Below are 57,671 nucleotides of genomic sequence, written 5' to 3'. Positions count from 1 at the left end.
CCCACTCGGTGTTGCCGTTGTCGATGTTGTACATCGCTTCAACGCCAGCACGGGCGAACAGGTTGTCGGTGATGTACCACTTGGCGCCAGCGCCCAGGTTGGCGAAGGTGGAGTGATCGCGACCGTTACGGGTAGCTTGGCCCAGGCTCTCGTGAGCGAAACCAGCCGATACGTAAGGACGGATTGCGTCACCAACGGTACCCAGGTGGTAGGTGGCGTCCAGCTTGGCCTTGGAACCTTTGATGTCCTTGTTGAACACGTCGCCACGAGCGTTGTGAGTCTCGTTGTAGCCCAGGTCCAAGGACACGTCGTCGGTCAGGAAGTAACCGAGGCGAACACCAGGATTGGTGCCGTCGTTCTTGAAGTTACGCTCGCTGTCGTAGTACTGCTTGGTGACGTTGCCTTCAATTTCGACTGCGCCTTGGCCTTGTGCCAGAGCGCCGAAGGAAGTTGCGGCAACAAAAGAACCAATGGCCAAGCCCAAGGTGTTTTTCAATTTCATCCGTTAAATCCCCATCTGGTGATTGTTAAGTAGTCCCACCAAACCCGGGGGACAACTCGTCGACAAGTTTAGCAGACCTTGTCGATACGTTAGAGATATTTGCGACTCACTAAGTTTCGGTGAGGCCCGCAAATTTCTCGCGTAGCTTGTCGAGCGCACGCTTGTAGCGCATTTTCGTGGCGCTCAGGCCCATGTGCATGATGTCGGCGATCTCCTGGAACTCCAGCTCTGCGACAAATCGTAGCACCAGGATTTCGCGGTCGATCGGGTTCACATGAACCAGCCATTTATCCAGCCCGCCTTTCTCTTCCGGTTTGGGGGCCTTCTCTTCAGAGGCCTCCTCGAGTGGATCGAGACTTAGCGCATCCATCAAACGACGTTTGCGCCGCTCCTTGCGGTACTGGGTGATGCATTCGTTGTAGGTGATGCTGTAGAGCCAGGTCTTGAATTTCGACTTGCCTTCGAAATTCTTCAGGCCGTACAGCACCTTCAACATCACCTCCTGACAGACATCGTCAGCATCCCGATCGTTCCCCAGATAACGTGCACACACGTTAAAAAGGGTCCGCTGGTAGCGCCGCATGAGCTCTTCATAGGCGCGAGTAACATGAAAAAGCTCCTCATGCGAACGCGCCACCAACTCCTCATCAGTGAGCTCGCGGGGGTCGTAACGCATGGGCAGCGAGTGAACTTTATTCAAAACAAATCTGGCCGACAGTCAGGTCATTGTCGCCGCTCGCCCTGCCTGGGCGATTTTGCGGCGGCATACATTAGCAGGATTTGCCCGGTTAGCGGCTACTGACCCGCTGCTCCAGGAGGATCCGGTTCGACAGCGATACCAGTTCACCCTCGTCGGTGAGCACGGTCGTCTTGACCGTGCCGATCTCTTCGATCTGCCCCTCGACCTCGCCAATCTGGACCTGCTGGCCGACCTGATAGAGCTCACGTACGTAAATTCCAGCCAGGATCTGCCCGGCGATTTCACGGCTGCCCAGGCCCATGGCCAGCGCAACTGCCAGACCAACGGTAATCAACCCGATGACAATCACGTGGTTGAGCAGGTCGGTCTTGACCTCCAACTGGCTGATGGCCACCGAAATGCTGATGATGATGACCAGGCCCTGGGCGATACGCCCGACCCCTGCGGCGTATTCCAGGCCGATGCCCTCGGCGGCACCGCGCACCAGGCCGTTGACGATCTGGGCCAGCAGCACACCGGCCAGCAGCACCAGCGCACCGCCAAACACCTTGGGCAGGTACAGCGCCAGCATGTCCAGGGTCGCCGAAACACGTTCAAGCCCCAGGGATTCGGCGGCCGAAACCAGGAAGATCAGCAGCACGAACCAGTAGACGATCTTGCCGATCAGCGTCGAGATCGGCACCTGGATGCCCACCCGGCTGAGCATCTTGGTCAGGCCGGTGCCGCCCATCAGGCGATCCAGGCCAAGCTTGGCCAGCAGCTTGGACAACAGGGTATCGAGCAGCTTGGCAACCACAAAGCCCAGCAGCACCACCACCAGCGCCCCAAACAGGTTGGGGATGAAGTTGGCGACTTTGGTCCACAAGGCGGTCATCGCCGCCACCAGGCTCTGGGTCCAGAGATCAAGTTCCATAATCAATCAGCCTTATCAGCTTTACGGGCAGAAGCGTTACGACGCACCGGCGCGACATGCGCCGAGCCATTGTTCACGGCGATCATCAGCGCCTGGCTCCAACGGCCGAGCAGGCTGAACAGATCGCCCGCGCCTACCTGACGGTTGGCGGTCTTGAGGACCCGGCCCAGGCAGGCGTCGTCGTCGCGGTCTTTGCCGGACGGCGAGGCCTTGAGCAGGTCCCGCAGGGATTCTTCAAACGGATCGTGCATGGGCACCTCGCGCAATGTCTGTCAAAGACGAGACGCTCATAGGGCGGGTCACATGAACAATCTGCGCAAATGTTGTAGGAAATTTCAAGAAAGTGCCCCTATACCCAGCGAAGACGGCGAAACAGCCACCATTGGCCCAGGGCCAGCACGAGCACCAGCAAGCTGGCATAAAGGAAGCCATAGGGGTTTTCCGAACCCGGAATGCCCCCCACGTTGATGCCCAGCAAGCCGGTCAGAAAGCTCATGGGCAGGAAGATACAGGTGATGATTCCGAAGCGGTACATGGTCTTGTTCATGCGTTCGCTCAGGCGCCGGTCCTCGCTTTCAAGCACCAGCGCCACGCGCTCGCGGGTCAGTTCCAGCTCTTCGAGGTAGCGGATCAGGCTGTTGTTGAGCTCGTTCCAGTAGTCGGCATCGTCCGGCGCGAACCATGGCCATTTGTTGCGCGCCAGCTGCGCATAGATTTCCCGCTGCGGCGCCAGGAACCGACGCAGGCCGGCGGCGCGCCGCCGCATCTGCTGCAGGCTGCCGTGCTCAGGCGTATACCGTTCGTCGGATTCGAGTTTTTCTTCCTCTTCATCCACCACTTCGGACAGGTCCGACACCAGCGCCTGGACCTTTTCGGTCAGCAACTGGGCCAGGCTCAGCAACAGCTCGGAGGCCGTGGTCGGGCCACGCCCCTCGTCCAGTTGCTGAAGCAGCTCGTCGGTGGCGCGCAGCGGCCGCAGGCGCAGCGAAATCACCCGCTGCGCCTGGGCGAAGATGCGCACCGACACCATGTCTTCGGGTTCGGCGCCCGGGTTGAGGTTGACCCCGCGCAGAAACAGCAACATCTGCGCATCCGGTAAAGGCACCAGGCGCGGCCGGGTGTTTTCCTCCAGCAGCAGGTCACAGGCGAAGGGGCTCAGGCCGCTGTCATGGCGCAGCCAGGTCTGGGTTTGCGGGTGGCTGCGATCCCAGTGCAGCCACAGGCTCTGCTCCGGCTGCAACTGCAGATCGTCCAGTTCGGTTCGAGCGATCGAACGCGCACCGCCCTTGCCATCGAGTACCAGGGCATGCACCAGCCCCCACTGCGCGTTTTCTTCCTCGAACATCCCTACCCCACGCACCGTCAGCGAAAATTACTCGGGCATCTTCAACGGGCTGGGCGACACGATGACACCGTTGTTGTCAGCGTACACGTACTCCCCCGGCCGGAAGGTCACACCAGCGAACGTGACCACCACATTCAGGTCACCAATGCCGCGCTTGTCGGTCTTCATCGGGTGGCTGGCCAGCGCCTGCACACCCAGATTGGTTTGCGCCAGCGCATCCACGTCACGCACGCAACCGTAGATCACCAGCCCTTCCCAGCCATTCTTGGCGGCCTTCTCGGCAATCATGTCACCCAGCAGCGCCCGGCGCAGCGAACCGCCGCCGTCGACCACCAGCACCTTGCCCTTGCCATCCAGGTCGGCTTGCGCCTTTACCAGCGAGTTGTCCTCGAAGCACTTGACGGTGACGATCTGACCGCCGAACGAATCGCGGCCGCCGAAGTTGCTGAACATCGGCTCCAGCACCTGCACCAGGTCCGGGTAGGCGTCACACAAGTCGGGGGTAAGGTAATGCATGGGAAACTCCTGTCGATGGCCAATTGAATGGAAAGCGGATTTCACACGTTCACTGAAAAGACGAAGCCGGCGCACCGGCGTTTAACCAAGGCTACACGCCGACGGGCTGCGGGTCACCTGTCTCGGCCGGGGCCAGCATGGCCTGCGGGTCGCTCAGCCAGCGTTCCACCAGCGGCCACACCTGGGCCTGGGCCGGTTTGCTGACCAGCATATCGACATGACCGAAATTGTCGAAGCCTTCCTCGCGCCCCAGCCGCACGAAACGCTTGTGCTCGCTGCCTATTTGCTCGAACAACTTGCGACAGGCCCACACCGGGTCCTGGTGATCTCCGGCCCCAGCCACCGCCAGCACTGGCACGCGCACCTCGGCAAGCCCGGCCCACCAGTCGCTCTGCTTGTCGCCAAAGCGTCCGAACAGGCCGAACCAGCGCATGCTTTCCAGCGCCAGGCCGATGGGCTCATCTTCGGGCCCGCGCTTGAGCCGCGAACCTGACAGGTGTGCAAAGCGCTTGAGCAGCAGGCGCCCGCCCCACTCCACCGGTGGGATTTTCAATGGCCAGTAGGTACGGCTGACCTGAGTGCCGAAAAAGGCCGCACTGGCGACCTGCTCCTGGGCCAGGTAAGCCCCGCCCAATGCTGCCGCCAGCGTGGTACCGCCCAGCGAGTGGCCAAGCCAGTGCGGGGTGCGCCCGCTCACCTCGCACACGAACGCGGCAATTGCCGGCAGATCGTAACGGGCATAGTCCGCCACACGGTTGTGGCGGTAGTCGCGGTTGCGGGGTGACAGCCCATGGCCGCGCATTTCCGGTATCCACACGTCGAAACCGGCGCGTGCCAGGGTCGCGCCCAGGCCGATACCGCGCGGCGAGAACCAGAAGCGCCGGTTGGAAAAGCTGCCATGCAACAGGATGACCGGGGCACCGCGCACCTCGCTCTGGTCGGCCATGCCAAGGCGTGTCAGCGCCAGCTCGACCGTACGGTCGGGGCTGTTGCCGGCCTTGAGCCGATACACATCTTCGCTGAGGTCGCCGCGCCGCTCGGCACTGAGCAGGGCAACGGGAAAAAGAGTACTGCTGCTTTGCATAGGTTACTTGCACAAAAAAGGGCGAGCCCATCACTGGATCACGCCCTGAAAATCCGTTGAAGCGGCCGCCCGACGCCTCCTGGCTGGCGGCCGCTCCTCTTCAGCGCATCAGGCCTGGGCCTGGCCCTCGGCCAGGAAGAACCAGGTTTCGAGCACCGAGTCAGGGTTCAGCGAGACGCTTTCGATGCCCTGCTCCATCAGCCACTTGGCCAGGTCAGGGTGGTCGGAAGGGCCCTGGCCGCAGATACCGATGTACTTGCCGGCCTTGTTGCAGGCCTGGATGGCGTTGGCCAGCAGCTTCTTGACCGCAGGGTTACGCTCGTCGAACAGGTGCGCAATGATGCCGGAGTCGCGGTCCAGGCCCAGGGTCAGTTGGGTCAGGTCGTTGGACCCGATGGAGAACCCGTCGAAGTACTCGAGGAACTCATCGGCCAGGATCGCGTTGGAGGGCAGCTCGCACATCATGATCACACGCAGGCCGTTGACGCCACGGCCCAGGCCGTTCTCGGCCAGCAGGTCGACCACCTGGCTGGCTTCGCCCAGGGTCCGTACGAACGGCACCATGATCTCGACGTTGGTCAGGCCCATTTCGTCGCGCACGCGCTTGAGTGCACGGCACTCGAGCTCGAAGCAGTCACGGAACGATTCGCTGATGTAGCGCGAGGCGCCACGGAAGCCCAGCATCGGGTTTTCTTCTTCCGGCTCGTACAGCTTGCCGCCGATCAGGTTGGCGTACTCGTTGGACTTGAAGTCCGACAGGCGCACGATGACCTTCTTCGGCCAGAACGCTGCGGCCAGGGTGCTGATGCCCTCGACCAGCTTCTCGACGTAGAAACCGACCGGATCGCCGTAGCCGGCAATGCGCTTGTCGACGCTTTCCTTGAGCTCGGCCGGCAGGCCGGCATAGTTGAGCAGTGCCTTGGGGTGCACGCCGATCATGCGGTTGATGATGAACTCCAGGCGCGCCAGGCCGACACCGGCGTTGGGCAACTGGGCAAAATCGAACGCGCGATCCGGGTTGCCGACGTTCATCATGATCTTGAACGGCAGGTCGGGCATGGCATCCACCGAGTTCTGGCGAATGTCGAAGCCCAGCTCGCCTTCGAAGATGAAGCCGGTATCGCCTTCGGCGCACGACACGGTCACGCCCTGGCCATCCTTGAGCAGCTGGGTGGCGTTGCCGCACCCGACCACCGCCGGAATGCCCAGTTCACGGGCAATGATCGCGGCGTGGCAGGTACGCCCGCCACGGTTGGTGACAATGGCGCTGGCGCGCTTCATCACCGGTTCCCAGTCCGGGTCGGTCATGTCGGACACCAGCACGTCGCCGGGCTGGACCTTGTCCATCTCCGAAACGTCCTTGATGATCCGCACCTTGCCGGCGCCGATGCGCTGGCCGATGGCACGGCCTTCCACCAGCACGGTGCCGGTTTCCTTGAGCAGGTAGCGCTCCATGACGTTGGCCTGGGCGCGGCTCTTCACGGTTTCAGGGCGCGCCTGCACGATGTACAGCTTGCCGTCGTCACCGTCCTTGGCCCACTCGATGTCCATCGGGCACTTGTAGTGCTGCTCGATGATCATGGCCTGCTTGGCCAGCTCGCTGACCTCTTCGTCGCTCAGGCAGAAACGGGTGCGGTCGGCCTTGTCGACATCGACGGTCTTGACCGAACGACCGGCCTTGGCCTCGTCGCCGTAGATCATCTTGATGGCCTTGCTGCCCAGGTTGCGGCGCAGGATGGCCGGGCGCCCGGCTTGCAGGGTGCCCTTGTGCACGTAGAATTCGTCGGGGTTGACTGCGCCCTGCACGACGGTTTCGCCCAGGCCGTAGGCGCCGGTGATGAACACCACGTCACGGAAACCCGACTCGGTGTCCAGGGTGAACATCACGCCGGCGGTGCCGGTTTCTGAACGCACCATGCGCTGCACGCCGGCCGACAGGGCCACCAGCTTGTGGTCGAAGCCCTGGTGCACGCGGTAGGAAATGGCGCGGTCGTTGAACAGCGAGGCGAACACTTCCTTGGCCGCGCGGATCACGTTGTCCACGCCGCGGATGTTCAGGAAGGTTTCCTGCTGCCCGGCAAACGAGGCGTCCGGCAGGTCTTCGGCAGTGGCCGAGGAACGCACGGCAACAGCCATGTTCGGGTTGCCCTGGGACATTTCGGCGAAGGCGGTACGGATTTCGGTGTTCAGCCGCTCGGGGAATTCGGCTTCCATGATCCACTGGCGGATCTGTGCGCCGGTGCGGGCCAGGGCATTGACGTCATCCACATCCAGCGCGTCGAGGGCGGCATGGATCTGGGCGTTCAGGCCGCTCTGCTCGAGAAAGTCACGATACGCCTGAGCCGTAGTGGCAAAGCCGCCGGGGACCGATACACCGGCGCCCGCGAGATTACTGATCATCTCTCCGAGGGATGCGTTCTTGCCCCCCACATGCTCTACATCATGGACGCCGAGCTTATCGAGGGAAACTACGTACTCTACCAAGGTGATCTCTCCACTAACTGTGTTGGAAAAGCTCATGACGCCGGTCAGTTCGCTGTGACCGTACCGGGCGTTTGTGGCCTGGACCTGGAAAATAAGTGAGAATGCCGACCAGGGATGTTCGGCAAACCGAACGTATCATATCCAAGAATCGTCACCAGCTTAAGGCCCAAGGCGCAAATGAAACGATCTGCTTTCTTTATTTCCGACGGCACCGGCATCACTGCCGAAACGCTGGGACAAAGCTTGTTGGCACAATTCGAGAGCATCGGGTTCAACAAGTTCACGCGACCGTACATCGACACCGTGGACAAAGCGCGCACCATGGTACAGCAAATCAATACCGCCGCAGAACGCGACGGCGTGCGCCCGATCATCTTCGATACCATCGTCAACCAGGATATCCGCGAGATCCTGGCCACCTCCAACGGCTTCATGATCGACATCTTCTCGACCTTCCTGGCGCCGCTGGAACAGGAGCTGACCGCCCATTCGTCGTATTCGGTGGGCAAATCGCACTCGATCGGCGGCAACTCCAACTACATGGAGCGCATCGAGGCGGTGAACTTCGCCCTGGACAACGACGACGGTGCGCGCACCCACTACTACGACAAGGCCGACCTGATCCTGGTGGGCGTATCGCGCTGCGGCAAGACCCCCACCTGCCTGTACATGGCCATGCAGTTCGGCATTCGCGCAGCCAACTACCCGCTGACCGAAGACGACATGGAGCGCCTGCATCTGCCACCGGCCTTGAAGAACCACCAGCACAAGCTGTTCGGCCTGACCATCGACCCCGACCGCCTCACTGCCATTCGCCACGAGCGCAAGCCCAACAGCCGCTACGCCAGCTTTGCCCAGTGCGAGTTCGAGGTGCGCGAAGTGGAGAACCTGTTCCGGCGCGAGAACATTCCCAACATCAACTCCACGCATTTTTCGGTGGAAGAGATATCCGCCAAGATCCTGGTGGAGAAAGGCGTGGAGCGGCGCTTCAAGTAAGCCGCCCGGCCGGCCTTGCCGGCGCAACGGCCCACCCCGCCAAAAGAAAGCCCCGGCACAGGCCGGGGCTTCTTTTTACCTGCTACACACTCACGACGGCACCGCCGCCGACTGCCCGCTCAGCGCCAGGTCAACCAGCTCGCGGTTGGCCACCGCATACATGGCGTAATCGGTGCCGGTGGCCGCACGCAGCTCATCGAGCATCGCGCGCCAGCGCTCCACCATCACCGCATGCTGCGCCAGCCACAAGGCTACCCGCGCATCCATGTCGGCAGGCGCATCGACCATCTGCAACACGGAGATGGTGATGGCGCGCTGCTGCAGGTCGATGTCATCGCGAAACGCTTCACGTGCCAGTGCCTGCCAGTTGTTCTCCACCGGCAGGTTGCTGATTTCCTGCAGGTACCAGGTCAGGTCCAGCGCGCTGCCCACGGCGAAGAACGCCTTGGCCACCTCGGCCGGGTCCTGGCCGGTCACATCGGAAGCCTCGATGATCGGCAACAGGGTGTACAGGTGCGTAGTGCCAGCCACCATGCGCGCCAGCAGCTCCGGCACGCCGGCTTCGACGAAGCCCTGGTAGCGGGTCATCCAGCGCTCGCGGGTCGGCCCCTCCAGCAGTTCGTCCAGCTTGAGCCCCAGCGCCGCGATCTTGGGCCCGAAGTGGGCCACGTCACGCCCGGCATCCTGCTCGTTGCGACGGCTGCGCAGGAACCAGCGCGTGGCCCGGCGGCCCAGGCGCATCAGCTCGTCCATCAGCGTCAGCTGCACTTCGGCGGGCACCAGGTAGTCCAGCGCCTCGATCTGGCGGAACCAGTGCGGCAGGTGGAAGATGTCGCGCACGATCACGTAGGCACCGGCCACGTTCGCCGGGCTCATGCCCGTGGACTCCTTGAGCCGCTGCACGAAGGTGATGCCCATGTTGTTGACCAGGTCGTTGGCGATCTGGGTGCTGACGATCTCGCGCTTGAGGCGATGGCGACGCATGGCCTCGGCGAACTTGTTCACCAGCGACGGCGGGAAGGCCGTCTCCATGTCGCGGGTCAGGTAGTCGTCATCCGGCACCAGCGACTGCAGCAGGGCTTCCTTGAGGTCGATCTTGCTGTACGAGATCAGCACCGACAGCTCGGCCCGGGTCAGGCCCTGGTTGGCCGCAATGCGCTCGGCCAGTTGCTCTTCGGTAGGCAGGAACTCGATGGCCCGGTCCAGCTTGCCGCGACTTTCCAGGTCGGCCATCAGGCGCTTGTACTCGGAAATCCGCTCACGCGCCCGGCGCGCCGCCAGCGACAGTGCCTGGGTCTGCTTGTAGTTGTTGCCCAGCACCAGCGCAGACACTTCGTCGGTCATGCTGCCCAGCAACTGGTTGCGCTGCTTCTCGGTCATGTCACCGGCCTGCACCACCTCGTTGAGCAGGATCTTGATGTTGACCTCGTGGTCGGAGCAGTCCACGCCACCGGCGTTGTCGATGAAGTCGGTGTTGGTCGCGCCGCCGTTGAGGCCGAACTCGACCCGACCCAGCTGGGTCATGCCCAGGTTGCCGCCCTCGCCCACCACCTTGCAGCGCAGCTCGTTGCCGTCCACGCGCAACGCGTCGTTGGCCTTGTCGCCCACATCGGCGTGGCTCTCTTCGCTGGACTTGACGTAGGTGCCGATGCCGCCGTTCCACAGCAGGTCGACCGGCGCCTTGAGCAGCGCATTGAGCAGCTCGGTCGGGGTCAGCTTGTCGGCCTCGATGGCAAAGCGTTCCTTCATCTGCGGGCTGATGGCGATGCTCTTGGCACTGCGCGAGAAGATCCCGCCACCTTCGGACATGATGCTGGTGTCGTAGTCGCTCCAGGCCGACCGCGGCAGGTCGAACAGGCGCTTGCGCTCGGCAAAGCTGCTGGCAGGCTCCGGGTTCGGGTCGATGAAGATATGCAGGTGGTTGAAGGCAGCCACCAGTTGCAGCTTGTCGGACATCAGCAGGCCGTTGCCGAACACGTCGCCGGCCATGTCGCCCACACCGACCACGGTGATCGGGTCCTGCTGCACGTTGATGCCACGCTCGCGGAAATGACGCTGCACGCCAACCCACGCACCACGGGCGGTAATCCCCATCTTCTTGTGGTCGTAGCCGGCCGAACCGCCCGAGGCAAAGGCGTCGCCCAGCCAGAAGCCGTAGTCGATGGCGATGCCGTTGGCGATGTCCGAGAAGGTCGCGGTGCCCTTGTCGGCCGCCACCACCAGGTACGGGTCGTCATCGTCGTGACGCACCACGTTGACCGGCGGCACCAGCACGCCGTCCTTGAGGTTGTCGGTAATGTCCAGCAGGCCGGAAATGAAGATGCGGTAGCAGGCGATGCCTTCGGCCTGGATATCGTCGCGGCTGCCGCCCAGCGGCAGGCGGCGCGGCAGGAAGCCACCCTTGGCGCCCACCGGCACGATCACCGAGTTCTTCACCTGCTGCGCCTTCACCAGGCCCAGCACTTCGGTACGGAAGTCCTCTTCGCGGTCCGACCAGCGCAGCCCGCCGCGTGCCACGTTGCCAAAGCGCAGGTGCACGCCCTCGACCCGCGGCGAATACACGAAGATCTCGAACTTGGGCACCGGCTTGGGCAGCTCGGGAATCAGCCTTGGGTTGAACTTGAAGCTGAAGTACGACTTGGCCTGGCCATTGGCGTCGGTCTGGTAGAAGTTGGTGCGCAGGGTGGCCTTGATCAGGTCCAGGTAGCGACGCAGGATGCGGTCTTCGTTGAGCACCTGCACGTCGTCCAGCGCGCTCAGGATCGCCTGTTCCAGGCGTTGCTGCTTGTCGTCCAGGTCATCCCCGGCCAGCTTGCGCGCCAGGTAGAAGCGGGTCTTGAACAGCCGGGTCAGCTCGCGGGCGATGTCGGTATGGTTGTTCAGGGTGCTGGCGATGTAGCCCAGGTCGAAGCCCAGGCGAATCTGCTTGAGGTAGCGGGCATAGGCGCGCAGCAGCGCCACGTCGCGCCACGGAAGGCCGGCGGTCAGCACCAGACGGTTGAACGCATCGTTTTCGGCGTCGCCGTTGACGATGTGCACGAAGGCGTCCTGCAGGGTGTCGTTGAGCTGCTGGATATCCAGGTTCAGGCCTTCGCTGTAGGTGAAGGCAAAGTCATGAATCCAGAACTCGCGGCCATTGCTGTGGCGAAGGCGGTACGGGAACTCGCCCAGTACGCGCAGGCCCAGGTTTTCCAGGATCGGCAGCACGTCCGACAGCGCCAGCGGGGTGTCGGCGTGGTACAGCTTGCAGTGCAGCTGCTGTTTGCCGGCCTGGGTCAGCGGCTGGTAGAAACTCATCACCAACGGCTTGCTGTCGGACAGGGTCAGCAGGTGCTGCATGTCCACCACCGCCGAATGCGCGGCAAAGCGCTCGCGGTAGCCGGCCGGGAAGCCTTTGGGGAAGTCGGCCAGCACATTGGTGCCCTGGGCCTCGCCGAAGCTCTCGACGGTCAGGCTGGCATAGTCGTCCTGCCACGAACGGCAGGCCTGCACCACTTCGTTTTCCAGCTGCTGGGGGTCGATGTCGATGCGGTTTTTCGGGTCGACTCGCAGAATCAGTTGCACGCGGGCCAGCACCGACTCGGAGAAGAAGGTCCAGAACTCGCAGTCGCTGGCCTTCAGGCGCTCCATCAGCACCTGCTGGATCTTCTGGCGCACCTCGGTGGAATAGATGTCGCGCGGCACATAGGCCAGGCAGTAGCAGAAGCGCCCGTAGGGGTCCTTGCGCAGGAACACGCGAATCTTGTTGCGCTCCTGGATCTGCACGATCGACATCACGGTGCTGAACAGCTCATCCACCGGGGTCTGGAACAGGTCGTCGCGCGGCAGCACCTCGAGTACCTGGGCCAGCTCCTTGCCCAGGTGGGCCTTGGCGTCGAAGCCCGAACGGCGCTCCACTTCGGCGACCTTGCCGCGAATGTACGGGATCACCCGCACACTTTCGCCATACACCGACGAGGTGTACAGGCCCATGAAGCGGCATTCCTTGATCACCTTGCCGTCGGCGTCCAGCTGGCGGATCGACACGTAGTCCGGGTAGGCCGGGCGGTGCACGCGGCTGGGGTGCGCGGCCTTGGCGAACGACAGCAGCAGCGGCTCGTTGAGGTAATTGACGGCGTAGTCTTCGATGCGCAGGTCGTCGGCGCTGAGGCCGCTGCGCAGGCGGCGGGTCAGGCCGAGGAAGGACTGCTCGTCATACTCCAGCTGGCCGCCCTGGGCGTCGGCCTTGACCACGAACTCTTCGTAGCCCAGGAAGGTGAAATGGTTGCTCACCAGCCATTGCAGGAAGCTCTTGACCTCGTCCTTCTCGGCAGCGGCCGGGGCGTAGGCCGTGTGGTCGATCAGCTCGAGCAGCTCGCGCACCTTGGCCTTCATCGGCTCGAAATCGGCCACCACCACGCGCACTTCGGCCAGCACCTGCTCCAACTCGCGGGCCAGCAGGTTGAGCTCGGCGGCATTGGCGCAGCGGTCGATCTCCAGGTACATCAGCGATTCCTGCAGGATGCCCTCACCCTGGGTGCCCTTGGGCAGAATCTCCAGCAGCTCGCCCTTGGCCCCGCGACGCACGCTGAGCACGGTGGTCTGCAGGGTATGGATGCTGTAGCCGCGGCGGTTGAGCTCGGTACGCACCGAGTCGACCAGAAACGGCAGGTCATGGTGCAGCACTTCCACGGCCGTGTGGGTGGACTGCCAGCCGTGGCGTTCGTAATCGGGGTTGTAGACCCGAACCTGGGGTTCGGTGTGGTCGAAGCGTTCGATGATGCGCCAGGCCGAGAGGGTGCAGCCGGCCAGGTCGGAGAGGCGACGCTGGGTCAATTCGTCAAGAGAGATGATGCCAAAGAACTGCTCGGCAAACAGCGCCACTTGTGGCAGTGCCTGTTCCCCGATGTGCTGCGCCAGGGCCGCCTGCAGTTGATGCTGGAAGTCGGCTTTGCTGGCTGCGGTGAAAAACGCCATCTGTGGTACTCCGCTTGGGCTTGTTATTGAGTGAAGCGTCGCGCACATGCCGTCATGCTCGGATCAACCATAGCCAACCACACGCTGGGTGTCGTCGGGTTGTCCATCGACAGGGCAGCTTAACGACTGGCCGGTCACCCCTGCTTGCGATGCTGCGACATATTCGGTCAATCAGCGGCAGGCGGCGATTTATCCATTGACCGAAGACTGGCACACTCGCGTTTCACTTCTTGACCACCGAGCCGTCCATGCAACTGACCACCCCCCTGCTCTTCGCCACCCCCTGCGATGATGAAGAAGACAACATGGCCACCCTGTGCTGCCACAGCGACAAGGGCCAGATGTTCCTCATGACCCGCTACCCGGACGAAGACACGGTGGACATCACCCTGGATGACGAACCGAGCACACTGGACGGCATCAAGGTCACCCTCAGTGCCAGGCGCCTGCTGATCGAAGTGGCACCGGGAGACGCCGACGTGTTCAACGGCGCCGATCATCTGGAAATCACCCTCAGCAGCGACGGCACCGACCTCGCCGAAGTCGAGCAGACCCTGCAGAACATCCTCAAGGGCACCGGCACCTACGTCAGCGAGCTGTAACCCCGTCAAGGAGCCCCCATGCCCCAGCCGATCTTCGACGCCCACTGCCACATCATCGACCCGCGCTTCGCGCTGGTGCCCAACAACGGCTACCTGCCCGAGGCCTTCACCACCGAAGACTACCTGGCGGCCGTCACGCCGCTGGGCATCTGCGGCGGCGCGGTGGTGTCGGGCTCGTTCCAGGCCTTCGACCAGGGCTACCTGCTGGCCGCCTTGAAACAGCTGGGCCCAGGCTACGTGGGGGTGACCCAGGTGCCGGCCGGCATCAGCGATGCCGAGCTGCTCGCGCTGGATGCCGCCGGCGTGCGTGCGCTGCGCTTCAACCTCAAGCGCGGCGGCTCGGCGCAGGCCGATCAGCTCGAAGCCATGGCCCTGCGCGTGTTCGAGCTGGCCGGCTGGCACGTCGAGCTGTACGTCGATTCGCGCGAGCTGGGCGAGCTGACCCCGCTGCTGCGCCGCTTGCCGGCAGTGAGCATCGACCACCTGGGCCTTCGCCGCGAAGGCCTGCCGGCGCTGCTGCAACTGGCCGAGGCAGGTGTGCGCATCAAGGCCTGCGGCTTTGGCCGGGTCGATTTCGACGTGGCCAAAGCCCTGCGCGACATCGATGCCGCCAACCCCCACGCCCTGATGTTCGGTAGCGACCTGCCCTCCACCCGCGCACCGCGCCCGTTCGACCCGGCCGATATCCAGCTGATCCGCCACACGCTGGGCAGCGCCAGTGTCGAGCGCGTGCTGTGGGGTAACGCACGGGCGTTCTATCGCCTGCAACCCCAGGCACATTCTTGACAACATGCAACTGCACGGGCATTGTCTGACAACCTGACCTACTGGTTTTATCCTTCATGCTCGAGCTTCAACGCCCCGACACCCTGGTGGAACGCGTCGTCAGCGCCATCCGCAACGAGATCGACTCGGGGCGCCTGGCTGCCGAAGCACGCCTGCCCACCGAGCAGCAACTGGCCGAACAGCTGAATGTCAGCCGCTCGGTGGTGCGCGAGGCGATCTCCCAGCTCAAGGCCGATGGCGTACTGATCGCCCGGCGCGGGCTGGGCTCGTACATTTCGCAGAACCCGACCGGCACGGTGTTCCGCTTCCCCAGCAACAACGGGCGCAGTGCCGACCTGGTGCAGATGTTCGAAGTGCGCCTGTGGATCGAAACCCAGGCCGCTTCGATTGCCGCCCAGCGCCGCGACCAGGCAGACCTGGCGCGCATGGCCAAGGCCCTGCAGGAAATGATCGACAAGCGCAGCCAGTTTGACGTGGCCGCGGCTGCCGACGTGGAGTTTCACCGCGCAATTGCCGAAGCCAGCAAGAACGACTATTTTGTCGCCTTCCATGACTTTCTGCGCGGCCAGCTGGCTGCCGCGCGCAAGACCGCGTGGGAGAACTCGGCGGCGCATTCGGTGGGCGGCTCGGCCGACGCCAATCGCGAACACCAGGCGCTGTACCAGGCGATTGCCGACGGTGACCGCCACCGCGCCGCGGCCTGCGCCGAAGCGCACCTGCGGGCCTCGGCCAAGCGCCTGAAGCTGGACCTGCCAGCCATGGAATGAACATCACGTGACGGGCGCTGCGGGTCAGCGCCTTTTTCTTCGCACTACTTAGTCTGACAACCTGATAACCAGATAAGAATACCAAGGTGACCCCTGCATGATTTACGACTACTGCATCATCGGCGGCGGCATCGTCGGCCTCGCCACCGCCATGGCGCTGCTCAAGCGCCAGCCTGGCGCCTCGCTGGTCATCCTGGAGAAGGAAACCACACTGGCCCGGCACCAGACCGGCCATAACAGCGGGGTCATCCACGCCGGCATCTACTACGCACCCGGCAGCCTCAAGGCCGACCTGTGCAAGCGCGGCGCCCAGGCCACCAAGGACTTCTGCGACACCCACGCCATCAAGTACGAGGTGTGCGGCAAGCTGCTGGTGGCGTCCAACCCGCTCGAGGTGCAACGCATGCAGGCGCTGTACGAGCGCTCGCAACAGAACGGGCTGAAGGTCGAGCGCCTGGATGCCGCCGAACTGCGCCGTCGTGAGCCGAACATCGTCGGCCTGGGCGGGCTGTTCCTCGATGCCACCGGCATCGTCGACTACAAGCAGGTGTGCCAGGCCATGGCCAAGGTCATCCAGGCCGCCGGCGGCGAGATCTGCCTGGACACCCGCGTGGCGGCGATCGCCGAAAGCGGCGACAGCGTCACCATCAGCAGCGAAGACCGCGTATGGCGCGCCAGGCAACTGGTCGCCTGCGCCGGCCTGCAGTCGGACCGCCTGGCGGCGCTGGCCGGGGTCAGGATCGACCACCAGATCATCCCGTTTCGCGGCGAATACTTCCGCCTGCCAGCCACCAAGAACCAGATCGTCAATCACCTGATCTACCCGATCCCCGACCCGGAGCTGCCGTTTCTGGGCGTGCACCTCACCCGCATGATCGACGGCAGCGTCACTGTCGGGCCGAATGCGGTGCTGGGCCTGGGCCGCGAGAACTACGGCAAGTTCTCGATCAACTGGCGCGACGTGGCGCAGTACGCCAGCTTCCCCGGCTTCTGGAAAACCCTGTGGAACAACCTCGGTTCGGGCACCACCGAGATGAAGAACTCCCTGTTCAAGCGCGGCTACCTGGAACAGTGCCGCAAATACTGCCCTTCGCTCGAGGTCGACGACCTGCTGCCCTACGAGGCGGGCATCCGCGCCCAGGCAGTGGTGCGTGACGGCACCCTGGTGCACGACTTCCTGTTCGCCGAGACCCCGCGCATGGTCCACGTGTGCAACGCACCGTCGCCGGCAGCCACCTCGGCCATCCCGATCGGCGAAATGATCGCCGACCGCCTGCTCACACCACGCTGATCCGCATTGCTGCACGGGCGCCCGCCGCCCGCTTGAAAATAACTACAAAGACCAACAAGGAATCTCTCGATGTCGGTACATGAAGCGGTCACCACCGCAACCGAAACCCCGGAACAGAACAGGAAGCGCCTGCGCAAGGTCGCGGCGGCCACCATCTTCGGCTCGATGCTGGAGTGGTACGACTTCTACCTGTACGCCACCATGGCGGCCATCGTGTTCTCGAAGATCTTCTTCGACGCCAGCAACCCTCAGGTTGCCTCGCTGCTGGCCTTCTCCACCTTTGCCATCGGCTTTATCGCCCGCCCGTTCGGCGGCGTGCTGTTCGGCTACCTGGGCGACCGTTTCGGGCGCAAGCAGGTACTGGTGGTGACCTTCTGCATGATGGGCCTGTGCACCACCCTGATCGGCCTGATCCCCAGCTACGCCAGCATTGGCATCTGGGCGCCGATCATCCTGGTGCTGGTGCGCATCATCCAGGGCCTGGGCGCGGGCGCCGAGCTGTCCGCCGCGGCCGTGACCAGCTACGAACATGCCAGCGAAGGCAAGCGCGGCAGTCAGGGTGCCTGGCCTGCGCTGGGGCTCAACCTGGGCCTGCTGCTGTCGTCGCTGACCGTGTACCTGCTGACCATGAACGGCAACGACTTCCTGCTCTCGGGCGGCTGGCGCATCCCGTTCATCTGCAGCATCGTGCTGGTGGGCGTGGGCTTCTGGGTACGCCGCAGCATTCCGGAAACCCCGCAGTTCGCCGAACTCGAGCAGGCGCCGAAAAAAGCCAAGGTGTCGCCGCTCAAGGCGCTGTTCAAGAACGACCTCAAGGGCCTGGCCGTGGTGTTCTTCGTGGCCATCGGCTACAACGCCCTGAGCTATATCTTCAAGACCTTCTCGCTGGCCTACCTGACCCAGTTCAAGGGTGTGGAGGCCCACGTGACCTCGCTGTCGGTGACCATTGCCAGCCTGGTGGCGATCGTGGCGGTGCCATGCTTCGGCTGGTTGTGCGACAAATGGAGCAGCAAGGCCGTGCTGATCATGGGCGGTCTGTTCTCGGTACTGTTCGCGTACCCGTTCATGGCCCTGCTCAACACCGCCGAGCCGCTGATGATCTACATCGCCATCGCCATTGGTACCGGCCTGCTGGCGCCGATGATGTTCGCCCCGCAGGGTTCGTTCCTCAGCCGCCAGTTCCCCACGGCCACGCGCTCATCGGGCTTTGGCACCGGGCGCGAGATCGGCACCGCGGTGGCCGGTGGCCTGGCGCCACTGGGCGGCCTGGCACTGGTGGCCAGCTCGCCGACCCATTCGACCGACGGCGTGGTGGCGATCCTGGCGATTGCCGCAGTGTTCGTGGTGGTGTTCGCCCTGTGTGACCAGGGGCGCAAGCACTCCAGCTTCAAGAACTGACTCGCCTGGCTAATCATCGCGGGTCAAGCCCGCTCCCACAAGAACAGCGCCGACCTTGTGGGAGCGGGCTTGACCCGCAATGGCGGCACCGATGATTTGTGATCTGCGCTCAAATTTACCCACCCACCATTAGTCGCCACACCCCCGGATGGATTAAAGTATCAGCCCCTGCCCGGGCGTTGTTGCCCTCCCCCCCGGGCGCACGCCCAGGAACCGTCCCGATGGAACATCGTGAAGCGCTCATCGCGCTGCGCACCTTTCTCTCCACCCAGATTCTTGGCCAGGAAAAACTGGTCGAGCGCCTGCTCATCGTGCTGCTCGCCGATGGTCATATGCTGGTGGAAGGTGCGCCGGGCCTGGCCAAGACCAAGGCCATCAAGGAACTCGCCGAAGGCGTCGAGGCGCAGTTCCACCGCATCCAGTTCACCCCCGACCTGCTGCCCGCCGACATCACCGGCACCGAAATCTATCGCCCTGAAACCGGCAGCTTCGTGTTCCAGCAGGGTCCGATCTTCCACAACCTGGTGCTGGCCGACGAAATCAACCGCGCCCCGGCCAAGGTCCAGTCGGCCCTGCTCGAGGCCATGGCCGAGCGCCAGGTCAGCGTGGGGCGCAGCACCTACGAGCTGTCGCCCCTGTTCCTGGTGATGGCCACGCAGAACCCCATCGAGCAGGAAGGCACCTACCCGCTGCCCGAAGCCCAGCTCGACCGTTTCCTGATGCACGTGAAAATCGGCTTTCCCGATGCCGCCGTGGAGCGGCGCATCCTGCAGCAGGCGCGCGGCGAGGCGCTCAACGGCGAAACCAAGCCCGAACGCCGGGTCAGCCAGCAGGCGATCTTCGCCGCACGCAAGGAGATCCTCGGCCTGTACATGGCCGACGCAGTGGAGGAGTACCTGGTGCAACTGGTGATGGCCACCCGCACCGGTGCCAAGTACGACGCCGAACTCGGCGACTGGATCGCCTACGGCGCCAGCCCGCGCGGCTCCATTGCCCTGGACCGCTGCGCACGCGCCCACGCCTGGCTGGCCGGACGCGACTTCGTGAGCCCCGAAGACATCCAGGCGGTGCTGTTCGACGTGCTGCGCCACCGCATCATTCTTTCGTTCGAGGCCGAAGCGGCCGGTATCGACCAGGACCGGGTGATCCAGCGCATCCTCGACGTCGTCGCCGTGGCCTGAAGCCATGCCTCTTTCAGCGCAGGCCGAGCCCGGCATCCGCATCGGCCTTTCCGAGCTGATCGAGATGCGTCATCGCGTGCGCGAGGTGCAGCTGTTCTCCGCCCCTGGGCAACGCAGCCCGCTGGTGGGCCTGCATCACTCGCGCCTGCGCGGGCGCGGCGTGGACTTCGACCAGGTGCGCGTTTACCAGGCCGGCGACGATGTGCGCAACATCGACTGGCGAGTCACTGCCCGCACCCAGGAGCCCCACACCAAGCTGTTCCACGAAGAGCGCGAGCGGCCCATCTTCATTTTGGTCGAACAGAGCCGACGCCTGTTCTTCGGCTCCGGGCTGATGTTCAAGTCGGTACTTGCCGCCCAGGCCGCCGCCCTGATCGGCTGGGCCGCGCTGGGCCACAACGACCGCATCGGCGGCCTGGTGTTCGGCGACAACGAGCACTATGAAATCAAGCCACGGCGCAGCAAGCAGAGCCTGCTGCAACTGCTCAACCGCCTGGCGCGGGTCAACCAGTCGCTGCACACCGAGGCCCAGCCCCAGGGCGACAACCTCAACATCGCCCTGCGCCGCGCCCGCGAAGTGCTGCGCCCGGGCAGCCTGGCCATCGTGATCTGCGACGAACGCGCGCTCACCCCCGGGGTGGAGCAACAGATGAGCCTGCTGGCGCGACACTGCGACCTGCTTCTGCTGCCGGTGTCCGACCCACTCGACCACGCCCTGCCCGCCGCCGGCTTGTTGCGCTTTGCCCAGCGCGGCGCACAGCTGGAGCTCGATACCCTGGATGCCAACCTGCGCAAGAGCTATCGCCAGCAGAGCGAGACACGCATCGAACGCTGGGAACTGCTGGCCCAGAAACTGCGCGTGGTGCTGATGCCCTTGAGCACCCAGAGCGAAATGATCGAGCAACTGCGCGAATACCTCGACCCGCAACGCTCGGGTAAAAGCCGATGAACCCACTGGACGCACTGCAACCGCTGATCGCCCCCGCCCCCATCGGCGCGTGGCCGCCCGCGCCGGGCTGGTGGGTGCTGCTGGCATTGCTGCCCGTGCTCGCCTGGGGCCTGTGGCGGCTGCGTCACTGGCGCCCGCGCAAGGCTCCGCTGCCACGCGCCGAACAACCGCTGGAACCGATCCGCATCGCCGCCCTGGCAGAGCTGGCGGCGCTGCCCAAGCCCTACGACGGCGCACCGGCCGGTGCCTGGCTGCAGCAGATCAACGCCCTGCTCAAACGCCTGTGCCGCAACCACTACCCCGACAGCCACAGTCACACCCTCAACGGGCGCAAGTGGTTGGCGTTTCTCGACAACCGCTGCCCGGCCGCCGGCCTGACCCGCTGGATGGTACTGGTGGAAGGCGCCTACAAGCCCGAGTGCCGGCTTGACGACAAGGCCATCGCCGGGCTCAACCAGGCGGTCGACACCTGGATTCGCAAACATGTTTGAACTGGCCTGGCCGTGGGTCTTCGCGCTGTTGCCGCTGCCGTGGCTGGCCCGTCTGCTGCTGCCGGCCGCCGACAGCGGCGAACCGGTGCTCAAGGTGAGCTTTCTGGACGAACTCGAAGGCCTGGCCGGGCGTCGCGCGCGGCTCAACCTGCCGACCTGGCGCCAGCAGGCGCCGTTCGTGCTGGTGTGGCTGCTGTTGCTGTGCGCCGCCGCGCGCCCACAATGGCTGGGCGAGCCGCTGCCGGTGGCCGCCAGTGGGCGCGACCTGCTGGTGGCGGTGGATGTATCCGGCTCGATGGACTTCCCCGACATGCGCTGGGACGACGAGGACGTCAGCCGCCTGACCCTGGTCAAGCAACTGATGGGCGACTTTCTGCAAGCGCGTGAAGGCGACCGCGTGGGGCTCATCCTGTTCGGCAGCCAGGCCTACCTGCAGGCCCCGCTGACGTTCGACCGACGCACCGTGCGCAGCTTTCTCGACGAGGCGCAGATCGGTATCGCCGGCAAGAACACCGCCATTGGCGATGCCATCGGCCTGGCGGTCAAGCGCCTGCGCATGCGCCCTGCGCAAAGCCGCGTGCTGATTCTGCTGACCGATGGCGCCAACAACGGCGGGCAGATCCATCCGCTGACCGCCGCGCGCCTGGCCGCCCAGGAAAGCATCAGGATCTACACCATCGGCATCGGCACCGACCCGGACGAAACCGGCACCGCCGGCATGCTCGGGCTCAACCCGAGCCTGGACCTGGACGAAGCCTCGCTCAGGGAGATCGCCGAGGTCACCCACGGCGCCTACTTCCGCGCCCGCGACGGCAACGAACTCAACGCCATCGGCCAGACCCTCGACCGCCTCGAGCCGGTAGCCCAGCAACCGACCCAGGCGCGTACCGCGCATGCCCTGTACAGCTGGCCGCTGGCCCTGGCGCTGGGCCTGAGCGTACTGCTGGTGGTGCGCGATCGCTGGCCCGACAACCTGCTGCAACGCCTGCTGCGCCGGCCGCACTTTCTGCAGCCGCACCCCGAATGGCGCGAGCGCCTCAAGCGCCTGCGCCTGCGGAGGCGTCGATGATCGAGCTCTGGCCCCAATGGTTGCGCCCGGCCTGGCTGTTGCTGCTGCCGCTGCTCGGCTGGCTGCTGTGGAAGCTGTGGCACCGACAAAAGCGCGCCGGACGCTGGCAGATGATCCTGCCCGCGGCGTTCCATGCCGTGCTGCTGGGCGGCGGCAATGGCCGCGACAGCAAGCTGCCGTGGATCGCCCTGGGCCTGGCCTGGCTGCTGGCCGTGCTGGCCCTGGTCGGCCCCAGCTGGGAGCGCCTGGAAGAGACCCGCCAGCGCGCCGCCGACCCGCTGGTGGTCATGCTCGAACTGACCCCGCAGATGCTCGCCGACGACACCCCGCCCAACCGCCTGCAGCAGGCCAGACGCAAGCTGCTCGACCTGCTCGAACACCGCCGCGACAGCCAGACCGCGATCATCGTGTATGCCGGCAGCGCACACACCCTGGTGCCGCTGTCCGACGACCTGGCCACCAGCCGCAACCTGCTCGACGCCCTGGACCCCGCCATCATGCCGCAACCTGGTCAGCGCGCCGACCTGGCGGTACGCAAGGCGCTGGCACTGCTGGCCCAGGGCGCGCTGGGCCAAGGGCGCCTGCTGCTGATCGGCTCCTCGCTCAGCCCGCAGGAACGTCAGGGCATCACCCAGGCACTGGGGCGTCATGGTCCCAAGCTGCTGATGCTGGGCGTGGGCACCCCCGAAGGCGCGCCGGTCAGGCAGACCAACGGCGAATACCTCAAGGACGCGGACGGGGCAATCCTGGTTCCGCGCCTGGACAGCGCCGAGCTCAAGGCCTTCATCAACAGTACCGGCGGGCGTTACCGCAAGGCGCGCATCGACGACCTCGACCTGCGCGGCCTGGGCCTGTTCGACAATCCCCAGGCGCTGCGCGCCGACGGCCAGACCCTGCAACTGGACAGCTGGGCCGACCAGGGCTACTGGCTGCTGATCCCGCTACTGCTGCTGGCCGCCTGCGCTGGCCGGCGTGGCTGGCTGTTCTGCCTGCCGCTGCTGCTCGGCCTGCTGCCGCAACCGAGCTACGCCTTCACCTTCAACGACCTGTGGCTGCGTCCCGACCAGCAGGGCCAGCGCCTGCTCGAACAGCAGCGTCCGGCCGAGGCCGCCCGCCACTTCGAAGACCCGCAATGGAAAGGCATGGCGCTGTACCAGGCTGGCGACTATGCTGGCGCCGCCCGTGAATTCGCACGGGCCAGCAGCGCCAGCGCCCATTACAATCGCGGCAATGCCCTGGCCCGCAGCGGCGAACTGGAGGCGGCCGTGGATGCCTGGGAGCAGGCCCTGGAGCTGGAGCCCGAGCTGGAAGCGGCCCAGGCCAACAAGGACCTGGTAGAGCAAATGCTGCGCCGCCAGCCCGAACAGCCCCAGCAATCGCCGGCCACCGAAGACCCGCCTCAGGGCCGGCCCGACCTGCCGACCGATTCGGCCAGCAACGGCCAGCAATCGAACAGCAGCGACAGCAGCCAGGGCGATGCCAAGGCCGGCGCCGGCGAAGACACCGCCACCGCGCCAGAGCACGCGCACAACGCCAGCGAGCCGCCGGACGAAGACACCACCCGGCCACCGCAGCGCCCCGTCGACAGCAGCCTGGATGCCGAGCAGCGCCAGGCCCTGGAACAATGGCTGCGCCAGATCCCGGACAACCCGTCCGAGCTGTTGCGCCGCAAGTTCTGGTACGAACAGCAACTGCATCAGGAAAGCCCCAAATGATCCGCGTCTGCGCCCTGGTTTTCAGCTTCTTGTTCGCCCTGCAGGTGCAGGCGGCGACGCTGCTCGCCAGCGTCGACCGCAGCCGCCTGATCGCGGGCGAAACCCTGGAGCTGACCCTGGAAATCGAAGACGTGACCCAGTTCGGCAAGCCCGACCTGACCCCGCTGCAGGCCGACTTCGAAGTGCGCGACACGCGCCAGGTCAACAGCCTCAAGAGCCTCGACGGCCAGACCCAGGCCAATACCCGCTGGATCATCACCCTGCGCCCGCGCCAGAGCGGCACGGTCCAGGTGCCGGTGCTGCACCTGGGCGAGGCGCAGAGCCAGCCGGTGACGTTGCAGGTACTGCCGGCCGAGGCGGCCAGCGACATCAGCCAGGCGCCGGTGAGCATCGATGCCAGCCTGGACGCAGACAGCGTGTACGTGCAGGCCCAGGCCGTACTGACCCTGCGCATCTACCACTCGGTGTCGCTTTACGATGACAGCAGCCTCAGCCCGCTGGTGATCGCCAATGCCCGGGTCGAACCGCTGGGCGAGTCGCGCACCTATGAAAAACTGATCAACGGCGTGCGCTTTGGCGTGATCGAGATGCGCTACGCGATCTTCCCCCAGCAAAGCGGCGCACTGAGCATACCCGCCCTGACCTTCAGCGCCACCAGCGCCGACGAGCCGGCCCAGGGCGACAGCGGCGCGGCACGTGGCAAGCAGGTACGGGTCAGTTCCACGCCGCTGCCCTTGCAGGTGCTGCCGATACCGGCCGAGTACCCCGCCGACCAGCCGTGGCTGCCGGCACGCAGCCTGAGCCTTGAGGAACGCTGGAGCCCGGACCCTGCGCAGACCCCGACCCAGATCGGCGACTCGCTGACGCGCAGCGTGATCCTCAGCGCCGACGGGCTGTCCAGTGCGCAACTGCCACCGCTGCCCGCCACCGAAGTCAACGGCCTGCGCCGTTACCCGGATCAGCCGCAACTGCGCGAAGAGGTCAGCGAACGCGGGCTGGTAGGCCTGCGCGAGGAACGCGAGGCGCTGGTGCCGACCCACAGTGGCGCACTGGAACTGCCGAGCCTCGAGGTGGTGTGGTGGAACACCCGCGAACAGCACGTGGAGCGCACCAGCCTGCCGGCGCGCGGGTTGAAGATCGAAGACAACCCCGCCCTCACGGCAGACACCCCGGCCAGCGTCGTCAACCTCGAGAACCGGCCGCTATGGCCGTGGCAACTGAGCACGCTGCTGCTGGCCCTGACCACCCTGCTCGGCTTCGCCCTGTGGTGGCGCGCACGCTCGCAGCCGGCGGTATTGCGTGCGGCGCAGAGCGGGCCGAGCCCGCGCACCCTGCTCGACGACCTCAAGCGTGCCTGCCAGGCCAACGACCCGCAGGCCACCCGCCAGGCGCTGGATGCCTGGGCCCGCCAGCAGCCCGAGACCCTGGCCGAGATGGCGGCGCGCTTCGTGCCGCTGTCGGATGCGCTGGACGGGCTCAACGGCGCGCTCTACAGCGAGAGCGGGCAATACTGGCAGGGCGATGAACTGTGGCGGGCGATCGGCACCATTCCCGCAGCCGAGCAGGCGCAGCCGAGCGCCGCCGAGAACGGCAGCCTGCCGCCGCTCTATCCCAAATAACGCGGCGCCTGCGCAGGGGCTATCGCAGCCCCCAAAACCTGCCACCCGCGTTACCATAGCCGGCTACCGGCTCGACCTTCACGGGACTTCCAATGCGTCTGTTTCACACCTCCGACTGGCACCTGGGGCAAACCCTGCATGGCCAGGAGCGCGACTTCGAACATGCCTGCTTTCTCGACTGGCTGCTCGGCCAGCTCAAGCTGCGCCAGCCTGACGCGCTGCTGATCGCCGGCGACATCTTCGACACCGTCAATCCGCCGGTCAAAGCCCAGGAGCGCCTCTACGACTTCATCGTCCAGGCCCACGAACAGCAGCCCAGGCTGAACGTCGTGATGATCGCCGGCAACCACGACTCCGGCTCGCGCATCGAATTGCCCGCACCGCTGATGCGCCGTCTCAGGACCTACGCCCTGGGTCGCGTGCACTGGCTCGACGACGGCCAGCTCGACAGCGAGCGCCTGCTGGTGCCGCTGACCAACGCCAAGGGCAAGGTGACCGCCTGGTGCCTGGCCCTGCCCTTCCTGCGCCCGGCCGAAGTCACCGGTGCGCACCTGGGTGACGACTACCTGCGCGGCATCGGCCAGGTGCACGAATGGCTGATCGAGGCCGCCCTCAAGCAACGCAAGCCTGGCCAGGCGCTGATCGCCGTAAGCCACGCACACATGGCCGGCGGCTCGGTATCAGAAGACTCCGAGCGCAGCCTGATCATCGGCAATGCCGAGGCCCTGCCCGCCAGCCTGTTCGGCAGCCAGATCAGCTACGTTGCCCTGGGCCACCTGCACAAGCCGCAGAAGGTCAACCGCGAAGACCGCATCCGCTACAGCGGCTCGCCGATTCCGCTGTCGTTCTCCGAAATCGGCTATCAGCACCAGATCCTCGAAGTCGAACTCGACGGCGCCACCCTGACCAGTGTCGAACCGCGCCTGATACCGCGTGCCGTGCCCCTGCAACGCCTGGGCCCGGCGCCGCTGGTGGAGATTCTCGAACAACTCGGGCAACTGCCCCAGGTCGACCTGCTCGACGACCCGCAACGCCAGCCCTGGCTGGAGGTGCGGGTGCGCCTGGACGAACCGCAGCCCGACCTGCGCCAGCAGCTCGAAGCCTGCCTGCAAGGCAAGGCCGTGCGCCTGGTACGCATCGCCGCCGAATACGCCGGCACCGGCGCCAGCGACGGCGAGGATGACACCCGCCTGATCGAGCTGGGCCAGCTCAGCCCCCACGACCTGTTCAGCCGTGCCTGGGAACAGGCCTACGGCACCAGCGTCGACGAACAGACCCTGGCCGACTTCGCCCTGCTGTTGCAGGACGTGCAGCAGGAGGAGGAACAGCCATGAAGATTCTTGCCATTCGCCTGAAGAACCTCGCCTCCCTGGCCGGCCCGTTCGAGATCGACTTCACCTGCGAGCCGCTGGCCAGCGCCGGCCTGTTCGCCATCACCGGGCCGACCGGGGCCGGCAAGAGCACCCTGCTCGACGCCTTGTGCCTGGCGCTGTTCGGCGCGGTGCCGCGGCTGAACAACATCGGCCGCGAGACCAAGCTGCCCGAGATCGACAGCGAAATACTCACCAGCGACCCGCGCACCCTGCTGCGCCGCGGCACCGGCAGCGGCTTTGCCGAAGTCGACTTCGTCGGCATCGACGGGCGCCATTACCGCGCGCGCTGGGAAGCCAACCGCGCCCGTGACAAACCCACCGGCAAGTTGCAGGGCAGCCGCCAGAGCCTGCACGACCTGGACAGCAACCAGTTGCTGAGCAACCAGAGCAAGCGCGAATACGAGCAGATGATCGAGGCCCGCCTGGGCCTGAACTTCGAACAGTTCACCCGCGCCGTGATGCTGGCGCAGAGCGAATTCAGCGCGTTCCTCAAGGCCGACGACAAGGAACGCAGCGAACTGCTCGAAAAGCTCACCAACACCGCCATCTACAGCCAGCTGGGCCGGCGCGCCTACAGCAAGAGCAAGGAGGCCGAAGAGGCGCACAAGGCGCTCACCGACCAGGCCCAGGGCGTGATGCCGATGGCCGAGGAGGCACGCGCCGAGCTCGACCAGCGCCTCGCCGAGGCGCAGCGCCAGCTCAAGGCCGAACAGGCCCGCCTGCGCCTGCTCGAACAGCAGCGCAGCTGGTTCGCCGAACTCAAGCAGTTGCAGGACCAGCAGGCCGCCGCCAGCGAGCAGTTGCACAGCGCGCAGCAACAGTGGACGCAGTTGCAGGGCGAACGCCTGAACCTGAGCCGCCTCGAACAACTCGCCCCGCAGCGCCATCAGTTCGCCCGCCAGCGGGAGCTGGCCAGCCAGCTCAGCCCACTGGCAGCGAGCATCCAGCAGCAACGCCAGCAGCAGGCCGCGTTGCAGCAACGCCTGCAGCAGCTTGAACAGGCGCAGCAAGCCGCCGGTGAGCACCTGGCCACGGCCCTGGCCCGGCAGACCGAGTGCGCGCCGCTGCTGCGCCAGGCCTTCGCCGAGCAGCAGACGCTGGCGCGCCTGGAGCAGGAGCTTGACCAGCGCAACGTTCAATGCCAGCACGCCGAACAAGCCAGTCGCCAAGGCCAGCAGCAGATCCAGGCGCTGATCGAGCGCCAGCAGCTCACCCACCAGCGCCTGGCCCAGGTCGACGAGCAGTTGAGCCAGAGCGCTCACCTGGCCAGCATCGGTGATGCCTGGAACGCCTACCGCGCCCAGTTGCAGCAACTGATGCTGGTCGGCAACCGCCTCAGCCAGGGCCGCGAGGAGCTGCCCGGCCTGCAGCAGCGCGCCGATGAGTGCGCACGCCAGTTGCAGGCACACCGTGAAAGCCTGGCCCTGCTCTACCACGAGGCCGGCGCCGAGCCCGAGGCGCTGGCCGAACAGATCGACCTGCTCGGCACCCTGCTGCAGGACAACCGCAAGCAGCAGCGCGCCGTCGAAGAGCTGTCCCGCCTGTGGGCCAGCCAGCAGGAGCTGACGCAACGCGCCCAGGCCCTGCGCGAGCGCCAGCAGGCAGCCCAGCAACAGCGTGAAGGCCTGATCGCCGAAGGCCTGCAGGGCAAGACCGAGCTGACCGCCGCCGAACAGGCCCTGCAGGTCACCCGCCAGGTGCTCGAACGTCAGCGCCTGGCCCGCAGCGCCAGCGTCGAGGAACTGCGCGCGCAGTTGCAGGACGACCAGCCCTGCCCGGTGTGTGGCAGCCAGGAGCACCCCTATCACCAGCCCGAAGCCCTGCTGCAAAGCCTCGGCCGGCACGACCAGACTGAAGAGGCCGGCGCCCTGCAGGCGGTGGAGGCGCTCAAGCTCAAGCTCGACGAACTGCGCAGCACCCTGGGCGGCGTGAATGGCCAGATCAAGGAGTACCTGCACCAGCAGGAACAACTGGCCGTCCAGCAGCAGGCACTGGCTCCTGGCCTGGAGGCGCACGCGCTGTATGCGCAACTCTCGGCACAGGATGTGGGCGAGCGCTCGGCCTGGCTGGAGCATCAGCTACGCCGCCTGAACGACGACATCGCCCGCGACGAGCAACGCCTCGCTACCCTGCTGACCCTGCAGAAAGACGCCGCCCGTGTGCAGCAGCAGGTGCAGGCGAGCGTCGAGGCGAACCAGCAGGCCGCGCAGCACCTCAGCCAGCAACAGCATGCGCTGCAGGCCGACGACGAACACCTGGAGCAGGCGCTGGCCGGCTTTGCCACGCTGCTGCCAGGCGACATTCTCGACGCCTTGCGCCAGGAGCCCGCCGCGACCTTCCTGCAACTGGACCAGCAACTGGCCCAGCGCCTGGAGCTGCTGGGCCGGCAAAAGGACGAGCAGCAGGAGCACGCCGAGCGTCAGCAGCAGCTTGAAAAGACCCAGGTGCAGCAACAGGCGCTCGAACTCAGCCATCAGGCCGTGCAGCAACAGGTCGATGCACTGCGCACCCAGCAGCAACAGGCCCGCGACGCCCTGACCGCGCTGATTGGCGAGCATGCCGGTGCCGAGCACTGGCAGCAGCACCTGGAACAGCAGGTGGAGGCAGCGCGCAGCGCGCAGGCAACGACCGGCCAGCAGTTGCAGCAGGCCCAGGCCCAGGCCATCGAGCGGGCTGCCGAACTCAAGGCAGACGAACAGCGTCTGGGCGCCCTGGAGCAGGAAAGCCAGCAGCTCGACCACGCCATCGGGCAATGGCGCCAGGGTCACCCGGAACTCGACGATGCCGGGCTGGACCAACTGCTGGCGGTGGATGACGAGCAGGTCAGTCAACTGCGCCAGCGCCTGCAACAGGCAGAAAAGGCCATCGAGCAGGCCGGCGTGCTCGTCGCAGAGCGCGAACAGCGCCTGCAGCAGCATCAGGCCCAGGCCAGCGGCGAGGTACCCGCCGAGCAGTTGGAGCAGGCGCTGAGCGAGCTGCAGCAACACCTGGTGATCAGCGAACAGCAGTGCGCCGAACTGCGCGCCGAGCAGGCCGACGACCAGCGCCGGCAACTGGCCAACCAGGCCCTGGCCGAGCGCATCGCCCAGGCCTATGCCCAATGGCAGCGCTGGGCACGCCTGAACGCGCTGATCGGCTCGGCCACCGGCGACGTGTTCCGCAAGATCGCCCAGGGCTACAACCTCGATCTGTTGGTGCACCACGCCAACGCCCAGTTGCGCCAGCTGGCGCGGCGCTACCGGCTCAAGCGTGGCGGCAGCGCGCTGGGGCTGCTGGTACTGGATACCGAGATGGGCGACGAACTGCGTTCGGTGCACTCGCTGTCCGGCGGCGAGACCTTCCTGGTGTCGCTGGCACTGGCGCTGGGCCTGGCCTCGATGGCCTCGAGCACCTTGCGCATCGAGTCGCTGTTCATCGACGAAGGCTTCGGCAGCCTCGACCCGGAGTCGCTGCAACTGGCCATGGACGCGCTGGACGGCCTGCAGGCCCAGGGCCGCAAGGTGGCGGTGATCTCCCACGTGCAGGAAATGCATGAGCGGATCCCGGTGCAGATCCAGGTGCGGCGCCAGGGCAATGGGTTGAGCACGGTGGAGGTCAGCGGATGATCCTGTATTCGTTCCGCCGCTGCCCCTACGCGATGCGTGCGCGCATGGCCTTGCGCTACGCCGGTTGCCCGGTGCAGATCTGCGAAGTGAGCCTGAAAGCCAAGCCGGCCGACATGCTGGCGCTGTCGCCCAAGGGCACGGTGCCGGTGTTGAGCGTGGACGGTGAGGTACTGGAGGAAAGCCTGCAGATCATGCACTGGGCGCTGGCCCGGCATGATCCGCAAAACTGGGCGCTGCGGGACGACCCGAACGCAGCGCAGCAGGCCACGCAACTGATCGAGCGCAATGACACGCTGTTCAAGCAGCAGCTCAATCACTACAAGTATGCCGAGCGTTACCCGGAGCAGTCGCGCGAGACGTATCGTGCGCTGGCCGAGGCGGTACTGCTGGACCTGGAACAGCGCCTCGAGCGGCAGGCCTACCTGGTGGCGGCGCACCCGAGCATTGCGGACGTGGCGCTGATGCCATTCGTTCGCCAGTTTGCCGGGGTCGAGCCGGACTGGTTTGCCACAGCGCCCTACCCGCGCTTGCGCGTGTGGCTGCAGGGGTGGCTGGAGTCGGCGCTGTTCAAGGCGATCATGGCACGCTGACCAGCGAAGGGGCCGGTACTGACGCTACAAGGTCAGCACCGGAAACGATCAGTGCTGGACCTTGTGATCCAGCGCCGCATAGAAATTCGCGCTTTGCTGCAGGTACTTCTGGGTGTAGCTCGGGGTGGAGGATTTTTTCTCGCGGATCTCGACCTGGGCGCCGGCAGGCAGCACCACGGAGGCAGAAATGGCCGAAGCCGCGATAACCGAAAAAAGATTGAAGTTCATGGCAATGCCCTCGAAAGCGTCAGGTTGAAGTGGCCGGTTGGGCCGTGGTTCAAACCTACGCCGCTGCCGGCGCACTGAAAAATTCATTGCGCCAGTAGCGAATATCAAGGCGATTGATAGTTCAGTCGACGAACTTGAGGTCCGAAGGCGATTGCAGTGCCAGCGTCTGCACCACCTCGCCCAGCAGGCCGGTCTGCGCATCGCGCCGGATCACCACGATCTGGTTGCTCTGCTGGTTGCCGACCAGCACGTAGCCCCCGGTCGGGTCCAGGGTGAACTCGCGCGGGTGATCACCCTCCACCGAACGGCGCTGCACCTGGCGCAGGCTGCCATCCTGACGGTCGATGGCGAACACGATCAGTTCGTTGCGGGTGCCGCGGTTGCTCACGTACACGAAGCGCCCGTCGGCGGACACATGCACCGCGCTGGCCGCCTTGGCCGCGGCATCGGCCTGTTCGGTCAACGGCAGGATCTGGCGCTGGCTCAGCGTGCCGTCGTGGTAGTCGAACACCACCAGCTGTGCACTCATCTCCAGGGTCAGGTAGGCATGCTTGCCGTTTGGACCGAACGCCAGGTGACGCGGCCCGCTGCCCGGCGGCAGGACGACCGGGGTTGCCGCGCCCAGTGGCCGGGTCGGAGTCTGGGGCTGGTAGCGGTAGCCGATCACCTGGTCGGCGCCAAGGTCGCTGGCAAACAGGTATCGCCCGTCCGGGGACGGCACCACCGAATGCACATGCGGCCCGGCCTGGCGTTCGGGGTTCACCCCGCTGGCCACATGGCGCACCTGCTGCACCGACGCCGACAAACGGCCATCGGCAGCGACCGGCAACACGCTGAGGCTGCCGCCCGGCTCAGGCTTGACGCCGTAGTTGGCCACGAACAGATAACGCCCATCCAGGCTCAGGCTCGAGTGGGTCGGTTCGTCACCGTCGCTGGACACCTGGCTCGACAGGCTCAGTTCACCGCTGTCATGCGCCCGGGCAAAGCTGCTGACCTGGCCCTGGCCGTCACCGTTCTCGTTCACCGCGAACACGTTGCGCCGGTCCGGCGACAGCGTCAGCCAGGACGGGTTGCTGCTTCTGAGCACTTGCAGGGGCGTGGGGTCGAGCTGGCCGCGCTGGCTGTCGAAGCGGTAGCGGTAGATCCCGTCATGGGTGCCCACCAGCAGTTCATGGCCGTGGGCGTTGAGCGTCAGCGCCATGGCACTAGCGGTCAGCAGGGACATCAGCTGGCGTTTCATCGTCGTCCTCTTCAGAAGCGCGCAAGGCACTCATGCAGACTAGTTGATGCTCGCCCGTGTCGTCGCTGAGCTGCCAGTGCTCGCCGGCAAGCGTCGCGTTGCCGATCTGCTCGGGGCTGAACTGCCATTTCTTCAACGCACGGCCGTCCATCAATTCGATGCGCAGGCCCGTATCGTCGAAGGTGAAGTCGAATGCGTGCAGGCCATCGATCAACAGCATGTCGCAGGATTCAAGGGCTTGGGCAAGGGTGGTCATGGGGGGGTATCCCTGATTAAACACGCATGATACCCCAACCTTAAAAGCATCGCGGGTCAAGCCCGCTCCCACAAGGACCGCGGTAGCCATTGTGGGAGCGGGCTTGACCCGCGATGAAAACGACGCAGTGTGTCAGTGCGCGAAAATCGACTTGCTCTGGGTGCCCGCCATCTTCTCCGGCTTGATCAGGAAGCGTGCCAGCGCCGGCAACAGCCACAGCGCGCCGAACATGTTCCACAGCAGCATGAAGGTCAGCATCAGGCCCATGTCGGCCTGGAACTTGATGGCCGAGAAGATCCAGGTGCACACCCCGATCGCCAGGCACAACCCGGTGAACAGCACCGCCTTGCCGGTGGAGCGCAGCGTCTGGTAGTAGGCCTCCTGCAACGGCAGGCCGGCGCGCAGGAAGCTCTCCAGGCGGCTGTAGATGTAGATCCCGTAGTCCACGCCGATGCCCACGCCCAGCGCCACCACCGGCAAGGTCGCGACCTTGACGCCGATGCCCATGAACGCCATCAGCGCGTTGCCCAGCACCGAGGTCAGCACCAGCGGCAGCACGATGCACAGGGTGGCAGCAAACGAACGGAAGGTGATCATGCACATCACCGCCACGCACAGGTACACCAGGATCAGGATGGTCAGCTCGGCCGACCGGATCACCTCGTTGGTGGCGGCCTCGATCCCCGCGTTGCCCGCCGCCAGCAGGAACTCCAGGCCCTCCTGGTCATGCTCGGCAGCGAACGCCTTGACCGCATCCACCACGCGGTCGAGGGTCTCGGCCTTGTGGTCGTTGAGGAACACCAGCACCGGCGCCAGCGAACAGTCGGCGTTGTACAGGCCCTCGGCACGCGACACCGAGGTGTTGAGGATGTCCGGGTTGCGCGACAGGCTCTCCCATTTCAGGTTGCCCTCGTTCATGCCCTTGATCATCTGCTTGGACACGGTCACCAGCGAGATCGCCGACTGCACCCCGGGGGTGTTCTCCATCTTCCACATCAGCTCGTCGACCGGCGCCATGGTCTTGTACACCGAGCAGCCTTCGGTCGGGGTCTTGACCATCACCACCAGCACGTCGGAGCTGGTGGAGTAGTTGTCGATGATGAAGGCGTTGTCCTTGTTGTAGCGCGAATCCGGACGCAGCTCCGGCGCACCCTGGTCGAGGTCGCCGATCTTCAGGTTCTGGCTGTACCACAGGCCGCCACCGAACATCGCCAGCGCCAGCAGCACCGACACCGGCGCCACCTTGGGGCTGGCGAAGCTGGACAGCAGGCGCCAGAACGGATGCTCGCGGGTCGCATCCTTCTTGCTGCGTTCGATGGCTTTCTTGCTGATGCCCACATAGGAGATCGCCACCGGCAGCAGGATCAGGTTGGTGAACACGATCACCGCCACGCCGATCGAGGCACCGATGGCCAGTTCACGGATGACCCCGATGTCGATGATCAGCAAGGTGATGAAGCCCACCGCATCGGCCAGGATGGCGATCATGCCCGGCAGGAACAGCTGGCGGAAGGTACGCCGCGCCGCAGTCAGCGCGTTCTCGGCCTCGCTGGACTGCAAGGCGATGCCGTTGATCTTCTGCACCCCGTGGGAGATGCCGATGGCGAAGATCAGGAACGGCACCAGCATCGAATACGGGTCGAGCCCGAAGCCCACCGCGTGCATCAGCCCCAGTTGCCACACCACCGCCACCAGGGTGGTGATGAGCACGGCAATGGTGCTGCGGATGCACCAGGTGAACCAGTACAGCAGCACCCAGGTGATCACCAGGGCGATGCCGAAGAACATCACCACCATCATCAGGCCGTCGATCAGGTCGCCGACCTTCTTGGCAAACCCCACGATGTGGATCTTGACGTTGGGGTTCTGCGCCTCGAACTTGTTGCGGATCAGGTCTTCGAGCTGGTGCGAGAACGCCTGGTAGTCGAGCTTGATCTGGCGCCCCGGGTCGTTGGGGTCGGGGTAGGATTCGAGCAGCGGCACATCGACGATGCTCGACTTGAAGTTGTTGGCCACCAGCCGGCCGACCTGACCGGACTTGAGCACGTTGTTGCGCAGTTGCTCCAGGCTGTCGGGCGAACCGTCGTAGGTCTGCGGGATCACCTCGCCACCGGCGAAGCCCTCCTCGGTCACCTCGGTCCAGCGCACGCTGGGGCTCCACAGCGACTTGAGCGCCGAACGATCGACGCCAGGAATGTAGAACACCTCGTCGTGGATCTGGCGCAGGGTCTCCATGTACGCCTTGCTGAAGATGTCACCGTCCTTGGCCTCCACCGAGATCCGCACGGTGTTGCCCAGGTTGGCCAGGTCGTTGCGGTGCTCGATCATGTTCTGGATGAACGGATGCTCCAGCGGAATCATCTTCTCGAAGCTGGTGGACGGGCGAATCAGCATGGCCTGCCAGAACAGGAACAGGCTCACCAGCACACAGATGCCGATCACCGCCGGGCGGTTGTTGAATATCAGGCGCTCGAGCAGGCTCGCCTTGTCCTGGTTGTGCTGCATGTTGAACGACTCCTGACTGCTCATGGTTGCGCCCTCGCGGCGCCGGTGGCGGTAGCCAGGCGTGCCCCGCCCTGGCCGACCAGGATCAGCTGCCCATCGGCCTGGCCGCTCACGCCCGAAAGGGCGATACGGTCGGGCCGGTTGAACACGCTGAAGCTCTGGCCGTCATCGGTGCTGCGCAACACGCTGCCGCCGTTGCCCACCAGCACCAGGCTGCCGTCTTCGAGTAGCGTAGCGCTTGCCAGGCCGAATTCGAGCGCACCGCGCTCGCCCTGGAGCGCGATGGCCTGCCAGGTGCTGCCGAAATCGCTGGAGCGGTACAGGTTGCCGCGCAGGCCGTAGACCAGCAGGGTATCGGCGCGGGCGGTACCGATGGCTCCGAACAGCGAGCCCTCGTAGGGGCCGTCGAGGTGTTCCCAGGTCTGCCCGGCATCGCGGGAGCGGAACATGCTGCCCTGCTCGCCCACGATGAACAGGCCCGCGTCCTTCACGGCAGCGATGCCATTGAGGTGGTACTGATCGGGGTTGTCGAGGCGCTCTGCGACGTCCTGCCAGTGCGCGCCGCCGTCGGTGGTTTCGAACAGGCTGCCATAGGCCCCCACGGCCAGCCCGTGCCGGGTGTCCTGGAACCAGACATCCAGCAGCGGGGATTCGCGGGACGGGTCTTCGAACTGTTTGCTCCAGGTGGCGCCGCCGTCGCTACTGGCGAGGATCTGCGCATCATGGCCCACTGCCCAGCCGTGCTTGGCATCGGCGAAGTACACGGCAGTGAGCAGTTGGCGGCTGGGGACGCGGGCCTGGGTCCAGCTCTGGCCCTGGTCGTCGGAGAAGAGGATATGCCCGCGTTCGCCCACCGCCACCAGGCGCGGCCCGGCCTTGGCGATGTCGATCAGCAGGCTGTGGGAGGCCTTGTTCGAGGTCTGTGAATACACCGTCTGCGGTGTCGGGCCGTCATCGGCAGCCCCGGCGGTTGCGGCGAACAGCCCCAGGCCCAGGCTCAGCAAGACGCTGGCCGTGAATACATTCATAGTCCTCTCCCACATTATTGTTATTCGGTGCTACTGGCGGGGCTGGAAGCGGCAATCTAGAGCCCCGCGAATGCTGGCCTCAAGCTAGCAGGCTTTGGAAATGGATGACAACGTACAACGCGTTATGTTTTGTTAAGCGCGGCCTCTGGATCGTGGATGTCGCGTTGTCCGCCCGCACCTTCATCATAAAAAAGGGGGCTGCCCCGAAAAGGCCAGCCCCCTGTTCAACCTGCCCTCAACCTCAGGCCAGGCTCTTGCTCACTACCTCGAACACATCGCTGGACAGCCCGCCCGAGCCGCGGATGCGCTCCAGCTCGGCCTTCATCAGCGCCTGGCGCGCGGCATCGTACTTGCGCCAGCGGGTCAGCGGCGCCAGCTGGCGCGAGGCGATCTGCGGGTTGAAGCCGTTCAGTTCGATCACCAGGTCCGCCAGGAAGCGATAACCCGAGCCATCGGCCGCATGGAAGTTGACCAGGTTCTGCCCGGCGAACGCACCGATCAATGCGCGCACCTTGTTCGGGTTCTTCAGGGTGAACGCCGGGTGCTCCATCAACGCCCGCACTCGCGCCAGGCCGCCCGGCAACGGGCTGCCCGCCTGCACGCTGAACCACTGGTCCATCACCAGCGGGTTGTCCTTGAAGTGCTCGGCAAAACTTTGCAGTGCCCTGGCGCGCTCGTCCTGGAACGGCGAATTGACCAGCACGGCCAGTGCGGTCAGGCGTTCGGTCATGTTGTCGCACGCCTCGAACTGCTCGAGCGTCGCCTCCAGCACCTGCGCCCGGCCCGTGAGCATCAGGTACGACAGCGCGATGTTCTGCAGGCTGCGCCGGGCAAAGTGCTCGGCCTCGGCCACATAGGCGGTTTCGCGCGAGACCGCACGGTTGGCCTGGTAGCGCGCCCACAGCCCGTCGAACAGTTGCTCGGCCAGTTGCTGGCGGGCAAAGTCGCGGGCCGCGTGAATCGCGTCCACATCGGCCACTTCGCTGATTTCGGTGAGGTAGGCCTCACTCGGCAGCGAGAGCATTTCGGCGACCATGGCCTGGTCGAGTGCCTCGTTGGCCAGCACGCTGCCCAGGGCAGTGACCAGGCGCTGATCGAGCACCAGGGCTTCACCGCGCTGATGCTGCGCGATCAGTTCCTGCAAGACCTGAACCGACAGTTGCTGGCCGGCTTCCCAGCGATTGAAGCCATCGCTGTCGTGCTGCATCAGGAACATGAGTTGGTCGCGGTCGTACGGGAAGCTCAGCTTGACCGGCGCACTGAAGCCGCGCAGCAGCGACGGCAACGGCCTGGCGGCCACGTCGACGAAGGTGAAGGTCTGCTCGGCCTCGGTCACCGACAGCACCCGCGTGGTCGCGCCCGCCTGCGTTTCGCCTTGCAGGCGCAGGGCAATGTCGTTGCCCTGGGCATCGAGCAGGCCCAGTTCGACCGGGATCACGAACGGCTGCTTCTCGACCTTGTCCGGGGTTGCCGGGCAGCTCTGGCTGAAGGTCAGGCTGTAGGTCTGGGCAGCGGCGTCGTAAGCCTCGCTGACGTTCAGGCGCGGCGTGCCGGCCTGGCTGTACCAGCGCTTGAACTGGGTCAGGTCGACGCCGCTGGCGTCTTCCATGGCCTTGATGAAGTCGTCGCAGGTCACGGCCTGGCCGTCATGGCGTTCGAAATACAGGTCGCTGCCCTTGCGAAAGCCTTCGGCACCCAGCAGCGTGTGCACCATGCGTACCACTTCCGAGCCCTTCTCGTACACGGTCAGGGTGTAGAAGTTGGAAATCTCGATGAAGCTGTCCGGGCGCACGGCGTGGGCCATGGGGCCGGCGTCTTCGGCGAACTGGTGGGTACGCAGGTAGGCCACGTCCTCGATGCGCTTGACCGTGCGCGAGTTCATGTCGGCGCTGAACTCGGAATCGCGGAACACCGTGAAGCCTTCCTTGAGCGACAGCTGGAACCAGTCGCGGCAGGTCACGCGGTTGCCCGACCAGTTGTGGAAGTACTCGTGGGCCACCACCGCCTCGACCCGCTGGTGCGCGGCATCGGTGGCGGTCTCGGCACGCGCCAGCACGCAGCTGGAGTTGAAGATGTTGAGGCCCTTGTTCTCCATGGCGCCCATGTTGAAGTCGTTGACCGCCACGATCATGAAGATGTCCAGGTCGTATTCGCGGCCATACACCTCTTCGTCCCAGCGCATGGACTTCTTCAGGCTGACCATGGCGTGCTGGCACTTGTCGATGTTCTCCGGCTCGACATAGATGCGCAGGGTCACGTCGCGCCCCGACTGGCGGGTGAAGGTGTCTTCGACGCACCACAGGTCGCCGGCCACCAGTGCGAACAGGTAGGCCGGTTTCTTGAACGGGTCTTCCCAGGTGGCCCAGTGCCGACCGTCCTGCTGCGGCCCGCTGCCGATGGGGTTGCCGTTGGACAGCAGGACCGGGTAGCGATGCTGCTCGGCGATCACCGTGGTGGTGAAGGTGCTCATCACGTCCGGGCGGTCGAGGTAGTAGGTGATCTTGCGAAAGCCCTCGGCCTCGCACTGGGTGCAGAACATGCCGCCAGACTTGTACAGGCCCTCGAGCGCGGTGTTGGTCTCGGGGTGGATCTTCACGCTGGTGTCCAGGGTGAAGCGCTCGGCAGTGGGCTGCAGGGTAAGGTGGCTGTCGTCGAGCTGGTAGTCGTCAGCGCCCAGCGGCTGGTCGTCCAGCGCCACGCTGAGCAGTTCCAGCTGCTGGCCGTCGAGCACCAGCGCCGGCAGGCCGGCACCGCGCGCCGGGTTGCGGCGCATGACCAGCTGCGCGTGGACCAGGCTGTGGTCCTCGAACAGTTCGAAGGTCAGGTGCGTCTCGTCGATCAGGTACTCGGGTGCCTGATAGTCCTTGAGGTAGATCACTTGCGGCTGTTCGGTACGCATGTGGCGGTCCTTTTACTGATGCACGGCCAGCTGGTAGGCCGTGTACTTGCGAATATTGATCACGCCGGTATCGAAAATCAGGTACTGGCCCTTGATCCCCAGCAGGGTGCCTTCGGCGACAGGGTTCTTGTCCAGGTTGAAGCTCACGATCTTGCTCGGGTACGCCTCTACCGGGTAGCGGATTTCAATCGGCTCGACGTCGGTCAGCGGCTGGATCGCCTGCAGGCCGAAGCGGTCCTGCAGGCCCTTGAAACCTTCACTGCAGCTGTCGAACAACTGCTCGCGCACGGCCACCAGGTCGACCGCCTCGGCGTTGCCCTTGAGCAGTGCGCGCCAGTTGGTGCGGTCGGCCACCTGGCTGCGGAACAGGTCCTCGACCAGCCCGGACTGCTGCCGGGTGGCCACCCGCACGATCGGCAGGGCCTGGCTGGCGCCCTGGTCGAGCCAGCGCGTGGGCAGCTGGGTGGCGCGGGTGATGCCGACCTTGATACCCGACGAGTTGGCCAGGTACACCACGTGGTCGGTCATGCAGAACTGCTCGCCCCAGGCCGGGTCACGGCAGGTACCGTGCTCGTAGTGGCAGCGCTCGGGGCTCATGATGCAGGTGTCGCATTGCGCCAGCCTGGTCATGCACGGGTAGCAGTAACCCTGGCTGAAGCTGGTCTTGGTCTTGCGCCCGCAGTGGGTACAGTGGATCGCGCCCAGGTATTCGAGACGCACGGTCTTGCCAAGCAGGGGGTTGACCGGCACTTCGACGTCGCCCAGGCGAAACGCGTATTGCACGACCGGCTGCGCGAGGCGCGCCGTCATCTTGCTGATGGAACCACGGCCGAGTTCGATCAATGGATCGCGTCCGACTTGAACAGGATGTTGGGCACCGGCGCGGACTTGGAGGCGCATTCCTGCGGGCCCATGTAGCCGGTACGCTGGTCTTCGGGCAGGTTCTGCATCTCCCAGGCGATCACGGCCTGCAACGACAGCTCCTTCTGCTCGGCGGTGAGCTTGCGCCCGTCGGACCATTTGCCGATTTCCACGGCCAGTTTCAGGCTGGCGTAGATCTCCGGGGTGATGTTTTCGATCATTTGCGCAAAAGTGGACATAGCGTCTCCAAAAATCAAGCTGACAGTTTACGCCGGGCCAGTGCCCCGCCCAAGAGCCCGCTGAGGCAGCCGACCAACAGCCCACCCACGTGGGCGGCGTTGGCGATGGCGCCGAAGCCGAGCAGGGTGATCAGCCCGGACAGGCACAGCAGCAGCCATACCAGCATCATCACCAGCACGCCGCGCGGCATGCGATACACCGGGTTCGGCGCCAGCCACTGGTACAGCCAGATGTGCCCGAGCAGGCCGTACAGCACCCCGGACAAGCCGCCGAACAGGCTGGGCCCGCCGAACACGAACTGCGCCACGTTCGACACCAGGCTGAACAGCAGGGTCAGCGACAGCAAGGCCAGGGTGCCCTGACGCAGCTCGATGCGCCGCCCCAGCTCCCAGTACCACAGGCCGTTCATGGCCAGGTGCAGGATGCCGAAGTGCACCAGCATCGGGCTGAACAAGCGCCACCACTGGCCTGCATCGAGGCTGGTCAGCAACGGGGTGAAATACAGGTAGTCGCCCTGCACGCGAAAATCCAGGAAGGTCAGCCAGCTCAAGGTGGCGAAGTTGTCGCCCAGGCCGGTCAGTGCCGCCACCACCACGCACAGCAGCAACACCGCTGCAGTGGCCTTGCTGGCCTTCGCCTGCGCGGCCAGGCTCGGGCGCTGCGGGGCCGGGGGCTGCGCCAGGGGCGGCAGTTGCACATCGGCGTTGCCCTCCGGAAAGCGCTGGTACAGCTGGCGAACATCTTCCACCAGGTAGTCGGCGGTCCACAGTACCTGCTCCTCGCCCTCCTCCGAGACCCGGTGCGGCACCTGCAGGCGCTTGAGCAGCTCGACAAAGCCGCTGAGGTCGACGCTCAGGGGCAGGCGCATCACCATTGCCGCACTCATTGACTGGCCTCCGGCCGTTCGACATCCACCCATACGAACTTGTGCGGGTCGATGCGGGTTTCATCATCCAGCCGATAGGCCACCAGCTTCCCGTAGAGCACCGCACTGTAGTCCAGGCACGCCAGGTTGGCGCGGATGGGTGCGGGCCGGCCGCTGCGCCAGTAATGGCCGACGAACAGCAGCGGCTCGTCGTCACCGTAGCGCAGCAGCGCGTTCTTCTGGCTGCGACTGAGCGGCGCATTGGCCACTTCGGCCGGCAGCGCATCGGGCTGGAACACGATATCGCCGTAGGTCTGCGGGTCTTCCTCCCAGAACTTGGTGCGAAAGAATGCGCGGGTCAGGCCGTCACCGCCGGTCAGGGTGAGGCCGTCGGGCAGGCGCATGTCGGTGCCGCGCAGCAGCCGGTTGCACACGGTGTGGGCAAAGCTGCCGGCCACGGCCGAGGCCTGCACGAAATGCTCGTCGATGCGCCCGTCCGGATGCTGCTGGCGCAGCGGCTCGATCAGGCGCGCGTCCCAGCAGGCGTGTACCACGCGAAAGCGTCCGGCATCGATGAACAGCGGCAGCTCGTAGAACCAGCCGAGAAAGTCGTGCCAGTCGTGGGGGTGGTCGGCGAACTGGGTCAGTGTCTCTTCGATCAGCCGCGCATGGCGCGGGTTGTGCTCGCGCACGAACTGTTTGCCGCTGCCCGGCAGCGCCGGCGTGGTCCAGCCCAGTGCGCTGAATTCGTGGTTGCCCATGATGCAGTGGGCCTGACCGGCTTCGACCATGTCGTGCACGATGTGCAGGGCCTCGCGAATGCGCGGGCCGCGGTCGATGATGTCGCCAAGGAAGATCGCCTGACGCTGCGCATGCCGCCACACCCCGCCCTGACGCTTGTACCCCATGGCGTCGAGCAGACGCTCCAGGGTGTGGGCACAGCCGTGGACATCGCCGATCAGGTCGTAACTGCGCGCGGGATCGAGCATCAGTCGCCTCCACCACCCAGACGGCTGCCCCAGCCGAGCTTGGTCCGGCAGACCTCGTAGTAGTTGTGGTCCAGCGGGTGGATCAGGCGCAGCTTCTGCGGCTTCTTGTTCACTGTGATGGTGTCGCCGGGGGCACAGGTGAAATGGTTCTGGCCATCGCACGAGACTTGCGGGTACAGCTGCAGGTCACGCGATACCACGATCTTCAGCTCGCTGTTGCCATCGACCACGATCGGGCGTCCCGACAGCGTGTGCGGGTACATGGGCACGATCACGATGGCGTCGAGCTTGGGGTGCATGATCGGTCCGCCGGCCGACAGCGCGTAGGCGGTCGAGCCGGTCGGTGTGGCGACGATCAGGCCGTCTGCCTTCTGGCTGCACACGAACTGGCCGTCGATGTAGATCTCGAACTCGATCATGCGGTTGGACTTGCCAGGGTGCAGCACCACGTCGTTGAGCGCGTCGCCCTGGCCGATGGCCTCGCCGTGGCGGCGGACTTCGGCCTGCAGCAGGAAGCGGTTTTCCACCAGGTAGTGGCCGTCGAGCACTTCGGCCACCTTGACCTCGAGCTCGTCGGGGCGAATGTCGGTGAGAAACCCCAAGCTGCCGCGGTTGATGCCCAGTACCGGGATGTTGTGGCGCGCCAGTGCGCGGGCGGCACCGAGCAGGCTGCCGTCGCCGCCGACCACGATGACCATGTCGCACACCTCGCCCAGCAGCTTGCGCGAAGAGGTCTGCAGGCCGTGGCCGGGCAGCACGTCGGCGATTGTGTCCTCGAGGATCACGTGCAGGTGCCGCTCGAGCAGGAATTTTTTCAGTCGGCGAATGGTATCGAGCACCTGCGAACTGCCAAGGCGGCCGATGATACCGATATTGCGAAATTGCTCCATGGGGCTCCTGCGGGGCACTGCGGCGTTGAATGGGCCGGTTGGCCAAAGCGTTGATTATGGGCGAAAGCGCCGGGCAGCGGCAAACGCCGCAGTTTTTTGCACAAGGCGCCGGGGCGGGCGGCTATGCTCGCAGGATGATGCCCTTTACAGACCTTTGCGACCTGCCCAACCGCCTGCGCCAGCCCCCGGTGCGGGACCTGGCGTGGGTAATCCTTGCGCCCCCCATGCTCGCAGTGACGCCCTGGCCGCAACGCCACCCGTTGGCCGGCAGCGACTGGGTGGCCGCACCGGCGCTGCTGCGCGACTGGCTGCTGGCGCTGGACCACGACAGCCGTGACCTGCAGGCCTGGCTGGCACAGGCCGCCAGCCGGCGCCTGGGGTTGTACTACGAGCGGCTGTGGCAGTTCGCGTTGCGCCATGCTCCGGGGGTGGAGCTGCTGGCGGCCAACCTGCCGATCCGCGACGGCGGGCACACCCTGGGCGAGCTGGACATCCTGCTGCGTGACCGCGACGGGGTGCATCACCTGGAGCTGGCCATCAAGCTGTACCTGGGCCCGCAGCACGGTGACGGGCGTAACCCGGCGCAGTGGCTTGGGCCTGGCTGCCATGACCGGCTGGACCGCAAGCTGGCGCACCTGAACGACCATCAACTGCCGATTTCGGCGCGGGCCGAGGGGCGCGAGGCACTGGCGGCGCTGCACATAGACAGCTTCACGGCTCAGCTTTGGCTGGGCGGGTATCTGCTGTATCCATGGCCGGGGACGGCGCAGCCTCCGGCGGGTGCGCACCCACAACACTTGCGCGGGCGCTGGCTGCATCAGCGCGACTGGGCCCGGTTTGCGGCGCAGGCCGACCCCGGGCGCTGGCAGCCGTTGCCGCGCCAGGCATGGCTGGCGCCGGCGCGGTACACGCAGGAACAGGCCTGGGGCACGGAACAGTTCCAGGCCTGGCTGCAAGCGCTGGACCCGATGGCCCCCGCGCAGTTGCTGGTGCGGCTGGTGCCAGGGGATCGCGGGGATTGGGTAGAGGCCCAACGCTTGTTTCTGGTGGCCGATGCCTGGCCGAACCTGGCGGGTTAGCATGCACTGGCTGGGCCGGCCCCCACATGAACGTACGCCCCCGTGGGAGCCGGCCTTGCCGGCGAAGGGGCCAGCGCTGACAACATTCTGCTAACCTCGCCCCCCCTCACCCAGCACCCGCACAAGGAACCCACCCGTGCCCGGCAATCTTCTCGCCCTGGCGCTCGCCGTCACCCTGGCCTGGCCCGCAAGTGCCAGCGCAGCGCCTGCCCCAGGTCTGGACCAGGACAACGACCTCGCCCTGCTGAGCGACAGCTTCTGGCGCCAGGCGACGCCCACCGACCTGGACACGTGGCTGGCCCCGCGCAGCCAACCCGGCGAGTATCCACCCGGTGTGGTCACCCGCAATACCACGGCCTTTCACCTCGCACTCGAAAACAACGCCTCGCTGGCCATGCTGCAACACCTGCGTGCCGCGCTACCGGCCATGGTCGGGCTCGGCGACTACCCCGAATCGCTGCTGTCCACGGCCATCAAGCACAACCACCCCACTGCCACCATCGAATGGCTGCTGGCCCAGGGCGCGCCGGTGGAAGCCGGCGACTACCACAACCCACGCCCGCTGCTGCTGGCCATCGCCCAGGGCGCCGATGCCTCGCTGATCGACGCCCTGGTCAAGGCCGGCGCCGACACCTCCTACTTCACGCGCAGCGACAGCAACATGGACGCCTTCGACGCCGCAGTGCTGACCGAGCACAGCGCCACGCGCCGGGCCGTCGCCCGCCATCTGCCACTGCCCGAGGCCGGCAGCGAAACCATGGAAGCGATCCTGGTCGAGCTTTCGCGCCAGGGTCGCGACGGGCCCGACGCCCCGCACGTGAGCTACGACATCCTCAGCGTGCTGCTCGAGCGCGGCATGAGCAGCACCGGCACCTACTGCGACCCGCACAAACCCTACTGCCTGGCCGACGACAGGAGCGACCTGATGGACCTGGCCATCCGTATCGAGGACCCGCAACTGGTCGACTACCTGCTCGGCAAGGGTCTGAAGGCCCGCTAGCACACTTTTTTGCCCCAGCGCAGGTGCAGGGCACGCGCAAGCGATTAGAGTTATCCGCACAGCGCCATCAAGAGCGCGGCCATTGACCTGATTGACCGATATGAGGAACCACCATGACCCTGACCAATACGCAGGCACGCTACGGCAGCCTGTCGATCGCCCTGCACTGGCTGATGCTGATTCTGCTGGCGGTGGTATACGCCTGCATCGAACTGCGCGGCATCTTCCCCAAGGACAGCGCCGAGCGCGACCTGATGAAAAGCCTGCACTTCATGCTCGGCCTGAGCGTGTTCGTGCTGGTATGGCTGCGCCTGATCCTGAAGGTCACCCACCCCACCCCGCGCATCGAACCCAAGCCGCCGGCCTGGCAGACGGGTCTTGCGCACCTGATGCACTGGGCGCTGTACGCCCTGATGATCGGCCTGCCGCTGGCCGGCTGGGTGATACTCAGCGCGGCTGGCAAGCCGATCCCGTTCTTCGGCCTGGAGTTGCCCGCCCTGGTAGCACCGGACACCGACCTGGCCAAGTTCGTCAAGGGCTGGCACGAGTGGTTCGGCGCACTGGGCTACTGGCTGATCGGACTGCACGCACTGGCCGGCCTCTACCATCACTACGTGGTCCGCGATAACACCCTGCTGCGCATGCTGCCGCAAAAAGGTGACTGACTAGGCGAACCCGCGGCGGCCCTGCAAGCCGCCGGTGTGAACGAAGATCAGCCGCGTGCCGGCCACGAACGCGCCAGCCAGCACACGCTCCTGCAGGGCCAACAACGCCTTGCCGGTGTACAGCGGTTCCAGTGGCAGGCCCGATTCGGCCTCGCTGGCCTGGATGAATGCCAGCAAGGCCGGGTCGACCTTGGCAAAGCCGCCCCGGCTGGCGTCGTGCAGGCGGTAAGTGCCCGGCGCCAGCACCTCGACCTCGCCTTCCACCCCATGCCCCGGCGGCACGGCCAGCGCGCCGTGCACCGGGTGGGCGCCCGCTTCGGCCTGGGCCAGCCCCACCAGCGTGGTACCGCTGCCCACCGCCAGCCACCAGGCGTCGTAATCGGCCCAGCCCACGGCCGCCAGCTGCGCCCGCGCCTGGGTCACGATCTGTGCGCAGCCTTCGGTGCCCAGTGGCCCCGCGCCGCCTTCGGGCACGCAATGCCATGCCGGGTAGAGGGCTTGCCAGGGCTGCCAGAAATCCGCCTGATGCCGCGCCCTGTATCCGGCGTACCCCAGCCAGTGCAGGTGCATGCCCAGTGCTTGCAGGTCGTGCACGGTGGGATTGCTGTGCGGGTGCCCACGCAACAGCCCGGCCGTGGCAAAGCCGAAGCGCTTGCCGGCCGCCGCCAGGGCATGCAGGTGGTTGGAATAGGCGCCGCCCAGGCTGATCACCCCCGGGGCACCACGGGCATGGGCAAGGCGCAGGTGCCCCTGCAGCTTGAACCATTTGTTGCCGCTGATCAGCGGGTCGATGAGGTCCAGACGCAGCACTGCCACCTCGACCCCGGCGCGCGCCAGCCAGCCTAGGGCCAGCGGTTGCAGGGGTGCCAGTGGCAGGTCATCGAAAGCGGCAGACATCGAACAGGCTCGGCAGAACGGGAGCGCGCAGTCTACCAGCGCACCCCCGCCACCGCTTTACAGCTCGGCCGCCAGGCGTGAACCCTGGTTGATCGCGCGCTTGGCGTCCAGCTCGGCGGCGACGTCCGCGCCGCCGATCAGGTGTACCGACTGCCCGGCGGCCAGTAGGCCATCCTGCAGCTCGCGCAGCGGGTCCTGGCCGGCGCAGATCACCACGTTGTCCACCGCCAGTACCTGCGGCTCGCCTTCGGCGATACGGATATGCAGGCCGGCGTCGTCGATCTTCAGGTAGTCGACGCTGTTGAGCATCTGCACCCGCTTGTTCTTCAGGCCTGTGCGGTGGATCCAGCCGGTGGTCTTGCCCAGCCCGTCGCCAACCTTGGTCTTCTTGCGCTGCAACAGGTACACCTGGCGCGCCGGAGCATGGGGCTCGGCCTGGATGCCCGCCACGCCGCCGCGCGCTTCGAGCCGGGTGTCGATGCCCCACTCCCTCCAGAACGCCTCGCGGTCCTGGCTCGTGGCAACGCCCTGGTGCACCAGGAACTCCGACACATCGAAGCCGATGCCGCCGGCACCGATCACCGCGACCTTCTGCCCCACCGGCTTGCGCGCCAGCAGCACGTCCAGGTAGCTCAGCACCTTGGCGTGATCGATACCGTCGATGGCCGGCAGGCGAGGCGCGATGCCGGTCGCAAGGATGATCTCGTCGTAGCCGCCCTCCACCAGTTGCTCGACATTGACGCGGGTGTTCAGACACAGCTCCACGCCGGTGGTCTGCAGCTTGCGCTTGAAGTAGCGCAGGGTCTCGAAGAACTCCTCCTTGCCCGGCACGCGCTTGGCCACGTTGAACTGCCCGCCGATCTCGCTGGCCGAGTCGAACAGGGTCACCTGGTGGCCACGCTCGGCGGCCACGGTAGCGGCGGCCAGGCCGGCCGGGCCGGCGCCGACCACGGCAATGCGCTTGGGCTGGGCCACCGGCAGGTAGTTGAGTTCGGTTTCATGACAGGCCCGCGGGTTGACCAGGCAACTGGTCAGCTTGCCGCCGAAGGTGTGGTCCAGGCAGGCCTGGTTGCAGCCGATGCAGGTGTTGATCTCGTCGCCGCGCCCGGCGGCGGCCTTGTTGACGAAGTCCGGGTCGGCCAGGAACGGGCGTGCCATCGACACCATGTCGGCGTCGCCTTCGGCAAGGATCTGCTCGGCGACTTCCGGGGTGTTGATGCGGTTGGTGGTGATCAGCGGGATCTGCACCGCGCCGCGCAACTTGGCGGTGACCTTGCTGAACGCGGCACGCGGCACCTTGGTGGCGATGGTCGGGATACGCGCCTCGTGCCAACCGATGCCGGTGTTGATCAGCGTGGCGCCGGCCTGCTCGATGGCCTGGGCCAGCTGCACGATCTCCTGCCAGTTGCTGCCGCCTTCCACCAGGTCGAGCATCGACAGGCGGAAGATGATGATGAAGTTCGGGCCGACCGCTTCGCGCACCCGGCGCACGATCTCCACGGCCAGGCGCATGCGGTTCTCGTAGCTGCCCCCCCAGCGGTCGGTGCGATGGTTGGTGTGGGCGGCCAGGAACTGGTTGATGAAGTAGCCTTCGGACCCCATGATCTCGACGCCGTCGTACTCGGCGCTCTGGGCCAGCGTGGCGCAGGTGACGAAGTCCTGGATCTGCTTCTCGATGCCCTCTTCGTCCAGCTCGCGGGGCTTGAACGGGTTGATCGGCGCCTGGATCGCGCTGGGGGCCACCTGCTTGGGGCTGTAGGCGTAGCGCCCGGCGTGGAGGATCTGCATGCAGATCTTGCCGCCGGCCTCGTGTACCGCCTGGGTAACGATACGGTGCTTCTGCGCTTCTTCGGCCGTTGTCAGCTTGGCCGCGCCGGAGTACACACCGCCCTCTTCGTTGGGCCCGATGCCGCCAGTGACCATCAGGCCGACGCCACCACGGGCGCGCTCGGCAAAGTACGCCGCCATGCGCTCGAAACCGCCGGGTTTCTCCTCCAGGCCGGTGTGCATCGAGCCCATCAGGGTGCGGTTGCGCAGGGTGGTGAAGCCCAGGTCCAGCGGGGCAAGCAGGTGCGGGTATTGAGCGGCGGTCATGGTGAACTCCACAGCGAACTGATCACGGAATGCGGGCGCCTCACTGCGTGCAGCGGGGCCCGTCGGTTATCTGTGAGGGACAGTAATGCGCCTGGAAGTGAGGCTCAATGACCGAAAGTTACAAGTTAATGACTGTAACTGACAGTGCGTGAGGCGCTGACCTGTTCACGGATGCAGGCAGCGTTCGGCCAGTTGCCGGGCCTGATCGAGGGTGATGCCGGCGTTTTGCTGCAGGGCGAGCGGGTGATCGCCCGCGTCCACGAACACCAGTGGGCGGTCGCCCAGGGCCTGGGTCTGCAGCGTAGCCTTGAGGTTGAGGGTCGAAACCTCATAGGGGAACTCGCTTTGCACACGTGCCGCATAAGGTGGTTCGCGCTCGCGACCTGGGGTTTCCCACAGTTCGCTGGTGCGGTAGAAATCCGCCTCGCTGACCGTCACCCAGGTCAGCCACACGAACGGCTCGGGTGAGCCGATGATCGGGATTTCCAGGCGCCCGAGCACGAAGTGGTGGGTGTCATCGATGATGCACTGATCGCTGGACAGTGGCGCACGCTGCTCGCGCTCTGCCTCCGGCAGGTCATACCAGGCGGCAGGGGCTGGCGCGCCGAAGGTGGTGGGCAGCTCGTCGTGATACTCGCCACAGGTGGCGCAATGGAAGCCTTGCATGGTGGGTACTCCTTGAACACTTAAGGCCGGATCAAGCCGCGCGGCGCGCAAACGGCAGCGTCATGTTACAGGCCCAGCAGTGCCTTGAGCGCAGGCATTACCCACTGGGGGTGATCCTCGTGCGGCGAATGCCCGGTAAACGGGATGTTCAGCAGTTGCGCATTCGCCACCCGATCGGCCAGCTCGCAGGCGTTGGCCCGCGTTACCAGGCGGTCTTCATCGCCATGAATCACCAGCAAATCGGCGGTGATGCCGCACACCGTTTCATTCGGGTAGCCCTGCTCGCCTGAATCCAGCCACAGCTCGCGCAACGCCACGGCCAGGCGGTCGAAATCGGGTTCGGGGTTCAACTGCAGGTAGCGCTCGTAGCTGTGCGGGAACAGCTCACGCCAGCGCGCGCCGGTCACGCGGCTGTACATGCCGCGCACGGGATCATCCGCTTTCAGTTGCCAGTGGGCACCGATCGTCACCAGTTTGTCGATGCCAGCACTCCCGGCAGCCGCGATGCGCAGCGCTGCAATGCCGCCATCGCTGTGGCCGACGAGGCTGAAGCGCTCAAGCCCCAACTGCCGGGCAACCGCCTCCACATCCAGTTGCAAGCGCTGGTAGGTCAGCGGCAGGTGCCCCAGGGTCGATTTGCCCTGGCCGCGGCTGTCGATGCCGATCAGGCGATAACGTTCGGCCAGGGCTGGCGTGATGGCATTGAAGGTTTCGATGTCGCCAAAACCACCGTGCAGAAAAACCAGTGCCGGGCCCTGTGGGTTGCCTTGCTGTTCACAATAGAGGCGTGCCCCGGCAACTTCGACGTACTGGCCGTCCTGGTGAGTGAATGTCGTCATTTGAGGGTCCCTTGTTTGTGTCGCGGTGGCAATTGTCGGCGGCAGTTTAATGCGTTGCGCCTTCGACGCGGTACCCCGATGCCCTCATTGCCAGGTATGAAGTCCTTTGCTTAACGCATCGTCCTGTCATTGATCGGAAAGACACAACCCTTACTCTGCCCCCAAAGGGTCAGTACGAAAATAGCGACAATCATGAGTGCCCCGCCATAGGTTGCAGTCAACATGATGAATGACAGCTTTTTATGCTCAAACTTGAAAACCATCGCCCACATTTCAAACATGCCAGAAAAAGTGTTCATATTGATGCCTTTTTTCTTGCAGCATTGGTTTGCGTAAATCACCGCAACCGCCATGAGCAGACCACAAAAAACAAACAAAAAAATGCGAAAAAACTGGATCATGCTACACATTTATAATGGCATACCCTAAACAATATATAAACTTTCAGTACCCCCAAGCTCGCCCGCCAAGATAGAACATTGACCATAAAGCGAACTGCGTTACATCACCGCATGGCACTGCTGAAATATGGCCCACCCACCAAACCAACCACCAACTACAAAGCACAGACTTAAAGCACAGTTCTTCGGCGCCAAACACGCACCAGCAAAAGTACTTGCCGAGCCAAACTTCAGCTCTTGTTCCCCCTTCCACTCACCCTAAATGAACCACTACATCAAGCGCACACCCCTGAGATCGCGCGTAAAACACCAGAGAAGCTAGCCCGACTCCTGCGGCTGCTCCGCCGTAAACAGTTGTAAGGACCACACACGAAAGCATCTTATTTTTAAATGAAAAAGCATGCCTATAAACCTCAAAAAGCCCTGCAAAGGTATTCATATTTATGCCATTACGCTTGCAGTATGAATTCGCATAAAAAACCGTTAAAAAAACCACCCCAAACAAAAACCAGAAAATTGTTTCTATCAATAAAGCCATCCAAAAACACACAATACACCCTCAATCCTTCAGTGGAATAATTACAGTGAGAAATAGAGATGCGCCCCAGCAACTTCAACGTACTGGCCGTCCTGATAAGTGAATGTCGTCATCTAAGGGTCCCTTGTTAATGTCGCAGTGGCGGTTGTCGGCGGCAGTTTAATGCGTTGCGCCTTCGACGCGGTACCTTCGCCTAAACCTGATCAGGATCATGCGCCCTCGGCAACTACCTAAGCCCCTACCTACACTCCGCCTTTCATCAACTTGATTGCTTACCGCATTGATCTATAATTAAGTTTAAAGTCGCACCCATGGCTCTGCCCCCATACTGTCAACGCAAGAATAACGATACCTATAGCTGCCCCCCATAGGCCGCAGTCAGCAGGAGGATGGACAGCTTCCTGCTCTCAAACTTAAAAACCTTGCCCCACACCTCTAACATACCTGAGAACGCATTCATGTTGATGCCATTTTTTTTACTGTACGCGCTTGCATACAACACAGCAGAAACCAACAAAACCCAACAAATAACAAACAAAAAAATCCGAACGAACTGTATTACGTCGCACATAACCTACTACCTAAAAAAACGTAACACCTGGACCGGCAGGAGCTTTAACTTCAGGGCCACCCATAAACATAAAGCTCGGACTGGTTGAGGGTTGCCTAAAACACCCCTGAATCAACGCCATTCCTACTCCCACACCTACGTTGACTCCTTTGCATCAGGATCAGAAACCTCCAAACCACATGATGGCTTCCGATCCATATGTTTAACGCATTGATCTGTCATTGATTGGAAAAATGCACCCTTGGCTCTGCCCCCACAAAGTTAACACGAGAATAATGACTGCTACGCACAGCCCCCCAAAGGCGGCTGTCAGCATCAATATCGACAGTTTTTTGTTTTCAAACCTGAAGACCATGCCCCACATTTCAAAAAGGCCTGAAAAGGTATTCATATTGATACCTTTTTTCTTGCAACAATGATTGGCATAAATGACGGATGCCGCCACAAACACCCCACCGAGGACAAATAAAAAAATACGGAAGAACTGCAATACATCACACATAAACCACCTAGAACAATGGAATTGAAACAGCGGGGCTGGCAGGCGTCTTGATCTCAGGCCCCACTCCTGCCCCGAAACCTACATACAGTTCTGGCCACGTCGAGGTCTGCGTGACATCAATCTGGATGATACCTAGCGCTACCCCAACTCCCGCTGCCGCCGGCAACGACTTCGAGTCAGGATCAGAGAATTTGAAACCGCAACTAGCAGTCGCACGAGCACCTACACTCATAACGGGTATAGCCACCTGCCCCGCCGCACCGGTTTTTTCGTTTGCACTCATACCGAACGAGACGCCCGTGCCTACCGCAGCAGTAGCAGAAGCCCTACACTCCCCCGTCATAATAGGTTTGGCCGGCGGCGGCGCCATCGCCCGGGAAACCTCATCCGGTGTCGCACCATTCTGCAACATCCAACTTCCCAGTGAAGCGCGCTCCGCGACGCCTGGCATGTTCAGGTCGAACAGCCCCAACGGGTCAGCCCGCATAACAGGCTTGTTGCTCACATAGCTGTACACGTTCAACCCACCCAGCATCCCGATCGGGTCTCTCGACACATAGCGCGCCATGCGGGGTTCGTAGTAACGGAATCGGTTGTAATGCAGCCCCGTTTCAGGGTCGTGGTATTGCCCCTGAAAACGAATCGGATTGCCCACGCCATGCTGCGCGGCCCACGACGAGCGCTCTTCACGAACCTCACCCCACACCTTGTACTGCCCCGTCCAGGCAACATTGCCGTTGTGGTCGGTGATTTCCATTGGTGTGCCCAGGTGGTCGCAGTGGTACCAGGCAATGACGTCGAACGCTGGCGCAGTGGGCAGTGCCTGCCAGAGTGGGTCCTGGTCGATGTCGTATTGACGGCCCTGCCAGTCGGGTTGCCTGAGCAGGCGTATCGAGCGCTTGTGCAACGCTTGAGCCACCGGCACGAAGCGGCCCGGTTCGTAGAGGTAGTGAACGGTACGGCCTGTGTCGCCCTCGTCGAGGGGCAATGCGCTTTCCCAGGCCAGGGTTTCGCCGTCCCATCCGTACAGCGTGAAACCGCAGTGCAGCTCACGCTGACGCTTGCTGCGCTGCATTGCATTCCAGCCGGTGCCGGCCTCGGGCTTGTCCTTGTAATGGGCGACGGCATGCTTGTGCAACCGCCGACCAAGGGCGTCATAGCTGTATTCCACACTGAGCCTGTCGTCGCTGTAGCGCACCAGGCGATTGAACAAGTCCCAGCTGAAGTGGGCAGGCACACCGTTGTGCAAGCGTTGCACAAGGTTACCGCGCTCGTCATACGTGTAGCGGCTGCCCGCGTATTCGCGCAGCACGTTGTCCATCACCTTGTGGGAGCTGGCATCGTTATCCAGCGGGCGATGCAGTTGCCGCGCCTTGTCCGTCAGGTTGCCGGCCGGGTCGAAGGCAAAGGTTTCTTCACCCAGGCGGCTGTTGGCCTGCAGCAGGCGGCCTAGCGGATCGTACTGGTAGGCCAGGTGACCACGACGGGTATCGAGGATGTCTGTCAGTTGACCGATCGGGTCGTATTGATACTCGCGCTTGCACAGAATGGATTGGCCGTCATGACTGGTGAGCAACTGTTCTTGCGGACGCCCCAGCGCGTCCCATACCTGCGTTTGCGTTAGTTTGTTGCCCTGATGGCGGGCGACTTCGCGATGCAGATCGTCGCGCTCATAAGCCAGTATTTCGTGCTGGTCAAGTCGCATGCCCAAGAGATGGCCGCTGCCGTAAGTCAGCCAGCTGACCTTGTGGCCATCCGGGCGCGTGGTGGCGATTCGCTGGTTGAGTGCGTCGTACTCGTGCAGCCACACCGCTACCATCGGCGTACCCGTTGCCAGGTAATGCTGGTGCTCACGGGTCAGGTTGCCCGCGTCGTCATAGAACCATTGCAGTGTGCTGGAGTCGTTGATCGCCTGCAGCACCTTGCCATTGCCGTCGTAGGCAAAGCGCTCTGTTTGGCGCTGATCGCCAAGGCGCGCTGTGCGCTCGATCAACCGACCCATGCGGTCGTGGTGCAAATCGATGCGGCGCTGCCCCACCTGGCTGCTCGCCAGGCGCCCAGTGCAGGGGTCGTACCGATAACGGACGGTCACACCATCGAAGCCGGTTTCTGCCACTCGACGTCCCATGGGATCGTACTGGTAAAACGCGCACTGCTCGTTCTGGTTCTCCAGGCTGAGCAACCGCCCCAGCCTGTCCCACTGGTAGCGCAACGTGTGCTCCTTCGCATCCACCCGTTCAGCCAACAGACCGGCAGCCGTATAGGACCAGGTAGTACAGCGATCCAGCGCATCCAGGTGCGCGAGCAAGCGCCCTTCGGCGTCACGCTCGAAGCGCTCTTCGGTTTTGTCTGGATGAATCACCTTGGCCAACTGCCCCGCCTTGTATTCGTACTGCGTCTTGTCGCCCGCCGCATTGGCGGTTTCCACCAGTTGCCCGAATTCGTTGTAGTGCCACTGGCTGGTCTTGCCCGAACAGTCGGTGTATTCGAGCATCTGCCCGGCCTCGTTGTACCCGAGTTTTTTCTCGTTGCCGTGAGCATCCTTGATTGCCTTGACCTGGCCTGTGGCGGTGTAGGCAAACTCGGTCTTGTTGCCCAGCGGGTCGACCGTCTCTACCAGGTTGCCGCGCTCGTCGTAGTCCCGTCGCCACAGCCCACCTTCAGCATCCCGAACCTTGATCAGCTGATCATCGTCGCTGTACGCGTAATGCACCACGCTATGGTCGGCACGAATGTGTTGCAGCCGGTTGCTTCGCTCGTCGTAGGCAAAACGATCCTGGCTGCCGTCGGCATGAAGGTGACGAATCAGGTTCTTGCGCTGGTCGCGAAACAGCCACTCCGAGCGCCCATCCGGGTACTCGATACGATAGGTGTAGCCCTGCGCATCGTAATAGTGACGGGTCTGCTGGCCATACGCGTCAGTCACCGTTGTCAGACGAATGTGTTCATCCCAGGTGAGACGAGTCTCGAAGCTGCCGTCGTCTGCCCATTCGTGCACGGCCCTGGCGCGAGGGCCGCTGCCGTCCCAGCGCAAGTTGAGACCACGACCGGTACGGTCGGTATAGCGCGTGATCAGGTGGTGCTGGTACGCGTACTGCCAGGCAGCGCCATGCTCGTCCTGGGCGGTTACCAGGTCGCCAAGCCGATCGTGGTGATAAGCGCAGAGCTGGCGCAGCGGCTTGCCATCGACCACCTGCCAGAGCCCCTGGATACGGCCATGCCCGTCAAGCACGGTGCCGAGTTGCAGGTGTACCTTGGCAGGGTCATTCTCCTGGTAGGTGTTGATGTCCGAGAGTACCGGGCGCCCCTGATGACGGTGCTCGTAATGCAGCATGGCTCCTGCGCCACTGCGCAGCACGATATGCGTGAGGAGGAAGCGCCCCCCTGCCCGCTCATAGGTTTCCTTGCGCCCCAGCCCGCGCATGAGAATCAGCTGACTGTCGGTGGTGCGCACCAGGGCGTTGTACTCCACCGGGTCATAGTGCGACATACCGATCTTGGGCAGCGGGTAGGCATGGCTGCGGCCATCCACGTCGTGGAACAGCACGCCGTCATCCAGCACATCGATGCACGTGGTGAATTCGGTGATCCAGCGTGCGCCCAGGCTGGCGCTGTCGAGGGCATCGAGGCGCGAATGATAGGTACGCGTCCACACGATCGGAAACGGCCCCGGCAGGCTGAAGTCGATGTGCTGAAGCGTCTCGCTACCCGAGGCGAAGTTGATGCGGTTGCACGTGCTGGTGGGCGCGCCATTCTTGCACTGGTTGGCCTCCAGGCTCGCCGGGCTCTGCATCTTCTGCGTTTCGACCTTACCGTCGGCAGCCTGGTGCTGGGCCGTGCTGATGGCCGCGGTCTTGACGTTGGCCACCACAACCTGGGGGTTGCGCGTGCGCCATTGCTCTACGCTGCTGGCCAGCTTCATGCGCAGGCCTTCAATGGAGCAAGGGCAGCCGGGATCGGAAAGTTCAAGGATTTCAGCACGCACCTGTGGCGCCAGTTCCCGCAGGCGCGCAATCTGCGCCAGTAGGCCAGCTTTGCCCTCGTCCCCCAGTGCAACGCTGACAGCAGCACTGGTCATGCCTTTGCCGGCCGCCTTGTAGGCATCAAAGGCTGCCCGGAGATAGTTGTCGATGCTCGCCGTCGGGTCGTGGACAAGCCGGCTTCCAGCTGGCGCCGAGACCGGGCTAGCCACACCCACAGCAGTGCCGGCAACCAAAGCACCGAGCCCTGAGGCGATGTCGAGAATGATCTGTTCGCCCAGGATTGCTGCCTGGGCCAACGCCTCCTTGAGATTGCCCTGGGACTGCTCGACGAAGTCATCCAGGCTACCGACGATGTCAGCATTCAAGTGGCCCGCCATCAGCTCCATCAGCGCATCACCCAGCGCCCGCTTGCCCTCCTGGCGCACGATGAACAGCATCGGGCGCAAGGCCATGCGTGCTGCGGTCATGCTCGCAGGGGAAGCCACCAGACCGATCAGGTTGAGCCCGAAGCTCGCGCAATCAAAGGGCTCAGGTACGTTGCTGCGCGCCAGCGCGACAACATCCCCCAGCGCGTCGACCAAGGCAATGATATTGCCTGCCATGGGCACACTGCCGGCGACACCGCTGATGCGCTCAAGGGTGGCAAAACTGGCACTGACCTCACGTAGCCAGGCATCGAAGACCACGGCGCCACGACCAACGTCTTCTATGTGGATTTCGCGAAGCGGGGTGATGGCTACCTGCGAGGCGCGGGAGTGGTCGTCGCAAGCGTAGGTATGTTCAGTCATGAGATCAGTTCACCTGGCAGCAAATCGGTAACAGTGTTCAAGCTGTGAGCCTTGAGTTCAGCCAGCTTGGGTACTGGCAACCTTGGCAGGCCGGCCAGGCCCGCCGCACTCAGCGCGGCCGAGGCGGCAGGCAGCGTAGAACCGACGGCACTGGAAGCGCTGACCCGCTGTGCCAGCCCACCCATGCCGCCCTGCATTGCGCCCCGCATCTGCTGCATGCCTTGGAGCGCGCTTTGGCCGGTGTTGAGCAAGTCACTGCCGGCCTTTGCTGCATGCATGCCCTTGCCGGCGAGTTGCTTGGCCTCTTCGATCAGGCTGCCGCCAGGATCAGGCTTGAGCTTGTCGAGCATCGCACCGAGCATCGACGGCGTGCCCTCTTCGAGGGCCGACAGGCTCGGCCAGGGCAGGCCCTTGGTAAAACTGCCAAGGCTCCAGGTGTTGACCGTATCGAGACCAAACCTGACCCACGCCGGCCCCGGCGCAACCCCCGACACGGCATTGAACCCCTGGCCATCGAGGCTGCCCTCGAGCACCGTGCCCAGCGCATCGGTCACTTCGTAATCGCCGGCCTGGATGCCCTTGGCATTGGCGTACAGGTTGAACAGCTCCAGGTTGCCCTTGCCCGGCTTGGGCGGCTCGGGGAAGGTCCCGGCCAGGCTCTTGGGCCCCACATGGGCGAAGTTCGCCGCGTGCGCGGTGTACGGCCCGGTGGTCA

The 57,671-nt window shown here is 64.5% G+C and carries 45 protein-coding genes and 1 pseudogene (1 of these 46 running past the window's edge); 18 read left to right on the top strand and 28 right to left on the bottom strand.

What is annotated here, in order from left to right; translation table 11 throughout:
* The 8 genes from NJH59_RS02085 to ppsA form a co-directional block, all read right to left on the bottom strand.
* Positions 1-502, bottom strand: the 5' portion of a protein-coding gene (locus NJH59_RS02085; RefSeq protein ID WP_043864608.1) for an OmpA family protein. Its footprint begins 542 nt before the window's first position; only the first 502 of its 1,044 coding nucleotides appear in the window; its start codon is at positions 500-502; the stop codon falls past the left edge of the window.
* Between the two features lie 109 nt (positions 503-611).
* Complete coding sequence (sigX, locus tag NJH59_RS02080; protein ID WP_026001337.1) at positions 612-1,202, bottom strand: RNA polymerase sigma factor SigX; 591 nt, start codon at positions 1,200-1,202, stop codon at positions 612-614.
* An 88-nt stretch (positions 1,203-1,290) separates the two neighbouring features.
* On the bottom strand, positions 1,291-2,115 hold the full coding sequence (locus NJH59_RS02075) for a mechanosensitive ion channel domain-containing protein (RefSeq protein WP_043864609.1): 825 nt from the start codon (positions 2,113-2,115) through the stop codon (positions 1,291-1,293).
* A 2-nt stretch (positions 2,116-2,117) separates the two neighbouring features.
* Positions 2,118-2,372, bottom strand: coding sequence for a CrfX protein (locus tag NJH59_RS02070; protein ID WP_173925061.1), 255 nt, complete (start codon positions 2,370-2,372; stop codon positions 2,118-2,120).
* A 92-nt stretch (positions 2,373-2,464) separates the two neighbouring features.
* The gene (locus tag NJH59_RS02065; protein WP_043864611.1) at positions 2,465-3,460 is read right to left on the bottom strand and encodes a zinc transporter ZntB; all 996 of its coding nucleotides are present in this window, start codon (positions 3,458-3,460) and stop codon (positions 2,465-2,467) included.
* Positions 3,461-3,487: 27 nt separating this feature from the next.
* On the bottom strand, positions 3,488-3,976 hold the full coding sequence (rraA, locus tag NJH59_RS02060; RefSeq protein WP_043864612.1) for a ribonuclease E activity regulator RraA: 489 nt from the start codon (positions 3,974-3,976) through the stop codon (positions 3,488-3,490).
* A 91-nt stretch (positions 3,977-4,067) separates the two neighbouring features.
* The gene (locus NJH59_RS02055; protein WP_043864613.1) at positions 4,068-5,060 is read right to left on the bottom strand and encodes an alpha/beta fold hydrolase; all 993 of its coding nucleotides are present in this window, start codon (positions 5,058-5,060) and stop codon (positions 4,068-4,070) included.
* A 108-nt stretch (positions 5,061-5,168) separates the two neighbouring features.
* Positions 5,169-7,544 (bottom strand): phosphoenolpyruvate synthase, encoded by a 2,376-nt coding sequence (gene ppsA, locus NJH59_RS02050; RefSeq protein ID WP_043864614.1) that lies wholly within the window; start codon positions 7,542-7,544, stop codon positions 5,169-5,171.
* A 177-nt stretch (positions 7,545-7,721) separates the two neighbouring features.
* On the opposite strand from ppsA, the gene NJH59_RS02045 reads away from it, so the two are divergent.
* Positions 7,722-8,540, top strand: a complete 819-nt coding sequence (locus tag NJH59_RS02045; RefSeq protein ID WP_253086284.1) for a pyruvate, water dikinase regulatory protein — start codon at positions 7,722-7,724, stop codon at positions 8,538-8,540.
* Positions 8,541-8,630: 90 nt separating this feature from the next.
* On the opposite strand, the gene NJH59_RS02040 is transcribed toward NJH59_RS02045, so the two are convergent.
* Positions 8,631-13,496 carry an NAD-glutamate dehydrogenase gene (locus tag NJH59_RS02040; protein ID WP_054916210.1) on the bottom strand — a complete coding sequence of 1,622 codons (4,866 nt, stop codon included), beginning with the start codon at positions 13,494-13,496 and terminating at the stop codon, positions 8,631-8,633.
* Positions 13,497-13,744: 248 nt separating this feature from the next.
* Between NJH59_RS02040 and NJH59_RS02035 the strand changes: the two genes are divergently transcribed.
* From NJH59_RS02035 to NJH59_RS01970, 14 genes are all read left to right on the top strand, one after another.
* Positions 13,745-14,098, top strand: a complete 354-nt coding sequence (locus NJH59_RS02035; RefSeq protein WP_043864617.1) for a hypothetical protein — start codon at positions 13,745-13,747, stop codon at positions 14,096-14,098.
* 18 nt (positions 14,099-14,116) lie between these two features.
* Positions 14,117-14,884 (top strand): amidohydrolase, encoded by a 768-nt coding sequence (locus NJH59_RS02030; RefSeq protein WP_253086283.1) that lies wholly within the window; start codon positions 14,117-14,119, stop codon positions 14,882-14,884.
* 56 nt (positions 14,885-14,940) lie between these two features.
* Complete coding sequence (locus NJH59_RS02025; protein WP_253086282.1) at positions 14,941-15,651, top strand: FadR/GntR family transcriptional regulator; 711 nt, start codon at positions 14,941-14,943, stop codon at positions 15,649-15,651.
* Positions 15,652-15,748: 97 nt separating this feature from the next.
* Complete coding sequence (gene lhgO, locus NJH59_RS02020; RefSeq protein ID WP_253086281.1) at positions 15,749-16,942, top strand: L-2-hydroxyglutarate oxidase; 1,194 nt, start codon at positions 15,749-15,751, stop codon at positions 16,940-16,942.
* Positions 16,943-17,011: 69 nt separating this feature from the next.
* Positions 17,012-18,340, top strand: a complete 1,329-nt coding sequence (locus NJH59_RS02015) for an MFS transporter (protein ID WP_043864621.1) — start codon at positions 17,012-17,014, stop codon at positions 18,338-18,340.
* Positions 18,341-18,561: 221 nt separating this feature from the next.
* Positions 18,562-19,521 (top strand): MoxR family ATPase, encoded by a 960-nt coding sequence (locus NJH59_RS02010; protein WP_043864622.1) that lies wholly within the window; start codon positions 18,562-18,564, stop codon positions 19,519-19,521.
* Between the two features lie 4 nt (positions 19,522-19,525).
* Positions 19,526-20,470 carry a DUF58 domain-containing protein gene (locus tag NJH59_RS02005; protein WP_253086280.1) on the top strand — a complete coding sequence of 315 codons (945 nt, stop codon included), beginning with the start codon at positions 19,526-19,528 and terminating at the stop codon, positions 20,468-20,470.
* Complete coding sequence (locus NJH59_RS02000; RefSeq protein ID WP_043864624.1) at positions 20,467-20,961, top strand: DUF4381 domain-containing protein; 495 nt, start codon at positions 20,467-20,469, stop codon at positions 20,959-20,961. Before NJH59_RS02005 ends, NJH59_RS02000 begins: the two co-directional genes overlap by 4 nt.
* Positions 20,954-22,030, top strand: coding sequence for a VWA domain-containing protein (locus tag NJH59_RS01995; RefSeq protein ID WP_253086279.1), 1,077 nt, complete (start codon positions 20,954-20,956; stop codon positions 22,028-22,030). The genes NJH59_RS02000 and NJH59_RS01995 overlap by 8 nt, the downstream gene beginning before the upstream one ends.
* The gene (locus tag NJH59_RS01990) at positions 22,027-23,745 is read left to right on the top strand and encodes a tetratricopeptide repeat protein (protein WP_253086278.1); all 1,719 of its coding nucleotides are present in this window, start codon (positions 22,027-22,029) and stop codon (positions 23,743-23,745) included. Before NJH59_RS01995 ends, NJH59_RS01990 begins: the two co-directional genes overlap by 4 nt.
* Positions 23,742-25,364 (top strand): BatD family protein, encoded by a 1,623-nt coding sequence (locus NJH59_RS01985; RefSeq protein WP_043864627.1) that lies wholly within the window; start codon positions 23,742-23,744, stop codon positions 25,362-25,364. The genes NJH59_RS01990 and NJH59_RS01985 overlap by 4 nt, the downstream gene beginning before the upstream one ends.
* 92 nt (positions 25,365-25,456) lie before the next feature.
* Positions 25,457-26,698, top strand: a complete 1,242-nt coding sequence (locus NJH59_RS01980) for an exonuclease SbcCD subunit D C-terminal domain-containing protein (RefSeq protein WP_054916216.1) — start codon at positions 25,457-25,459, stop codon at positions 26,696-26,698.
* On the top strand, positions 26,695-30,342 hold the full coding sequence (locus NJH59_RS01975; protein WP_253086277.1) for an AAA family ATPase: 3,648 nt from the start codon (positions 26,695-26,697) through the stop codon (positions 30,340-30,342). The genes NJH59_RS01980 and NJH59_RS01975 overlap by 4 nt, the downstream gene beginning before the upstream one ends.
* Positions 30,339-30,932 carry a glutathione S-transferase gene (locus NJH59_RS01970; protein WP_043864630.1) on the top strand — a complete coding sequence of 198 codons (594 nt, stop codon included), beginning with the start codon at positions 30,339-30,341 and terminating at the stop codon, positions 30,930-30,932. Before NJH59_RS01975 ends, NJH59_RS01970 begins: the two co-directional genes overlap by 4 nt.
* Positions 30,933-30,980: 48 nt before the next feature.
* On the opposite strand, the gene NJH59_RS01965 is transcribed toward NJH59_RS01970, so the two are convergent.
* The 11 genes from NJH59_RS01965 to NJH59_RS01915 form a co-directional block, all read right to left on the bottom strand.
* A complete protein-coding gene (locus NJH59_RS01965; RefSeq protein WP_043864631.1) occupies positions 30,981-31,160 on the bottom strand; it encodes a hypothetical protein in 180 nt (59 codons plus the stop codon).
* A 121-nt stretch (positions 31,161-31,281) separates the two neighbouring features.
* Complete coding sequence (locus NJH59_RS01960; RefSeq protein ID WP_100633147.1) at positions 31,282-32,400, bottom strand: lactonase family protein; 1,119 nt, start codon at positions 32,398-32,400, stop codon at positions 31,282-31,284.
* Entirely contained in the window at positions 32,366-32,656 is a 291-nt protein-coding gene (locus NJH59_RS01955) for a DUF5629 family protein (protein ID WP_058541348.1), read from the bottom strand. Before NJH59_RS01955 ends, NJH59_RS01960 begins: the two co-directional genes overlap by 35 nt.
* A gap of 132 nt (positions 32,657-32,788) precedes the next feature.
* The gene (locus tag NJH59_RS01950; RefSeq protein WP_043864634.1) at positions 32,789-35,185 is read right to left on the bottom strand and encodes an RND family transporter; all 2,397 of its coding nucleotides are present in this window, start codon (positions 35,183-35,185) and stop codon (positions 32,789-32,791) included.
* Positions 35,182-36,189 (bottom strand): YCF48-related protein, encoded by a 1,008-nt coding sequence (locus tag NJH59_RS01945; protein ID WP_229590342.1) that lies wholly within the window; start codon positions 36,187-36,189, stop codon positions 35,182-35,184. The genes NJH59_RS01950 and NJH59_RS01945 overlap by 4 nt, the downstream gene beginning before the upstream one ends.
* 241 nt (positions 36,190-36,430) lie before the next feature.
* Positions 36,431-39,088, bottom strand: a complete 2,658-nt coding sequence (gene pepN / locus NJH59_RS01940) for an aminopeptidase N (protein WP_253086276.1) — start codon at positions 39,086-39,088, stop codon at positions 36,431-36,433.
* A 12-nt stretch (positions 39,089-39,100) separates the two neighbouring features.
* A complete protein-coding gene (locus NJH59_RS01935) occupies positions 39,101-39,931 on the bottom strand; it encodes a DUF2797 domain-containing protein (protein ID WP_253086275.1) in 831 nt (276 codons plus the stop codon).
* The gene (locus NJH59_RS01930) at positions 39,928-40,188 is read right to left on the bottom strand and encodes a DUF1315 family protein (protein WP_054916681.1); all 261 of its coding nucleotides are present in this window, start codon (positions 40,186-40,188) and stop codon (positions 39,928-39,930) included. The genes NJH59_RS01935 and NJH59_RS01930 overlap by 4 nt, the downstream gene beginning before the upstream one ends.
* 14 nt (positions 40,189-40,202) lie before the next feature.
* Positions 40,203-41,075, bottom strand: coding sequence for a rhomboid family intramembrane serine protease (locus tag NJH59_RS01925; protein WP_123752325.1), 873 nt, complete (start codon positions 41,073-41,075; stop codon positions 40,203-40,205).
* Complete coding sequence (locus tag NJH59_RS01920; RefSeq protein ID WP_173925093.1) at positions 41,072-42,046, bottom strand: metallophosphoesterase; 975 nt, start codon at positions 42,044-42,046, stop codon at positions 41,072-41,074. Before NJH59_RS01920 ends, NJH59_RS01925 begins: the two co-directional genes overlap by 4 nt.
* Positions 42,043-42,933 (bottom strand): NAD(+) kinase, encoded by an 891-nt coding sequence (locus tag NJH59_RS01915; protein WP_043864641.1) that lies wholly within the window; start codon positions 42,931-42,933, stop codon positions 42,043-42,045. The genes NJH59_RS01920 and NJH59_RS01915 overlap by 4 nt, the downstream gene beginning before the upstream one ends.
* A gap of 134 nt (positions 42,934-43,067) precedes the next feature.
* Between NJH59_RS01915 and NJH59_RS01910 the strand changes: the two genes are divergently transcribed.
* The 3 genes from NJH59_RS01910 (at position 43,068) to cybB (ending at position 45,677) form a co-directional block, all read left to right on the top strand.
* On the top strand, positions 43,068-44,012 hold the full coding sequence (locus NJH59_RS01910; RefSeq protein WP_058541368.1) for a DUF1853 family protein: 945 nt from the start codon (positions 43,068-43,070) through the stop codon (positions 44,010-44,012).
* A gap of 136 nt (positions 44,013-44,148) precedes the next feature.
* Complete coding sequence (locus NJH59_RS01905; protein WP_058541352.1) at positions 44,149-45,012, top strand: hypothetical protein; 864 nt, start codon at positions 44,149-44,151, stop codon at positions 45,010-45,012.
* 113 nt (positions 45,013-45,125) lie between these two features.
* Positions 45,126-45,677, top strand: a complete 552-nt coding sequence (gene cybB, locus NJH59_RS01900) for a cytochrome b561 (protein WP_058541353.1) — start codon at positions 45,126-45,128, stop codon at positions 45,675-45,677.
* On the opposite strand, the gene NJH59_RS01895 is transcribed toward cybB, so the two are convergent.
* The 8 genes and pseudogenes from NJH59_RS01895 to NJH59_RS01860 form a co-directional block, all read right to left on the bottom strand.
* Positions 45,678-46,574, bottom strand: a complete 897-nt coding sequence (locus NJH59_RS01895; protein ID WP_054916685.1) for a 1-aminocyclopropane-1-carboxylate deaminase/D-cysteine desulfhydrase — start codon at positions 46,572-46,574, stop codon at positions 45,678-45,680.
* Between the two features lie 57 nt (positions 46,575-46,631).
* Positions 46,632-48,668 carry an NADPH-dependent 2,4-dienoyl-CoA reductase gene (locus NJH59_RS01890; RefSeq protein WP_054916686.1) on the bottom strand — a complete coding sequence of 679 codons (2,037 nt, stop codon included), beginning with the start codon at positions 48,666-48,668 and terminating at the stop codon, positions 46,632-46,634.
* A 165-nt stretch (positions 48,669-48,833) separates the two neighbouring features.
* Positions 48,834-49,334 (bottom strand): DUF2199 domain-containing protein, encoded by a 501-nt coding sequence (locus NJH59_RS01885; RefSeq protein ID WP_213606027.1) that lies wholly within the window; start codon positions 49,332-49,334, stop codon positions 48,834-48,836.
* Between the two features lie 65 nt (positions 49,335-49,399).
* On the bottom strand, positions 49,400-50,173 hold the full coding sequence (locus NJH59_RS01880) for an alpha/beta hydrolase (RefSeq protein WP_253086274.1): 774 nt from the start codon (positions 50,171-50,173) through the stop codon (positions 49,400-49,402).
* Between the two features lie 110 nt (positions 50,174-50,283).
* Positions 50,284-50,574 (bottom strand): hypothetical protein, encoded by a 291-nt coding sequence (locus NJH59_RS01875; RefSeq protein ID WP_058541357.1) that lies wholly within the window; start codon positions 50,572-50,574, stop codon positions 50,284-50,286.
* Positions 50,575-51,885: 1,311 nt separating this feature from the next.
* On the bottom strand, positions 51,886-52,185 hold the full coding sequence (locus NJH59_RS01870; protein WP_146095030.1) for a hypothetical protein: 300 nt from the start codon (positions 52,183-52,185) through the stop codon (positions 51,886-51,888).
* 7 nt (positions 52,186-52,192) lie between these two features.
* Positions 52,193-56,956 carry an RHS repeat-associated core domain-containing protein gene (locus NJH59_RS01865; RefSeq protein WP_253086273.1) on the bottom strand — a complete coding sequence of 1,588 codons (4,764 nt, stop codon included), beginning with the start codon at positions 56,954-56,956 and terminating at the stop codon, positions 52,193-52,195.
* A pseudogene (locus NJH59_RS01860) lies at positions 56,953-57,671 on the bottom strand (type VI secretion system tip protein VgrG); the annotation flags it as partial. The gene NJH59_RS01865 and the pseudogene NJH59_RS01860, both read right to left, overlap by 4 nt.

The sequence above is a fragment of the Pseudomonas sp. VE 267-6A genome, assembly GCF_024126555.1.
In the GTDB taxonomy this organism is placed as follows: Bacteria; Pseudomonadota; Gammaproteobacteria; order Pseudomonadales; family Pseudomonadaceae; genus Aquipseudomonas; species Aquipseudomonas palmensis.
Note: the sequence above shows the minus strand (reverse complement) of the source record. Positions and strands in the feature narration are given on the sequence as shown.

Excerpts from the sequence above, each read along its gene's own strand:
- NJH59_RS01970 (WP_043864630.1), top strand. The coding sequence starts at position 30,339 with ATGATCCTGTATTCGTTCCGCCGCTGCCCCTACGCGATGCGTGCGCGC.
- NJH59_RS02035 (WP_043864617.1), top strand. The coding sequence starts at position 13,745 with ATGCAACTGACCACCCCCCTGCTCTTCGCCACCCCCTGCGATGATGAA.
- NJH59_RS01950 (WP_043864634.1), bottom strand. The coding sequence starts at position 35,185 with ATGAGCAGTCAGGAGTCGTTCAACATGCAGCACAACCAGGACAAGGCG.
- cybB (WP_058541353.1), top strand. The coding sequence starts at position 45,126 with ATGACCCTGACCAATACGCAGGCACGCTACGGCAGCCTGTCGATCGCC.
- pepN (WP_253086276.1), bottom strand. The coding sequence starts at position 39,088 with ATGCGTACCGAACAGCCGCAAGTGATCTACCTCAAGGACTATCAGGCA.
- NJH59_RS01885 (WP_213606027.1), bottom strand. The coding sequence starts at position 49,334 with ATGCAAGGCTTCCATTGCGCCACCTGTGGCGAGTATCACGACGAGCTG.
- rraA (WP_043864612.1), bottom strand. The coding sequence starts at position 3,976 with ATGCATTACCTTACCCCCGACTTGTGTGACGCCTACCCGGACCTGGTG.
- NJH59_RS02000 (WP_043864624.1), top strand. The coding sequence starts at position 20,467 with ATGAACCCACTGGACGCACTGCAACCGCTGATCGCCCCCGCCCCCATC.
- NJH59_RS01965 (WP_043864631.1), bottom strand. The coding sequence starts at position 31,160 with ATGAACTTCAATCTTTTTTCGGTTATCGCGGCTTCGGCCATTTCTGCC.
- NJH59_RS01910 (WP_058541368.1), top strand. The coding sequence starts at position 43,068 with ATGATGCCCTTTACAGACCTTTGCGACCTGCCCAACCGCCTGCGCCAG.
- NJH59_RS01975 (WP_253086277.1), top strand. The coding sequence starts at position 26,695 with ATGAAGATTCTTGCCATTCGCCTGAAGAACCTCGCCTCCCTGGCCGGC.
- NJH59_RS02030 (WP_253086283.1), top strand. The coding sequence starts at position 14,117 with ATGCCCCAGCCGATCTTCGACGCCCACTGCCACATCATCGACCCGCGC.
- NJH59_RS02015 (WP_043864621.1), top strand. The coding sequence starts at position 17,012 with ATGTCGGTACATGAAGCGGTCACCACCGCAACCGAAACCCCGGAACAG.
- NJH59_RS01995 (WP_253086279.1), top strand. The coding sequence starts at position 20,954 with ATGTTTGAACTGGCCTGGCCGTGGGTCTTCGCGCTGTTGCCGCTGCCG.
- NJH59_RS01915 (WP_043864641.1), bottom strand. The coding sequence starts at position 42,933 with ATGGAGCAATTTCGCAATATCGGTATCATCGGCCGCCTTGGCAGTTCG.
- NJH59_RS02055 (WP_043864613.1), bottom strand. The coding sequence starts at position 5,060 with ATGCAAAGCAGCAGTACTCTTTTTCCCGTTGCCCTGCTCAGTGCCGAG.
- NJH59_RS02045 (WP_253086284.1), top strand. The coding sequence starts at position 7,722 with ATGAAACGATCTGCTTTCTTTATTTCCGACGGCACCGGCATCACTGCC.
- lhgO (WP_253086281.1), top strand. The coding sequence starts at position 15,749 with ATGATTTACGACTACTGCATCATCGGCGGCGGCATCGTCGGCCTCGCC.
- NJH59_RS02040 (WP_054916210.1), bottom strand. The coding sequence starts at position 13,496 with ATGGCGTTTTTCACCGCAGCCAGCAAAGCCGACTTCCAGCATCAACTG.
- NJH59_RS01990 (WP_253086278.1), top strand. The coding sequence starts at position 22,027 with ATGATCGAGCTCTGGCCCCAATGGTTGCGCCCGGCCTGGCTGTTGCTG.
- NJH59_RS02025 (WP_253086282.1), top strand. The coding sequence starts at position 14,941 with ATGCTCGAGCTTCAACGCCCCGACACCCTGGTGGAACGCGTCGTCAGC.
- NJH59_RS01985 (WP_043864627.1), top strand. The coding sequence starts at position 23,742 with ATGATCCGCGTCTGCGCCCTGGTTTTCAGCTTCTTGTTCGCCCTGCAG.
- NJH59_RS02005 (WP_253086280.1), top strand. The coding sequence starts at position 19,526 with ATGCCTCTTTCAGCGCAGGCCGAGCCCGGCATCCGCATCGGCCTTTCC.
- NJH59_RS01875 (WP_058541357.1), bottom strand. The coding sequence starts at position 50,574 with ATGATCCAGTTTTTTCGCATTTTTTTGTTTGTTTTTTGTGGTCTGCTC.
- NJH59_RS01925 (WP_123752325.1), bottom strand. The coding sequence starts at position 41,075 with ATGAGTGCGGCAATGGTGATGCGCCTGCCCCTGAGCGTCGACCTCAGC.
- NJH59_RS01955 (WP_058541348.1), bottom strand. The coding sequence starts at position 32,656 with ATGACCACCCTTGCCCAAGCCCTTGAATCCTGCGACATGCTGTTGATC.
- NJH59_RS01870 (WP_146095030.1), bottom strand. The coding sequence starts at position 52,185 with ATGTGTGATGTATTGCAGTTCTTCCGTATTTTTTTATTTGTCCTCGGT.
- NJH59_RS01960 (WP_100633147.1), bottom strand. The coding sequence starts at position 32,400 with ATGAAACGCCAGCTGATGTCCCTGCTGACCGCTAGTGCCATGGCGCTG.
- NJH59_RS01980 (WP_054916216.1), top strand. The coding sequence starts at position 25,457 with ATGCGTCTGTTTCACACCTCCGACTGGCACCTGGGGCAAACCCTGCAT.
- NJH59_RS01945 (WP_229590342.1), bottom strand. The coding sequence starts at position 36,189 with ATGAATGTATTCACGGCCAGCGTCTTGCTGAGCCTGGGCCTGGGGCTG.
- NJH59_RS01895 (WP_054916685.1), bottom strand. The coding sequence starts at position 46,574 with ATGTCTGCCGCTTTCGATGACCTGCCACTGGCACCCCTGCAACCGCTG.
- NJH59_RS02010 (WP_043864622.1), top strand. The coding sequence starts at position 18,562 with ATGGAACATCGTGAAGCGCTCATCGCGCTGCGCACCTTTCTCTCCACC.
- NJH59_RS01890 (WP_054916686.1), bottom strand. The coding sequence starts at position 48,668 with ATGACCGCCGCTCAATACCCGCACCTGCTTGCCCCGCTGGACCTGGGC.
- NJH59_RS01880 (WP_253086274.1), bottom strand. The coding sequence starts at position 50,173 with ATGACGACATTCACTCACCAGGACGGCCAGTACGTCGAAGTTGCCGGG.
- NJH59_RS01930 (WP_054916681.1), bottom strand. The coding sequence starts at position 40,188 with ATGTCCACTTTTGCGCAAATGATCGAAAACATCACCCCGGAGATCTAC.
- NJH59_RS02065 (WP_043864611.1), bottom strand. The coding sequence starts at position 3,460 with ATGTTCGAGGAAGAAAACGCGCAGTGGGGGCTGGTGCATGCCCTGGTA.
- NJH59_RS02075 (WP_043864609.1), bottom strand. The coding sequence starts at position 2,115 with ATGGAACTTGATCTCTGGACCCAGAGCCTGGTGGCGGCGATGACCGCC.
- NJH59_RS01865 (WP_253086273.1), bottom strand. The coding sequence starts at position 56,956 with ATGACTGAACATACCTACGCTTGCGACGACCACTCCCGCGCCTCGCAG.